Genomic DNA, 57,671 nt, shown 5'->3' with positions numbered 1-57,671 from the left:
CATTATTAAAAATCACGATACCATAGTTACTCTTGAAGATAATGCCATTGCCGGAGGTGCAGGCTCTGCGGTTAACGAATACTTAGCTAGCCAACAGGCCAATGTTAAAATACTTAACTTAGGTATTCCTGATGAGTTTATTAAGCACGGTACGCAAGACGAAATGCACGATGAAATGGGCTTAGGCGAGCAAGGTATTTTAAGTTCAATAAGGTCATTTACTGCTTAGTTAATTATTTTAACTGTTTATAAAAAGGAGCCTGTTGGCTCCTTTTTCGTTTTTATTATTATTTTTTGCATCCAACTTAACTTTTAAGCCGTTATTGCTGTGAGGTTAACATGTAAATAATTAGTGCTGCTTAGTCTTTGCCTTATAAGCAAGTGCGTTATTTACCTAAATTTGATGGAATATATAAAAGGTAAAAATGATGAATAAAGCAAATTTAACAACTCATTCAGCAAAAAAAACACATTGAAACATACGCTTAGTTTTTCAGCGTTAACACTTGCAGTATTAATCGGCATTACAGGCTGTAGCTCAGACGATGGTAAAAACGGCGTAGATGGTATTGCAGGCACCGATGGAAAAAATGGTACCGATGGCAAAAATGGCAACCCAGGCTTTGCATCAGCCACATTTATTTTGGCAAACAATGGAGAAACCAACACGGGTACCATTGATTTAATTGACCAAAGTGCTTCTAAATTAAAAACTTTTAACACAACAGCTAACGAAGGCGTTGCTTTTGATAGCTTAGGTAATTTATTACAAGCAAGCGACAGCGAAAGTGGCAGTATTAAAACTATCTGTCAGCTTGCTAACCGTGCTGATGGCAGCAGCTATGATGCAAATACTGATCGCGAAATAACAGGTGCTAACACTACGCTCGTAAACCCTAAAGGAATTGCCGTAGCACAAAAAAGTGGCTTTATTTTTATTGCTGACTTTGGCGCGATGCAGGTAACTACTTTTGGCGCTGCAGCAGCGGGTAACGCAACGCCATTAGGCACAACCATAACAGAAGCTGCACCGTGGGATGTTGATTATGATGAAACAAATGACCGTCTTTATGTAGCACTTACAAATGGTGATGTAGCCGTTTACGATAATTTTGTTGGTGGTGACTTTGCCGCTATGCCAAGTCGTACAATTACCCCTAGCAATAATGATGGTACGCAAATATCTGTAAATATTCATGGCATTGTTTATGACTCAAATACGAATAAACTTGTTTTATCTGATGTAGGCAGTGCCTCAGATGCAACCGATGGTTCGTTATTTGTAATCAATAATGCATCAACCGCAGACGGCTTAGTGAGCGTTGCACGCAGTATTGCCGGCCCAGCAACAATGCTTGGTAACCCGGTTGATATTAGCCTTGAAGGGAGTGACTTGCGTGTAGCCGAAAAATCAAATGATGCTGTTCTTGTATTTAGCAATATTTTTTCAGGTGAAAGCGGCGATATTACTCCTGACTTAATCACTTCAACTATTAAACCTGAGTCAATTACCAAACTGGGTATGCAAAATGAAATGGCTGATATTTCAGATAGTGATACCACTAATATGGGGCTTTTAGGGGTCGCTGTAAGCAGTAACCCAGGCACTGCAGGTGAAACAACTGGGCAAATTAGTCGATTAAGTTCACAACTTAATACTGAAATTGGCAATTATAACGCGAGTCAAACTATAGAAAGCACTACCTTCGACAAAGCGGGAAACAGTTATACAACGTTCGATAACAGTGCAACTTCTATTGGTGGTATTGTTATTTCAAATAAAGTGGCAATAAACCGAGATGGGCAAACGTATAATACAAGCCAAGATAGTATTATTACTGGAGCGAACACAGGCCTTATATCTCCTAAAGGTCTTGATGTTGCTTCTGATAGCGGTATGATTTTAGTTGCAGAAAATAATGCAGATACGCCAAGCATTTCTATATTTTCAACGTGTACTACAGGGGATGCGTCCCCTTTGATGACCCTTACTTTTGCAAACGGCGCTCGCCCTTGGGATGTTGATTACGATGCAAACACTGACCGTGCTTTTGTAGCACTAGCAAATGGAACCGTTGCTGTATTCGACGAAGTCAAAAGCAAGCTAATGGCTGGTAATACTAATATTGCCGTTGAAGATAGGCTTATAACACCTGCAAATGCTGGAGCCGAAATAGAAGCGCCAAGCAATATACATGGCATCGACTACGACTCGCTAAGCGGCTCGTTAATTCTCTCTGATGTTGGTAGCGCAGCAATTGCCGATGATGGCAAAATATACGTGTTGAATAACGTAGCAATGGCGTCGGGTTTGGTAAACATAAGCACCACTATTAGCGGTCCAAATACCCTACTGGGCAACCCTGTCGATATTATGTATACCGGGACAGATTTATACGTAGCTGAAAAATCAAATAATGTGGTTATGCGTTTTAACAATATTTTAAGCAGTACCGGAGGCGACGTTAGCGCTGATGCGAGCACTGCATTTACGGCACCTGAGTCAATTGCAATATTACCAGCTTGGCTTAATCAATAGAGTTAACCTCACCATACCTGATCAACAATGTTGGTCAGGTATTATCGCATCCACACTTTTATATCGGCCAAACCATTTCGCTGTAGCATACTCAGCTGCTGCTCTACATTAGAGTTTTGCTCAAATTCAAATGCATCTAGCTGCTCGTCAAAAGTAATATGGGCTACGCCATCACCACCGCGCTTTTTAACTTGATGAAGTGAAATATCAGCTAAATTAATAGAGGTTTCCCAACCAATTACCTGACCACCGAGTAATGGTAATGGGTAGAAAGACCACCCAATTGAGGCTGTTATATTTGTCATATTACCGTTAGGTAGTTGGAATGAATACTCTGCAATCGCTTTACAAAGTTCTGACGCGTAACTGTCTATTTTATTGCATTTAAAATCACGTAATAGCAGTAAAAATTCATCACCACTCCAACGCGCTACATAATCAGAGCCTTGGGTACGCGAGTTTAGTAGAGCTGCCATTTGCTGCAAGCAGCTATCACCTGCAATTGGACCAAATGCATCATTTATACGGCTAAAGTTATCAAAATTTATTATTACAAGTACCAGTGATTTACCCTGCGCCTGCAATGATTGCGAATTACGTTGAAAGTGTTCAATGTCTTTTGGTAGCTGATCAAACAAAAAGCGACGGCTACGCAAGCCTGTTAGCTCATCTGAGTGACTAACGAGCTTAAGCTGTGAATTAACTTGCCCTAATTTATCATTTGCTTGGCGCAGCTCTAATGTCCGCTCCGTAATTAAACCTTCAAGCACTTTTTGTTTTCTGCGCTCTTGCGCCTTAAGCACCCAAAATACTAAATAAAGGAGTAAAATAAAGCCACTTGTGATCAGCAACCTAAAATAAATTGTTTCATCAAAACGCTCAGGCACAATAAAGCCATACTCTACATCTTGTGCCTTTGACCAATCTTCACCTTGGCGTTTTGCTTCTAACTGAAACAAAAATGCCCCTGCAGGTAAGTTAGTATAAATAGCCTCACGACGAGTATTTGCATATCGCCAATCACTATCTAAGCCACTTAGTTTATATCTAAACTCAATACTATTTGGCGCGTAGTAATCGATAGCCGTATAAGTAAGCGTTATATCTCGTTCGTCGGTTTCAAGAGTTGGCTTATTACCCAACGCTGCTGTTGTGAGGCTTCGCTCAGGTGTGTTAATTGTTTCAATGGTCGGCTTTAACGACAGTACACCAAACAACTCTACGTTTTTAGGTATTTCTACAACACCCTGCAGGCTTGGATACCACATTGAGTTACCCATACTGACTACCGCATCATGACCCAATCCACTACAACATTGGTTTGCTTTGCCATCAAGCTGTCGGTCGAATGACGAAATCACCTCTTCTACTTTTAAGCTTTGAATATCTGTTTTAAACTGCCCTGCTGGCATTCTGTAAACCCCTTTCATGGTGCTTACCCAAACATTATTCAATTTTTCGTCGTATTCTAAACTAAATATAGAACCATACGGCAAGCCATTTGCCGCATCAAGCTGTCGCCATTGACCCTGCGCGCTGCGGTAAAACAATCCATCATTAAGCGAACCAATTAAAATACCCACGCCATCAATATGCAAAACACTAGTGATATATGCACTTTCAAGCGAAGTTTGATCCCCTACTTTTTCAATACCACGGTCAGTAAAATAGTAAGCGCCTTTACTCGTCCCAATAACACCAAAGTTTTCTTTGTCCAACACGTAAGTTATAAATTTACTGCCTAAAAACGCGTTGTAAGCAAAAGGAGTTAAACCTGCAAAATTAAGCCTATATAAACCTCGGCCTGTGCCTATCCAAAACCCGCCTTTACTTGAACGACTAATTGCAAACACAGGGTTATCACGCAGTGCACGCCCGGGTACAGTAAACAATGTGTCGTTCTCGTAAACGAATAAACCTCGCCCTGTGGCAATATATAAACGGTCGCCATCAAACTGTAAATCATGTACTGAAGCACGGCCATATTGGCTGCTTGGAATTAAATTAATATAACTTTTATTTAAATCAAAATAACCAACACCACTTTTATTGGCCACCCATAACTTGCCATCGGGCGCTTGGCTAAGCGCCATAACAGCTTCGGTCATTTTTGAAACCGCCGCGTGTCTTTCGACCCGTCCTTCGTGAGCAAGCCATAGGCCTTCACTAAAACTGGCTAGCCAAATATTATTTTTATCATCTCTAAAAATATCAGCAAACCAAATACTTTGATCTAACTGACTAGGCTCTACCCATTGCCATTGACTCGCTTTATCTCTAAACAGTAAACGCCCGTATGTAGAAATCCATAAGCCGCCATCGCTGTCACTCATAAATTTATATACTGCAGAATTGTTCGCATTAGGTAATGGGAAAGGCCTTAGCTCATCGTCTAAATCTAAAAAATAAGCGCCAAGCTCTGAGGCTAAATATAAATTACCATTTAAAAAAGCAAGATCATGAACAATAGTTTGAGCTAAACGCTCGGGCAAAGAAATTTTTGCAGTCAGCTCTAAACGCAGCTTAGCAAAATCAGAGGAGTTTTTAGTTAAGCGTAATAAGTGACGATCATTAACAAGCCAAATGCCTTCCGGCGAAAGTGCCATTTGGCTCACTGAGCCGACTATTTGAGTTATAACGGTTGCATTTGCAGTAGACAAAGTTCCACTGTATTGACCACGTAAATTAACTTGGCCACGGTCAACATAATATAACCCATTGGCGGCAATCCACGTGCCCCCTTTAGAATCTTCTAAAATATCCCTAACAGGGCCTTTAATATTAAATGCTTGTGCTGAAAAAGTAGCTGGGTTTATTACAACTAACCCACTTTTGGTACCCACCCACAGTAATCCGTTCGAATCGATTAAAAGCTTATTAATTCCATTACTCGGTAAAAAAGAACTATTTTGGGTGTTGTAATTTGTGAACGTAGTACCATCGAAGCGGCTTAACCCAAACTGCGTTCCTAGCCATATGTAGCCTTGCTGGTCTTGCACTACGCTTTTTAGCGATTGCGATGGCAAACCATCTTTAATATTCCATTGTTTAACGACATAGTCCGTAATCGAAGCCCCACTTGGCATTGCGCACAACATAAGTACACACACCAGTAAAAATCGCATCATACGCTGCCACCTAGTTAAACTAATTAAATATAAACATTAAAACGGTAGTAAACCTGCTTTTATTAATGCTTGCAAACAAATCAATGAAAAAACACCCGCTAGCACGTCATCTGCCATAATACCAAAACCACCATGCACGCGCTTATCAAGCATTCGAATAGGGCCCGGTTTTGCTATATCAAAAAAGCGGAATAGTAAAAAGCCAACTAATAAAGTTTGCCAATTCAATGCTGCACCTATCATGGTGATGTAGTAGCCAGCGACTTCATCCCATACAATAGCGGGATGATCATGCACACCCAAATCGTCGGCAGTTTTACCACATGCCCATATACCAAACACACTGATCACAACAGCAAACACTATTTGCAACCATATTGGATAATGCATAGTTATAAATATAAATGGCAACGCAGCAAACGTACCAAATGTGCCTGGTGCTTTAGGGGCAAGACCAGTACCAAACCCTAATCCAAAAAACTGGTGCGGGCGTTTTAAATTAAATAATCGGTTTTTATTCAAACCTGCTCCTTTGTAAAATGTTCAAAGCCATGCTGCTCAAAGCTAAACATTTCACCATTGTGTAAAAGCTCAATCTTACCGTCTCCACTTTTTATTTGCCCAATGCAAGTAATATCAACACCATACTGGTTTAACTTTAAATCAAGCATACCTTTGTTGTTATCTGGAACAGTAAAAATTAATTCGTAGTCATCGCCGTAACCCAAAATAAACGGTAATTGCTTATTAAAATCTAGGCTTGCTTTCATTGCCTCTGAGGTAGGGATACTTTCAATATTTATTTCTGCATTAACTTGCGACATTTCAAGAATATGTGTTAAATCAGCAAGTAAGCCATCTGATACATCAATCGCTGATGTTGCAAGTCCTCTAAGCACTTGCCCAGCAGCCACTCGCGGGGTTGGGTAATCAAAACGCTTATTCAGGTACTCTAAATGTGTTGGGGTTATATTAAAGTCTTGCTTACGGGATTCAATAGCAAGCCCAGCATCCCCTAAAGGACCTGTAACATAAATCCAATCACCTACCTTTGCACCACTTCTTCGTAACGCCTTACCTTCAGGCACGGTACCTTTTGCACAAATAGTAATGGTAAGTGATCCCTGCGTGGTATCACCCCCAATAATTTGTACATTAAAGTATTCTGCAATTTCATGCATGCCTTCAGTAAACTCTGCAATCCACTGTGAATCTATAGTTGGTAATGTTAATGCAACAGATACCCACGTAGGCTCAGCCCCCATTGCGGCTAAATCACTGAGGTTTACAGCTAGTGCCCTGTGCCCTAAAGCGCGAGGAGAAATATCTTCAAAAAAGTGCACGCCCTCGACTAACGTATCAGTTGTGACTGCAAGTTGGCAGTTTTGTGGAACAGTGACAAGCGCGCAATCATCACCTATGCCTAGATTAACATCACGACGAGAAATACCGCGACCTTTAAAATAGCGGTTAATTAATTCAAATTCCTTCATACACAAAAAAGCCGACCTATGCCGGCTCTCCTTTTAACGGTTATATAAAGTAATCTTCTGATTATTTAAACAGAGGAAGTACTATTACTTGCGTAAATGCTTTACTGCTTTATCAAGTACACCGTTTACAAATTTATGGCTGTCTTCTGCGCCAAATATTTTGGCCAGCTCAATACCTTCGTTGATAGCAACTTTATAAGGTACATCTTCACGAAACTTAAGTTCGTAGCTGCTTAAACGTAAAATTGCTCGCTCAACCATATCTAAGTCATCAAACGGACGTGTTAAATGAGGTGATACTGCTTCATCAAGTTGCTTATAATTAACAGCCACACCTGAGGCTAAATCTTTAAAGTATTCAACATCAATTTTAGTAACGTCGTTCTCGATCAACATTTGTTGTTCGATATCGGCAATTGCATTGCCGCTCAATTGCCAAGAATAAACGGCTTGAAGTGCTAAGATACGTGCTTTACGTCTTGCTGCTGGTTTCACAAAAATTCCTTAAACTTAAATTTTATCTAACACATTAACCATTTCAAGCGCACCTAAAGCAGCTTCGCCGCCTTTGTTACCCATTTTGGTGCCTGCACGCTCAATAGCTTGCTCAATGCTTTCAGTAGTTAATACGCCAAATGCAACCGGTATATCATACTCTAGTGATACTTGCGCAAGACCTTTGTTTGATTCGCCAGCAACTAGGTCAAAGTGTGGTGTACCACCTCTGATCACTACGCCTAAAGCGATGATTGCATCATACTCTTTTTTTGCCGCAACGCGTTTTGCCGCTAAAGGTAATTCAACTGCACCCGGTACATAAATAACAGTAATATCGTCATCAGATACACCACCAGTACGTTTTAGCTCATCAACAGCGCCTTCAAGTAGGCTACTACCAATAAAGTCATTAAAACGAGAGATGACAATGGCAAATTTTTTGCCCGGAGCGTACTTATTACCTTCAATAATTTTCATTCGATAACCCTAAAAATAAGTTCAAGCGGTTGCGATTGCGCAAAAATTGCTGCGCATCATACCATAATAATAATGAAATAGCCTAGTTTAAGCGTTTGCCTATTGTGGCTCAATGTAATCAACAACTTCTAGGTGAAACCCCGAAAGTGCATGGTATTTTTTTGGTCTGCTCATTAAGCGCATTTGCTCTATACCTAAGTCTGCAAGAATTTGTGAGCCTACACCAACGGTACGAGATGTTCCTTGAAATTTACGCGGTGTAACATTTTCACCCGCGTCTGCAGCAGCAAATGCTTTTACTGTAGCTTCAAGCTCTTCAGTACTTTCCTGCTTACCCAAAATAACGAGCACCCCCTCGTTTTTAGCAATGTATGCCATTGCATCAGATAAGCCCCAGCTTCTATCCGCACTTCGATCAGAAAGTAAAATATCGTTAAACGTACTTTGCAAATGCACACGTACCAACGTTGGTTCTTGCGCTTTAATTTCACCTTTGAGTAGTACGTAATGTAACTGACCGTCGATCGTATCTTTATAAGTTACTAAATCAAACTCACCATGCTCTGTCGGTAATTTACACTTAGCTACTTTTTCAATTGTGGTTTCGTTTAAATTACGGTATTCAATTAAATCAGCAATAGTGCCTATTTTTATATCGTGCTCTTTGGCAAAAATTTCTAAATCAGGGCGACGCGCCATAGTGCCATCTGCATTTAAAATTTCAACAATAACAGAAGACGCTTCAAGGCCCGCTAATCGCGCTAAATCACAACCTGCTTCTGTATGACCTGCGCGTGTTAACACCCCACCTGGCTGCGCCATAATTGGGAAAATATGACCCGGCTGTACTATATCACCAGGGACAGCACCTTTAGCAATTGCAGCTTGTACTGTGCGTGCTCTATCTGCTGCAGATATACCTGTAGTTACGCCTTTTGACGCTTCTATCGACATTGTAAAGTTAGTTGAAAACGCAGCACCGTTATTTTTAACCATTAGAGGCAAATCAAGTTGTTCACAACGCTCTTGTGTCATCGTTAAACAAATTAAACCGCGGCCATGAGTGGCCATAAAATTAATTGCCTCTGCACTGATATGCTCGGCAGCAATAATTAAATCACCTTCATTCTCTCTGTCTTCGTCATCCATTAAAATGACCATTTTACCGGCTTTAATGTCGTCTATAATTTCTTGTGCGCTGTGTAAATTCATAAATTCGCTCGTGTAAGTTGTCAGTTTCGTTATTTAATAAAGCCCGCTTTTGCGAGTAAGCTCATTGATATGTCTGCGCCGGTTGGCTGCTCAGCACCTTTAATAAGACGCTCTAAATAACGTGCAATTTGATCGACCTCTAAATTAACTTGGGTGCCTACTTTAAAGTCGGCAATCGTTGTTTGACCACTGGTGTGCGGCACAATTGTTAATTTAAATTTATTACCCTCTACAGCGTTAACTGTCAGGCTTATACCATCAATACATACCGACCCTTTGTAAGGTATGTATTTCATTAAACTTTCATCGGTTGTAAGCCAATATTCAGTCGCTCTCGCATTTGGTGTAATTGCAGCAATGGTTGCAATACCATCAACATGACCAGACACTAAATGCCCACCTAAACGCGAAACCGGTTGCATGGCTTTTTCAAGGTTAACCGTTTGCCCTATTGAATAATGCGCAAAACCAGTTAAATGAATTGTTTCGTTAGATAAATCAGCACTAAAGCCATCAATATGTTTATCAACTACGGTTAAACACACACCATTTGTGGCAATACTATCGCCCAGCTTCACGTCACTCATATCAAGGTCGGCGCTTTGAATGCGAATGGCTAAGTCGCCTTGTTTTTTTTGTAATAAAGCAATTTTGCCTGTGGCTTCTATTATCCCAGTAAACATAGCGCTACTCTTCTTTGTTAAGTGATTTTAGTGAGTGCTTTTTTAACGCATTGATACGCAAATCGTCACCAACACGCACACACTCATTAAAGGATAAATCGATAGTATCTTGCATACTCGTCAATTCAGGGAAGTTTACTAAACTTTTAGCATCATAGCCCATCAGTTTTGGTGCGATATAAAAAACATACTCGTCAATTAAATCAAGCTCGGTCATTTTCCCCGCAAGGGTTGCCCCAGCCTCAAGCCATATATTATTAAATTGATGCTTAGCGAGTTTTTGTAATACATCGGTTAAATCAACCTTACCCTGTTGCTCACGCACCGCTATGTGCTTAACAAAATGCGGCCACAGAGTCGATTTATCAACCTCGGTGGTAAAAATTATTACTGGGTGCGCTATTTTAAATAGCGCAAGATCCGGTGTTAACCTATTTTGCGAGTCTATAATAACACGCACTGGCTGGCGAAGCGGTAAGTTGGTCGGTAATGAATACGGTAATTCGCTTGACCGAACATTGAGTTTTGCATCATCAACAAGAACCGTATCGGCCCCCGTTAAAATGGCACAGCTTTGAGCGCGGTATAGCTGCACATCTTTTCGTGCAGCAGAACCTGTGATCCACTTACTTTTTCCATTTTTTAGCGCTGTTTTACCGTCTATACTGGCTGCTAATTTGCAGGTTACGTAAGGAAGCCCTTGCTCCATTCGCTTAAAAAAACCAAGATTTAATGCGCGAGCCTGTTGTTCAAGCAGTCCATAAGCGACTTCTATTCCAGCGTCGCTCAGTATTTTAAGGCCTTTGCCTGCCACTTCTGGGTTGGTATCAACCATGGCAGCAATCACCTTTTTAATACCCGCAGCCTTGAGCCCTTCTGCACAGGGCGGCGTGCGCCCATAATGACTACAAGGTTCAAGTGTTACATAGGCGGTTGCACCCTTTGCTTTTTCACCGGCCACAGCAAGTGCATTTACCTCGGCATGCCCTTGCCCTGCTAATTGATGAAACCCTTCACCAATTATTTGGTTATCTTTTACAAGTACACAGCCCACATTAGGGTTAGGCGTTGTGGTAAATCGCCCTTTTTTAGCAAGCTCAATAGCACGTGCCATATAGAGTTTATCGTGCTCGGTAAATGCGACTTGGCTACTCATAATTATTCACCTAAACGGGCAATTTCTTCGCCAAATTCGCGTATATCTTCGAACGAGCGATACACAGACGCAAACCTTACATAAGCTACTTTATCAAGTTTTTTCAGCGCCTCCATAATACATTCTCCCACCAAATGGCTCGAAATTTCTCGCTCACCCGTTGCACGTAGTTGTGATTTAATTATATTGACCACTTCATCAACTTGCTCTGTGCTAACAGGGCGCTTTTCAAGTGCACGATTTAAGCCATTAAGTAACTTATCTTCATTAAAGGGTTCTCGGCTTCCGTCTTGTTTAACAACACGGGGCATAACCAGCTCAGCCCCTTCAAACGTCGTAAAACGTTCGTGGCAATCGTTACATTCTCGGCGACGGCGAACTTGATGACCACCGCCAACAAGGCGCGAATCTATAACTTTGGTGTCTTTTGCTGTACAAAATGGGCAATGCATAAATCAAGGTATCCGTTTTAAAAACAAAAAAGCCGCTAAAAAGCGGCTTTTATAATAACATGTTTACTTATGTGATCTAAATTACCGTTTTACTTTGTTAAGCGTAAACAGGTAGTTTTGCACAAATAGCTTTCACTTTTTCTTTTACTTGTGCTTGTACAGATTCATCAGCAATATTGTCTAGTACATCACAGATCCAACCAGCAAGCTCTTTAGATTCTGCCTCTTTAAAACCACGACGTGTGATCGCAGGAGAACCAATACGCAAGCCAGAGGTTACAAAAGGAGAACGCGGATCATTAGGTACTGAGTTTTTGTTAACCGTAATATTAGCATTGCCAAGCGCTGCGTCAGCATCTTTACCTGTGATGTCTTTATCGATTAAATCAAGTAAAAATAGGTGATTGTCTGTTTTACCAGAAACAACTTTATAGCCGCGCTCTTGTAGCACGCTAACCATTGCTTGCGCATTTTTAACAACTTGTGTTTGGTATTCTTTAAATTCTGGTTGAAGAGCTTCTTTAAATGCCACTGCTTTTGCAGCGATAACGTGACATAAAGGACCACCTTGGCCACCAGGGAATACTGCACTGTTAAGCTTTTTGTAGATTGCTTCGTCGCCACATGCAGAAATAATTAAACCACCACGAGGGCCCGCTAATGTTTTATGCGTTGTTGTAGTAACAACATGTGCAAATGGTACAGGGCTTGGGTAAACACCCGCCGCAATTAAACCTGCAACATGCGCCATATCAACAAATAAATAAGCATCTACTTTGTCTGCAATTTCACGGAACTTAGCCCAATCAACAATGCCTGAATAAGCAGAAAAACCTGCAATAATCATTTTTGGTTTGTGCTCTAGTGCTAGCGCTTCAACCTGTGCGTAATCAATTTCACCCGTTTCTTCGTTTAGGCCGTACTGGATTGCATTGTACGTTTTACCTGAAAAGTTTACGTGTGAGCCATGAGTTAGATGGCCACCATGCGCTAGGCTCATGCCTAAAACAGTGTCTAGCGGGCTTAATAATGCTTGAAAAACAGCTGCGTTTGCTTGCGAGCCAGCATGCGGCTGAACGTTTGCGTAATCAGTACCAAATAATTCGTTTGCACGGTCAATCGCTAATTGCTCGACCACGTCTACATGCTCACAGCCACCGTAGTAACGCTTGCCAGGATAACCTTCCGCATATTTGTTAGTAAGTTGAGAACCCTGTGCTTCAAGTACGCGTGGGCTACAGTAGTTTTCAGATGCAATTAACTCAATGTGCTCTTCTTGACGTGATGTTTCTTTACTCATCGCGTCAAATAACTCTGGATCAAAGTCCGAAATATTCATGCTACGTTCTAACATTGGGGGCTCCTGGGCAACGTGTATGGTATTTTTTAGAGGCTATATTGTACGCTTAAAACCGCGCTTTGCCTACGTTCTTAAGTTGAGGATATTTAATCAGGGATTGAAACTATTTCACAGTCCTTTTAAGATGATATTTTTAAATAACTTACATAACTATTTTAAATGTTTTTCATTTATTACATTTAATTAGTTAATTGACAACGCTGTTTCACGGTTTAAAACAGACAAAAAAAGCGGCCTAAGCCGCTTTAACTTTTGCTTTTTATTTAACCTAACTTAGCCAGTATTTCTGTGCGTAACGCGTCATAATCGGCGTTTATATCGCTTGCTAGGCAGGGTTTAGCCAATGCGTCACTTAGTGGTTTTGGCATATTAAGCTCGATATTTAATATATCTTCCACGCTTTCTTTAAATTTAGCCGGATGTGCAGTTGCTAAAAAGATACCCGCAACACCTGGTGCTCGGTTATTAACTAAACCTTGGTATGCAATTGCAGTATGTGGCTCTGCAACATACCCTGTTTGATGAATATTTTTCATCACTGTTTGAGTGTTTTGTTCGTCAACACTAATTGAATAAAAGTTGTCGTAACTGAACCAGTTGTTATCCAACATAGTTTGCACTCGTGGCCAGTTGTTAGGCTTACTTACGTCCATCGCATTTGAAAGCGATTCAAGCGTTGTATTTGGTGCCCAGTTTTTGTCTAGCATAAAACGTGGAACTGTATCATTCTGGTTAGTAGTTGCACTTAGCTTTCCTACTGGTAACCCTATTACAGCACCAATCATTGCGGCGCATACATTACCAAAGTTACCACTTGGTACAGAAATATGTGCTGTTGCACGCTTTTCTTTTGGCAGTTGCGCAATTGCTTCAAAGTAATAACACACTTGCGCTACTAATCGACTCATGTTGATTGAGTTAGCAGAATTAAGGCCAAGTGTTGATTTTACCTCGTCATCTAAAAACGATTTTTTAACAAGCTCTTGGCAATCATCGAAACTACCATCAACTGCGTAACAATGAATATTACCGCCTAAAGTAGTGAATAGCTTTTGTTGAGCCAGCGAAATTTTGCCTTTAGGGTAAAGAATAACCACATCGATATTTGGCTTATTATAAAATGCATGCGCTACTGCCGCACCGGTATCACCTGATGTTGCGGTTAAAATTGTAACCTTCTCGCCTTCGTTAAACTGCGCTAAACATTCAGCCATAAAGCGCCCACCAAAATCTTTAAAGGCAAGCGTAGGGCCATGAAACAGCTCCAAACAATAGGTATTTTCCTCTACCTCGACTAACTTAACTGGAAAGTTGAACGCATTTTTAACCATGGCGGCAACGGTGTCACTTGGCAACTCATCACCAATTAAATGCGATAATATTTTGCCGCTTCGAGTAACAAAATCCATATCAAGCAGTGCATCAATATCAGTCAATGGCGCTAAAGATTCAGGAAAAAATACACCTTGGTTACGCCCGAGTCCTGTTTTTACTGCTTCAACAAACGACACTTTTTGTGAGTGATCTTTTAAATTATGTAATTGCATGACTTCTTTTCCTATATAACATTTAATTGACGCGTGCCGTCGTTATCTAACTTACAAATGTGGCAAAAGCCTTGCTCATTTATATAATTATCTTTTAGCCATTTGGCGCATTGCTCAGCCGCTTCCAGTGTTTTACATACAGTAAATAACGTAGGGCCTGCACCTGAAATACTCACTATTTCAGCACCCAGTGCGGGTAAACTTGCTTTGGCCTCACTAAAGCCGGTAATAAGTGGCGCTCGATATGGCTCTGCTATTTCATCTTTCATAATGCTTAATGCATCGTCAAAACGTGCTGTTAGTAACAAGCTACTAAAGGCAGATAAACGCTGCGCAAACTCAATGCTTGCATGCATACTAAGCTCTTTAGGTAATACAGAGCGCGCTTTTGCCGTATTAAGCGAAAAGCCTGGAAACGCCGCAACATAATACCAATTTTCATCTACCGGAAGTTCTATCGATTTATTAGGAATTAAATCGCCAGTTAGCTGCAAGCCGCCTAAATAACATGGTGTGATGTTGTCGTAATGACGCCCGCCACTTACAACGGCTTCAAAATCTGCCATCAACTCAATTAACTCAACTTGGTTCAACTGTGTTTCTGCAAATTTATCAAGCGCTGCAAATGTAGCAACAACCGAACAAGCACTTGATCCTAACCCTGAGCCAATTGGCAGGTTTTTTTTAAGTTCAAGCTTTACTGAAGGCATATCTGGAGCAACGTGCGCTCTGAAATGCACTAAGCACTGATATGCTAAGTTCTCTTTCGCATCACTCGGTAATTTATGAGCATACTCGCCAGAACAGACAAACTCATCATTAGTCGCTGCACTTACAACCGCTACGTCACCCAATAAACTGCCATCAATTGGTGAAAGCGCGGCACCCAATGCATCAAATCCAACTGCAAAATTACCAATAGACGCAGGTGCATATACTTCAATCATTTTTTACTCCTAGCGCGATAAGGTTTTTAAAACATCTGCAAATACACCTGCAGCAGTTACTTCAGAACCCGCACCGTAACCACGAATAACAAATGGGCGTGGTTGGTAGTATTGGCTTAAAATAGCCAGTGCATTTTCACCATCACGAATAACATTTAGCGCATGTGATGAATCTACCGCTTCAATACCTACTTTACAGTGCCCTTCTTTAATTGTACCCACATATCGCAATACTTTTCCTTCACTTGCTGCCTGCTCTATACGGGTATTAAAGTCAGCATCTAAGCTTGGCAGTTTTGCCATAAACTCATCAATACTGTCTCCTTCGGCAAATCCTTGTGGTAATACCGACTCAACTTCAATATCGCTTAGCTCTAGTTTCATACCTGCTTCTCGCGCAATAATGAGAAGTTTACGCGCAACATCCGTTCCTGATAAATCGTCTCGAGGGTCTGGCTCTGTAAAACCACTTTCTTTTGCTTTGATGGTTGCCTCTGACAATGACAAACCATCTTGAAGTGCACCAAACATGTAAGATAACGAACCAGATAAAATACCGCTAAATTCAAGTAGTTCATCACCCGCGCCAAATAACGACTGTAAATTGTCGATGACTGGGAGCCCCGCACCTACATTGGTTTCATATAAAAATTTGCGATTGTTTTTTTGCGTTGCTGCTATTAAATCTTGATAGTAAGTGTACGAGCTAGTTGTTGCTTTTTTGTTGGCTGCGACAACATGAAAACCGGCATTTAAAAAGTCAACATATTGCGCCGCCAGTGCATCAGACGATGTGCAATCAACCAGCACAGGATTAACTAAGTGGTTTTGCTTAACAAATTGCTCAACGAGTTTTAAGTCAAACGCCTGCTCTGAAGCAGCTAATTTTTGTTGCCAATCACTAAACGCGATGCCTTCACTATCAAGATGTAGCTGACGCGAGTTTGCAACGCCATACAAGTTAAGCTTTATATTGCGCTTTTCAAGCCATGCTTGTTGGCGCTCTAATTGAGATATAAGCTCTTGCCCTACTAAACCACACCCAAGTAAAAACACATCGATTGATGGCACATGTGTGAAAAAGTTCTCATGGCATATTTTTACTGCGTCGTTACATAACTCTCCATCAATTACAGCTGAGATAGCGCTTTCGGTAGAATCTTGTGCAATTGCCACTATATTTACTTGTGCTTGGCAAAGCGATGCAAAAAACTTAGCCGCTAAACCGCGGTGCGCGCGCATGTTATCGCCTACAAGCGTTACTATGGCTAAATTACGCTGTACTTGTACAGGTTCAATCAAACCTGCTTGTGATTCAAGCTCAAACGCAGTTTGCAATGCTGTTAATGCAAGGGTTAAATCGCTTTCATGTACACAAAAGCTAATGCTAAATTCACACGACGATTGTGTGATTAACACAATCGACACGTTGTCATGAGCCAGCGCATTGAATACTTTTGAGGCCATGCCCACTTTGCCTTTCATGCCTGGGCCCGAGACAGTTAGCATAGCAAGGTCTTGCAGACTTGAAATTGCTTTTACCGGTTCGTCTGACGAATAATCATTACCGATTAGTGACCCTTGCGCGTCAGGGTTGTGCGTATTTTTTATTTCACAAGGAACGCCGGCTTTAGCGCACGGCAAAATAGTTTTTGGATGAAGAACTTTGGCACCAAAGTAAGAAAGCTCCATTGCTTCTTTGTATGACAAAAAATCGACTTTAGTGGCTTTTTTGATATAACGAGGGTCTGCACTGTAAACACCATCAACATCAGTCCAAATTTGGCAAACATCTGCCTCTAAACAAGCCGCAGCGATGGCTGCAGAGTAATCAGAGCCATTTCGGCCAAGGGTAGTCAGCTCGCCTTTATCATTGCTTGCTGTAAAACCTGGCATAATATAAATCGTGGCTGGGTTTTCTTTTAACACAGCTTGGAAACGCGCTTTGCTTGTTACTAAATCAACCTCTGCATCTATGTAGCCACCTGTTGATGCAACACAGCTAGTCGCTTCTAAATATACTGCTTGATGTGAGCTTAATAATCGCTGCATAAGCGATACACTAACACGCTCGCCAAAACTAATAACATAAGCGCGCACCTGTTCAGGGCAGCACTTAATTAATGACACACCATCAAGCTTATTTTTTAGCGCGTTAAAATCTGGCCAACTTTTAATTGCGCCATACTTTTTTTCTACGGCTGATTTCAACTCATCACAACGTCCAGTTAACGCCTCCCATAAAGGGCCAAAGTCATGGCCTTGCTCTGCAGCACTTGCCAGTGAAACCAATGAATCAGTCATCCCACCGGGTGCAGATAACACTAATAGCATTTCATCTTTTAATTGTGCTTTAACTAATTGAGCTACCTGCTCAAGACAAGCAAAGTCGGCAAGTGATGACCCACCAAATTTTAAAACGCGCATTGTTTATGTTCCTCATTCCATAAAACGAAAAAAGGCCTGTGTTCTAAGTGAACACAGGCCTTTAAATTTGTTGCACCGACCTATGCCACTATCCAGTAAGAATGGTGGTTGTAATAATAATGGTCAGTACGCGATTAAATGTTTTCATGGGGTAAGACTGCACTAACAAAGGCTATGCTGTCAAGCGCAAATTAAAAGATAAAACAGCCTTTTTTAACATAAAAAAACCTAGTGAATGCCAAATTTATGCAAAACACCATTCATTCGTGTTTTACCTATTGGTTTGTTTATAAAATCGATAGCGCCTAATTTAGCCACTCGCAACTTCATTTTCTCCTGTATATCAGCAGAAATAACAAGTACAAAACACTCAACCTTGTTTGTTTTTATGTATTCAAGAACACCAACCCCGTCAACTTCAGGCATGGTTAAATCTAGGCATAACAAATCAAAACGGTTCGTTTTTAGTAATTCAATAGCTTGTGCGCCATTTGTAGCTTGCTGAATATCGGCATTTATACACTGTTGCAAACATCTGATTACTTGTTTTCGTGCAACTGTCGAGTCATCACACACTAAAATAGAAAAATTCATATTATAAAACTACTAAATAAGCATAATTAATGTCATTAAGGACAACGGTCGGTAGCAAGGTCGTATTTTTGTACAATGGTACCTATATTTACTACAAAATACCTGTGCTTTTTGTCCACATTTTGTAACAATCTATTATTGAATAAACTTAACAAGCTAAAAGGGATAGTTTACTATTGCGAAAATGCATAAAAAACAAACAACAATTAGTTTATCAATAATATACAAACACTCCGATATAGGTAGTGTGTAATAAACAAAAACAAAAATCAGCCTTTATTTGTCATAAAATAAATCATTTATTATTTGTTTTTAAGCATTTATTGACTAGATTTTAAATAGTAGTGCAAATACTTAATTAAAGTTCAAGGAATTATTGATACCCCATGCTACAAAAAAGCCTTTCTAAAAGATTACTGACCAGTGTGTTATCGGTCTATTTTTTGCTTACCTTTGTAGTGACATGCGGGCAGGTACTTGCCGAGTACATAAATACTAAAGATTACATTAAAGATGAACTTGCCACTTTGCAAAAAACCTTTAGCCGCAGTTTAACACGAGCAATTTGGGAGCTTAATACAAAGCAAACAATAACGACCGCAGAGGGCCTGCTAGCTATTCCTATGATTGAGGGAATTATTGTGCGTGATGATAGTGGCGAGGTTATTTCACAACTTGGTCGCTCTTTAGATATTCATAAACTCTACAGCCAGCAACTTGTTCAAGAAGAAGCCATGTTGGAAGACTCAAAATCAGGGCTATTTGGCTATACTTTCCCACTCATTTTTGAATTTTCAGGACGGGCTACGCAAGTAGGTGATGTAACGTTATTCTCCAGCAGAGAAGTGGTACTGAGTAGAATAATGGTATCAATCTACTTTTTGATTGGTAATGCCATGATTAAAACAACATTTTTAATTATTTTATTCTTAATGGCTTTTAGAAAATTACTTACCGACCCACTTTATCAACTCACCGAACAAATCGAAAACCTACAACTCGATGAGCTAGAAGGGCAACACATCGAAATTGAGACCGAAGAGCACAATGAACTTAAAGTAATGGAGCAATCTTTTAATAACCTAATCGATAAGGTTGTTCAGTACAGAAAAGAGCTCGAGCGAACTCAAAGCAAATTAATTGTGAGCAACGAAAAATTAGACCAACATAATATTCAGCTAGAGCAAGATGTTGCCCGAAAAACGTCTAATTTAAGTCAAGCAATGATGGAATTACAACAGCAAAAATATGAATTAGAAAAACAAAAAATAGTCCTTACAGACGAAATAGACTTGCGCCGAAGCACCGAGCAGGAACTGCTCACTAAGCAAACAGAATCACAACGTTACATTGACGAGCTAAAACTTGCTCAAGAACGACTTGTTGGTACAGAAAAAATGGCCGCTTTAGGAGGGTTAGTTGCGGGGATCACTCACGACATAAATACCCCCATCGGCATTGGTGTAACCGCGGTATCATTTTTAGAAGAGCGCTTAAATAAGCTCGAAAGTGCCTATGCTGGAAAAACACTTTCCCCTAAAGCATTAGAAGAATTCATTAACGAAGCTAAGCAAAGCACAAGCTTGCTTACAACAAATTTAGATAGAGCCTCAGACCTCATTGCAAGTTTTAAGCAAATTGCTGTAGACCAAGCCAGTGAGGCTGTGCGTACCATAAACTTTAAAGATTATGTAAATGAAGTAATACGATCGCTTCACCCTAAATTGAAAAAAACATCGCACACTATTAATCTACAGTGCCCTGATGACCTAGTATTAAATTTGCCAGCCGGCGCCATAAGCCAAATATTTACTAATCTCATTGTTAACTCACTCATTCATGGTTTTGAAGGTAAAACCAATGGTGTTATGGACATTAACATCACAAGTGACGAAACCAACCTAACCATTAACTACAAAGACAACGGCAACGGAGTCACCACTGAGCAGCTTGAAAAATTATTCAATCCGTTTTTCACCACCAAACGCGATGAAGGTGGTAGTGGTTTGGGCACTCACATAATGTTTAATTTAGTTAAGCAAACTTTAAGCGGCTCAATTGAAGCGACAAGCGAGCCAGGCCAAGGATTGCAATATTTTATACAATTTCCTAAAAATATGGCTAAGCCTCTGTCTATATTCAATTAGAGTTAATTTAAATAGTCGTTAATCAGTCATTTCGAGGAGCGACTTTTATTGTTATGATTGAGCAAATTTTTCAGATGGATTATCTCCCCTATGTGGTTTAGTAACCTTATTTGTTACCGCTTTAAACAAGATGTTTCGTACACACAAGAAGACTTTGATAAAGCTCTAGAACAAGACCTATTTCGCCCTTGTACAGGCCAAGAGCTCTCTACCTTTGGCTGGACTAAAGCATTTGGAAAGCATAGCGAAGCACTTTCTCACTTCTCTCAAAAGAGTATATTAGTATGTGCTAAACGCGAAGAAAAAGTATTACCGGCTTCTGTAATAAACGAATTAGTTGCCGAAAAAGTTGACCAAATCGAAGCTGAAGAAAATCGTCCAGTTAAAAAGAAAGAAAAAGACGAATTAAAAGAAAATATTCTTCATACCTTACTTCCTCAAGCATTTAAAAAGTCGAGCCTACAGTTTGCATTTATTGACCAAGAAAATGGGTGGGTTGTAGTAAATAGTGCAAGCTTTAATAAAGCTGAAGAGCTTTTAGCACTATTACGCAAATCATTAGGTACACTCCCTGTCGTGCCTGCATTTGCAAATTATGACCTTGATGTATTTTTAACTGATTGGCTAACTAACTTTACCACACCAGAAGGCTTTGCAATTGGCTCTGACGCTGAACTTGAAGAAGCTGATGACAGTGGCGCGCAAGTTAAATTAAAAGGCCATGATCTGTCATGTGATGAAGTTAAATCACACCTTGAAAGTGGTAAACGCGTTACTAAACTAGCCCTCGATTGGCAAGAGCGTGTTAAATTCATGCTACAAAATGATGGTTCAATCAAACGTTTGAGTTATTCAGATACATTAAAAGAAGAAAACGCTGACATACCTAAAGAAGATATGGCAGTAAAACTTGATGCCGATTTTATTTTAGCATCTGAAGAAATTAAACAATTGCTAGAAGAGCTAACCCAAGGTTTAGGCGATGCTGACGATTTAGTTACCCTCTAAACACGCGTTAAATAGCAATAAAAAAGCACGATATTTAATCGTGCTTTTTTATTGCGCTAAATTTAAGGCTTAATTAGCTAAACATGTCTTTTACGTCTACAAGCATTTCATTGTATTCATCGCTTGAGAACAACTGCATAGATGAAATAACACCTTTATCAATATAAGTTTGTAGAGCTGCTGATTTATCAGATACCTGTAAAGTCCCCTCTAAAATAGCCCCAATTCGAATAAAATCTACATAACTTATTTGTTCTGGTTTATAGCTTGGGTCAGCCCAACTTAATGCCACATCTGAAAACTCAACAGGGAATTCCCACGCATCCATGATTGATGACCCAATTTTGCCACTTAGCTTTTGAATAGCATGTGCTAAAAAGCTAGGATTTGCAAACACCTCAGGGTGGCGCTCAGCCTCAGTTAATATAGGTAATACACCAATGTTATAAACTAAAGCCGCTAACGTAATTGAATCGCGATTTAACGACGTGCGTTTATTATTTTGTAAGTAAAAATCCATTAACGTAATTGAATGACTCGCCACCGTTAATGTTTTTTGCCACGCTTTACCCATGTAGCCTTTGATAAGATCATTGTTAGAAACAAATAATTGTTCCATAGCCATTGCTGTCGCTATGTTTTTAATTTGACGCAACCCAATGCGGGTAACTGCTTGATGTAAGGTAGATACCTTAACCGCACGTCCCATAATTGCACTATTAGCTACTTTAATCATACGAGCAGATAACGAAGGATCTTGTGAAATAACCTCCGACATTTGCATTAAATTAACTTCAGGGTTGTCTGCAGCTTGGCGAACTTTAACCGCAACTTCAGGTAATGTAGGTAATACAAGTGTATCGTTATTTATTCTATCAACTAATATTGTTAATAATGCATTCTCTGTAGACATAAAGCTGTCATCCTTTTAGTTGTAATAGTACTACACGCTACAACAGTTAATTTTTATAATAATGAACTTACATCAGTATTGCCTAACTTACCGTTAAAGTTAAGGAAATTATATAATTTTATTTTGCTCTCTTATTTTCAACAACACAATTACCATACACCGCCTAATACTTGCTATTTACTGTTTAGGTTTGCTTTAATGCTGTCACAATATAGTAGCGTGCCGCCAATGAGCCCCAAAACAAGCGTCTACCCATTATTAAATTAACTTTTAAATAGGCAAAATAATGATCTTAAATAAAATTAGCCAAGCCATTTTACTCTCTGGTGTTGTTTTTCTGAGTGCATGTTCAGAACAACCGTCATCATCTTCAGAGACCACATCGCAAACACCCGTAAAAGTAATGGGGCCTGAGCTCATTAATGTTGATAAACAACGCTTAGACATATACACCGACTTTAGCTTACAAAGCGATTTATCACACTTAAGTGATAATCAAAAGGCAATGGTTGCTATTCTGATTGACGCGTCAAAAGTAATGGATGCCTTATTTTGGAAACAAGCATTTGGTGAAGATAAAGATGCCTTTTTAGCAAAACTAACTGATCAACAAATTCGCAAATTTGCCGATATAAACTACGGTCCGTGGGACCGTTTAAATGGCGATGAAACGTTTCTTTCAGGCTATAAAGAAAAGCCACTGGGTGCACAGTTTTACCCTGCTGATATAACTAAAGAAGAGCTTAATAACGCGGACGTAGAAGATAAAACAGGCCTCTACTCAATTATTAAACGCGACGAACAAGGTAAGCTTTACAGCGTGCCTTACTCAAAAGAGTACGCAACAGAACTTGCAAAAGCAGCTGACCTACTTCGCCAAGCCAGCAAACTTGCCGACAATAAAGAATTTGCAAATTACTTAAATCTCCGAGCTGACGCGCTTCAAAAAGATGACTTTCAGGTATCTGACTTTGCATGGATGGACATGAAAAATAACCCAATCGATGTGGTTATTGGGCCAATTGAAACCTACGAAGACCAACTTTTTGGTTATCGTACTGCCTATGAATCTTATGTATTAATTAAAGATTTAAAATGGAGCGAGCGTCTTGCCAAGTTTGCAGCCTTTTTACCTGAGCTTCAAAAAGGTTTACCTGTTGATGACAAATATAAACATGAAGTCCCCGGTTCAGATGCAGACTTAAACGCGTATGACGTTGTTTATTATGCTGGTCATTCAAATGCCGGCAGCAAAACCATTGCAATCAACTTACCAAACGATGAGCAAGTCCAGTTAGAAAAAGGCACGCGCCGCCTACAACTTAAAAATGCTATGCGCGCTAAATTTGATAAAATATTAGTGCCTATTTCAGAGCAGTTAATTGTGCCTGAGCAACGAAAGCACATTACCTTTGATGCTTTTTTTGCTAACACCATGTTTCATGAAGTAGCGCATGGTTTAGGTATTAAAAATACGATTACAGGTAAAGGAACGGTTCGCCAATCATTACAAGAGCACGCAAGTGCACTTGAAGAAGGTAAAGCCGACATTTTAGGTTTATACATGGTTGAGCAATTATTAAATAAAGGCGAGATCAGCGAAGGAACCATTGAAGATTACTACATTACCTTTATGGCCGGCATATTCCGCTCAGTGCGTTTTGGCGCGTCAAGTGCACACGGGAAAGCGAATATGATTCGTTTTAACTTCTTTGCACAAGAAGGCGCATTTTCTAAAAATGAAGAAGGCTTTTACCGCGTCAACATGGAAAAAATGAGTATTGCTATGGCTAAGCTTTCTCGTCTAATTTTAACTTTGCAAGGTGACGGCGATTACCAAAAAGTCGACCAACTAATTGCAACCCATGGTGATATTAAAGAGTCACTCACCAAAGATTTAGAAAAACTAAGCCAAGCTAACATTCCAGTAGATGTCACCTTTAAGCAAGGTAAAGACGTACTTGGTCTTAACTAACTTAAACTAAAAAGGCGTTACAATTAACTGTGTAACGCCTTTAGTTTTATTTACTTATAACATCTCGCACTTTAGATTCCAGGCTCTTCATTCCCCAGCGCCTTCCTTTTTCAAGCGCCTCATCAATACTTAACCCGTCTTCATGGGCTGAAATAGCAACTAAAGCCCCAACTCGATTACTACTAGCACAATGAACCAAAACCTGCTCACCGTTTAGTTTTTTAAGTAAATTTGCTAAGTTGCGTGCATTCGCGACTGTAATATCTTGCGCACCAGAAATAGGCAATGCGTGATAACCCATACCAAGCGTTTGAACAAACTCACCTTCATCCCAATCTTGTTCATTTGTCCCACGTAAATTTATAACGTGCTTCACATCTGCTTTAGACAATTGCTTTAATTGCTCTTTGCTGGGCTGTGCAGCCGAATACACAAGGTTACTATGAACAGCAAAGTTCTTAATATCAGCCTTTTTTACAACCTCGGTATTATTTACCTGCTCAGTAGCAGCAACATAACTGCCCGATAACGCAATAACAAATAAGCTCGTACTCAGGGTTTTAAGTAATTTCATTTTAATCCTCACTTGTGTAAATGTTTTCGCTTTTAAAAACGTGCTTTTATTTTTTCTATTTGTTCTTCAGTGTAAGGGACTGCCGCAAACTTACCCCATATTGGCGCAGGCCACGCCTTATCAGTTTTAAATCGTGCAATATGATGAATGTGTAGTTGCGGCACTATATTCCCTAAAGCCGCGACGTTTAATTTATCTGGGTTAAAAACCTCAATAAGTAACTTACTTAGTTTTGCAGACTCTTTTAAATACACCACTTGATCGTCTTCAGATAAGTCGATTATTTCTTTTAAACCAGCTTGCCTTGGTACTAATACAAACCAAGGATACAGGCTATCGTTTAATAAAAGCACCTTGCAAAGAGGCCAATCGGCTAACTCTATACAATCTCGTTGAAGTTCAACAGCCAGTTCAAATTGACTCTCAGTCATTGTGTTTATCCTTGTTAATCTTTAATAATTGCTACTTTATAGCATTTAGTTGCAGTTGCACACGCTTGGCTTTACCATTCAAAATAATATTTATACTGAGCTAAGGTAACCTTGTGCTAAAAAAAATAAAACACCTCTCACTTGCTGTACCACTTATTGTTGGTGCTATCAGTGTTCAAGCAAAACCTTTATCGCTAGAACGGATTTTTGATGACCCAAGCCTGTCAGGTAAATCTCCCGTTCAACTTAAATTTTCGCCAGATGGAAGTCGTGTAACCTATTTACAAGGTAAAATTGACGACTATAACCGCTACGATTTGTGGGAATACAACCTAAACGATAACACTAATCGCGTATTAGTCGATTCAGCCGAATTATTTTCTGGCCCTGAAAACCTATCAGATGAAGAAAAGGCACGCCGTGAACGCCAACGTATTTTTGGCAAAGGCATCCTAGAGTACACATGGTCAACCGATGGTAAAGCGCTTTTGTTTCCGCTTAATGGTGATCTGTACTACTACGACTTAGCCTCAGCTAAAAGTAAAAAGCTGACCAACACAGAAGCATTTGAAACCGACGCACGCTTTTCGCCAAAAGGTAACTACGTATCGTTTATACGAGAGCAAAATCTATATGCGTTAGAGCTTAATTCAGGTAAAGAAATTCAATTAAGCCAAGATGGCGGCGGCGTTATTAAAAATGGCATGGCTGAGTTTGTAGCGCAAGAAGAAATGAGCCGCATGACAGGTTACTGGTGGTCTGGTGATGAAACTAAAATCGCTTACACCCGTGTTGATGAATCCCCCGTTAAAGAAGCTATTCGTAACGAAATATATGCCGACGAAGTAAAATTATTTAATCAGCGCTACCCTTTTACCGGTACCGACAACGTAAAAATTCAGTTAGGTGTCGTTAAATTAAACGATCAAAAAGTTGATTGGATTGACTTAGGTAAAAATCAAGACATATACATTGCCCGTGCTAAATGGTTAAAAGACAGCAAAACACTTTCTTACCAATGGCAAAACCGCTCACAGCAAACTTTAGAACTACGTTTTTATGACTCGGAGTCTAAAAAGCAAAAAGTGGCATTAACCGAAAACAGCAACACATGGGTTAATCTTCATTTTGATCTGGTATTTTTAAAAGACAAAAAACACTTTGTGTGGGCCTCTGAGCGCGATGGGTTCAAGCACCTATACCTTTACCGCACAAATGGACAGTTAGTTCGTCAAATTACATCGGGTGACTGGGCTGTTGATAGCTTAAAAGGCGTTGATGAGAAAAAAGGCATAGTTTATTTTGCTGGCAGAAAAGATACACCTCTTGAAAGCCATTTATACAGCGCGCCTTTATTTAAAAAAGGCGACTCTAAACGAATCACTGAGAAAGGCCAGTACCACAACGTAGTGCTTGCAAAAGATAGTAAAACGTTCATCGATACAAGTTCTTCAGTAAACAAACCAAACTCAGCAGCACTGCGCAAAGTTAACGGCGAATTTATTACTTGGCTTGAAGAAAACAAGCTAGATAACAACCATCCACTTACTCCTTACCTAAGTAATTTAGCTAAACCTGAATACGGCACAATTAAAGCTGAAGATGGACAGGTAATGCATTACCGCTTGTTCAAACCAACTAATATGAGTGCGGGTAAAAAGCACCCTGTCATTGTAAACGTATACGGCGGTCCACATGCTCAACGCGTTACAAACAGCTGGCGAAGCAAAAATTTATACTTTCAATATATGGCGCAACAAGGTTATGTAATTTTTCAACTTGATAACCGTGGTTCGTACAACCGTGGTAAAAAGTTTGAAGACGCTATATACAAAAATCTAGGTGACGTTGAAGTAGCAGACCAAATTAAAGGGGTCGAATTTTTACGTACACTTGACTACGTAGATGCTAAGCGCATTGGCATATACGGCCATAGTTACGGTGGTTACATGGCATTAATGACCATGTTTAAAGCTGGTGACTACTTTAATGCCGGAGTATCAGGTGCGCCTGTAACAGATTGGGCATTATATGACACCCATTACACCGAGCGTTATTTGGGCCACCCTGATACGAATGCAAAAGGGTATGAAGCCAGCGCAGTATTTCCATACACCGATGGCCTTAAAGGACCACTAATGATTTACCACGGTATGGCAGACGACAATGTATTATTTACCCATGCAACTAAACTATTTAAACAACTGCAAGACAGTGAAAAGCAGTTTGAAATGATGACCTACCCTGGTTCAAAACATAGTTTACGCGGTAAACAGGTTCAAACTCATTTACATCAAACTATTACGAATTTCTTTAATCGTCATTTTGATGTTAAATAACAAATAGTAACTAACTTATTAAGGCTGATTTTTTAATCAGCCTTTTTATTTATAGCCAACCTAAAACTCAGCCTTGGTTTAATGGTTCATATTAAGATGTAAATTTAACCTCGAAAGATAAACAATCCCTAGATTAAATGCATATTTTTACTAAACTTATTTGGTGCACTTTTTTGTGCAAATAAATAAAGGATACGTACATGTTTAATCTTCGACGTTTTAGTATTTTTCAGCGTTTTGCTATGTTGGTTGGCATTGTTATTTTTGGCTTAATTGTATTGAGTGTATCTAGCTTAAATAACCAATATAAAGCCCTTAAATACGAACAATACCTAAAAACACAAAATGTAGTGGAAACCGCTTATAGTATTATTGAACACTTTTACACACTCGAACAAAACAACACACTCACACAGCAACAGGCGCAAACGCAGGCAATAAGTGCAATACGTGCCCTTCGCTACGATAAAACTAATTATTTTTGGATAAACAACTACCAACCAGAAATGGTAATGCACCCAATAAAACCTGCCCTAGAGGGTAAAGATTTAACAAACAATAAAGACCCAGACGGTAAAGCGTTGTTTGTTGAAATGGTAAATATTACTAAAAAAGACGGCGAAGGCTTTATTCCTTACAAATGGCCAAAACCCGGCGAAGAGCAACCCGTTGATAAAATCGCCTTTGTAAAGGGGTTTAACCAATGGCAATGGATAATTGGCTCAGGTGTTTACTTAGACACCATTGATGCGGCCTTTTCCTCTCAACGGAATCTTATTATTTTAAATGCTGTGGTGATGATTGTAGCTGTTATTGCATTTAGCTACTTTATAGGGCGAAGTGTGTTACTACCGACGCGACTTGCTGCCAATATGATGAAAGATATTTCGCAAGGTGAAGGCGACTTAACACGTACTTTAAATGAAGAAGGTAACGATGAAATTTCGAAGCTATCGCATTCATTTAATTTATTTGTTTCTAAAATGCGTGAATCTTTGGAGCACGTATCAAAAAGTGCAAACGATGTTAACGAACACGCCCACACCGTTGACGATTCAACAAAAACTAGCCAATCATTCATAGAGCTACAAAACGACAGCTCGACACAAGTTGCAGCGGCAATGGAGCAAATGACCCACCAAATACATGATGTGAGTAGCAACGCAGAAGCCGCAGAGCAAGCAGCTAACGATGCAGCACAAAATGCATCAACGGGTAAACATGTCGTCGCAGAAACAATAACCGCCATAGAAACACTTTCAGCAAACATTGAAACAGTAAGCCGTGTAACTGAAGATTTAGCGAATGAAAGCCAAAACATAGGCTCTGTACTTGATGTAATTAGAAGTATTTCGGAGCAAACAAACCTACTGGCACTGAATGCTGCAATTGAAGCCGCACGAGCGGGTGAACATGGCCGGGGGTTTGCAGTAGTTGCTGACGAAGTGCGTACACTTGCCAGTAGAACGGGGCAAAGCACGGATGAAATACAATCAATGATCAGCAAGCTACAAGAAGGTACCCGTGCGGCTGTAGACGCAGTAAAAGCTAGCCAAACACTTTCTGTATCAACTGTCGAACAGGCGTCCTCTGCTAATAACTCACTTAATGAAATAGAACGACTCGTTTCTATTATCACTGAAATGAACAGCCAAATTGCACGTGCAACAGAGCAGCAAACTCAAGCTGCAGATGAGGTAAACTTACGCATAAACGACTTATCTCAATCAACTGAACAGTCGTTAGATAACACCAAGCAACTTAACAGCGCAAGTGACAAGCTCAAACAAAGTAGTACAGAGCTTTCATCTGTTGTTAATCGGTTTAAATTACATTGAGTATAAAAAAAGCCCTGTTAAACAGGGCTTTTTAATCTAAGCAGTTAACTACTTATAAGCAGTAACAGGCAAATAAACTAGCAACAGAAGCCGCTGTTGGTTTGCCATGTTGCCAATCACCGCCTTCAACACCGCTACCTGCAATATCCATATGCACGTATGGCAATGGCTGTGCAGCGTCAGTTCCGTGTTTATCAAGTCCGCCAACAACAGCTAAAAACGCCATAGGGAACTGGTGACCACGTGCAGTAACCGCTGAAGCGGCGTTATTACTTGAAAGTACATCATCTGCTAGGGTACGTGGCTTAATAAAATCGTAATCTTCACGGCGCGAGCGCGATACTTCAGCACCATCTGCCCATAAATCACCACAATCAGCAATTTGGCGAGACACTTTAGCAAGCCGTGCTGGGCCATTTTCTACATAGGCACCATAAGGTCCCATAGCTCGTGCAGCATGACCTGTAAGCGTTGCCACGGTAAACAGTGTAGGATTAACTTCTGTTTTAGCTAAATCTTTCATTTCGCTTAATAGGTCACCCATTGCCAAACGCCCTTCAGCATCAGTATTACCAATGCGTACGCGCACACCTTCACGGCTGGTAATTATCTCATCAGGTACAAAACAATCAGACCCAATTGAATTACGCACAACCGCTAAGTAAGCAATAACCTTTACACCTTTTGGTTGATAATCAGCAACGGCCTTCATAAAGCCTGCAACCGACGCAGCCCCCCCCTTATCACGACTCATACCAGCCATGTAACCACCCACTTTTAAATCAGCACCGCCGGTATCGTAAACAAGGCCTTTACCAACAAACATAAGTGTACGGGTCACTTCGCCCTCAGGTACATACTCAAGTTTTACAACGCGTGGGTGGTGGCGTTCAACCGCATAAGATGCACGCGCAACAGTACTTAACATGGGGTAGTTTTTGTCAATGTCAGCAATATTGTCAATAACATCAACAGCTATATTTGTGCCCTTAAATAAATCAACACAATAATCTGCAAAGCGAGGGGGCGCCATACGCTCAGGCTCAGTACCACATAAATCACGAGCAGCATACTGGCCAGCCGCAATCGCATTAACGGCTTTAACAGTTTGCGAGCTCGCATTAATTAACCCAATAGTGGCTATCGGTTCAATGCCCTCGCCATGGTGCTCACGTGCTTCTAATGGCTGCCAAAGAGCTTGGCACATACCTAAAAATGCAACTTCTAGCGCATGCTGATAACGGCTATCACCTGACAAGCTAGGTAAAAATAAGGCTGGGTTTACACTACCTGATAACTTAGCTTCATTAATTGCAAGTTTAGCGGCATCAAAATAACGACGGACATCGTCATAATCTCTATTTAATGGTCCTGTTGGTGCTAAAATCACGCGCTTATTGTCAATAACAAGTAAGGTTACTTGCTTGCCAATGCGCGCATCAATTTTTGACTGAGCTAAAACTGCATCGCGTAGCGAGTTATTAGGTAATTGAGAAAAGTCATCACTTATGATGATCAGTGCGTCATGTGATGCACATTCAAGGCTAGCGCTTGTAACTTGGGCTAACACGGCTTTAGGGTATGCCATAAATACAGGTCCTGTTAAAAACATAGACCTTTATTATCGTCGATTTGTATATTGAAGACCAGTAAGATGCGATAAGCGTTTAATTTATCTAAAACGCTTGTTAAAAATTTTACGCATTAATCCAAAATGCTCAATTGTAAGTTACGCTCTGGCTGGCTTTTAATACCGACGCCAATACCTAATAACCTAACAGGCTGCTGCAACCCTCGTTGGTACGCCTTAGTAAATAACTGTACAAAAATTTCGGTATTTAATTGGTGATAAGCCTGATCGGCTGACGTAACCACAAAATTAGCAAATTTCACTTTTACACTCAGTTTGTTGATACGACTTTGTAATTGTTGCTTATCAAGCCTACGTGTTAATTCATCAATTAAGCTAGGGATCTGATCCAAACATTCTTGGAGGCTGGTTTTATTGTATTCGTAGGTGTGTTCAACACTTAGCGACTTACGTATCCGCTCAGTTGAAACGCTACCAATGTATTCTCCCGCACATTTTTGATAAAGCGATACACCAAAATTACCCACATGCTGCTGCATCCAGTTCACCCCTTTTTCACGCACATCCCTTCCAGTATAAAGCCCTTTAAGATTTAACCTCTCTAATGTCACTTTACCCACACCAGGAATTTTCCCTAGCGGCAGCTGTTCCAAAAATTGGTCAACCTCATTAGGTAGTACAACAAATTGGCCATTTGGCTTATTTTCGTCACTGGCTATTTTGGCAATAAATTTAACGGGGGCCACACCCGCAGAAGCTGTTAATCCTGTTGCGTTATATATGTCAGCCCTTATTTGCTGAGCAATAAGTGTAGCACTGCCTTTACAGGCTTGGCTGTCAGTAACATCAAGGTAAGCTTCGTCAAGAGAAAGTGGTTCTACAAGGTGGGTATAGCGACTAAACACTTCGCGTATTTGGCTCGATATTTCTTTATAAACAGCCATACGTCCGGGCACAATAACCAAATCAGGACATAATTGCTTAGCATGGTAATTAGACATCGCAGAGCGCACGCCAAACTCTCTGGCTATATAGTTGGCAGTAGATAACACGCCGCGCCGACTGTTGCCGCCAATAGCAAGCGGTACATTTGCAAGCTTTGGGTTATCTCGCATTTCTACCGCCGCATAAAAGCAGTCCATATCTATGTGTATAAACTTTTTCATCACCACAATAAACACTGTTTATTTATACAGCTATTATCATGTAATCACTATTGATAATCAAGCTTAGTGGCAATTAAAAAAGACGTTTATTGTTTTCTTGCTCTTTCATGCTTCGTAGCCAAAGCAAAACTTCAAAAAAGAAACCTGCCAAAATAAGAATAATAGCACCAGAGGCGTTACCCATTGCATAACAGGTAAACGACGCTATAAAAACTAAACTAGCTAATAACCAATTAATTATATTTTGCATGTGTGTGCTCCTGTGTGTGTTTTTTAACTGTATACCAAAATCAATTGGTTACAAAGTTTTTTAAAACCACCTAATTATAAATTCCCTTGAGCTCGCTAGTTCATATTGATAACCTAAGTGCTTTAAAGTTAAGAGCTATAAGTACATGCAAAGGTTCAAAGATAATCACCCAATTCATACCGACATCACTGTAGCATGGGCCGACATGGATGCCCTTCAGCACGTTAACAACGTGGTATACCTGCGTTATTTTGAAATAGCCCGAATAGACTTTTTAAATAAACTAAACTTATTCGACACCATTAAACCTGGTGGTATTGGCCCTGTAATAAGTGAAAATACGGTTCGCTATAAACGCCCGGTTACCTTTCCAGACACCCTAACTGTTGGCGTGACTATTTCAGATATTAAAACCGACCGATTTGTTATGAATTACAGTATATTTAGTCACGCACAAAATGCCATAACCACTACAGGCACATCAAAAGTAGTCATGTTTGATTTTAAAACGGGTGCAAAAGCGCCTATTACAGAGCCACTTTTGTCAGCCTTAGTAAAATACGCCCAAGACGAGTAATAAGGAATTTTTATGCAATACAGCCCACTTGGTAGTAGCGGTGTTGATGTTTCAAGAGTCTGCTTAGGCAGTATGACCTGGGGCGTTCAAAACACCCAACGCGATGCAGACGAGCAAATAGCCTATGCATTAGATCGAGGCGTAAACTTTATTGATACAGCTGAAATGTACGCTGTTCCTCCCTCACCAGAAACCTACGGTAAAACAGAACATATTATTGGCGACTGGCTTTCTCGTAATCAACAAAAACGTAGCGACATAGTACTGGCAACAAAAATAGCAGGTAATGGCCTATCGTGGGTACGAGGTGGTGGCGATATAACGCGCCAAGCAGTTATAGAGGCGGTTGATAATTCCCTCAAGCGTTTGCAAACCGATTATATTGATTTGTACCAACTGCATTGGCCTAATCGTTCAACGCCACATTTTGCAAGGCAGTGGCCAGGAGTACTCAAATTTAGTGATGTGGATACGCACGCTCACCAAGCTGGCATGCTTGATATTTTAGAAGGCCTTAACGATTGTGTTAAAGCGGGTAAAATCAAACATTGCGGGCTTTCTGACGATACACCCTGGGGTATAAGTCAATTTGTAAGCTTAGCCAAAGAGCATAACTTGCCACGCATGGTGTCTATTCAAAATGAATTTAGCTTAGCCCATGCTAAAGACTGGCCCTATTTAATTGAGCAATGTGTACACGAAGATATTGCCTATTTACCTTGGTCACCCCTCGCGGCCGGTTTATTAACAGGTAAATACCTTAATGGTGCTCGCCCTGAAGGTTCTCGATGGAGCTTTGCACAGCGAAATGGAATATTTAGAGATACACCCAATGCTCAGCAAGCAACTAAGCAATATGCCGAGCTCGCATATGCAAATAACATGACGCCAGCGCAACTTGCACTTGCGTGGTGTAATCAGGTTGATGGAGTAACGTCCTCTATCATTGGCGCTACAACTATGGCGCAGTTAAAAGAAGACATAGACGCATTTAGCATTACTTTAAATGACGAAACCTTAGCAAGCATAGGAACTATTTTTAAAAACTTCCCTATGCCTTATTAGCTTAAGTGTGTACCTTAAAATTAATATTAAAGCAGGTAAATCACTACCTGCTTTTTTTAAAACTAATAAAAATGATTGTTAATTATTACCTATACTAAAAGTATTAATTTTTAAAAAAGTCTGTGCAATGGCAAAACGCGTATTATTAATTAGTTTGTTACTTACATCGTTTACAGCGCTTGGCACTGCTAAGAAAGTAGAGTCCATTAAAGAAATAATTTGGCTACAAAGCTACACCCCTCCGTTTCACATAACTAAAAGCGATAAAGCGCCACAGGGTGGCCTTTGCGATAACCTGACAGAGCAACTCATTAACACAATCACTGATGTAAAGCATACACGGCTTGTTGTTCCACAGCAGCGTATTAATAAGTATTTAAATGAAGGTAAAAATGTATGCTTTCCATGTGTTATTTATAAAAAGAATAATAATCACATACTCAAACTATCAAACCCAACAACGGTTTATCCACCATTTTTCGTATTAACAACTAAAGAATTAGCCCCTAAATTGACCAAAAAATATGGCTCACCAATCAATTTAATTAATTTATTAGCCGATCAACACTACATTTACGGCCAAGCTGCCGCACGAAAGTTCTCAAATAAAATAAACACAATTATTAGCAACACAAAAAGCAATAATAGCTCGTCACTTAGTTGGAGTAGTGAAAATGAAAGCCAGGCTGTCATTGCGCGCTTAAGTCATGGTTTTATAGATTACTCTATTGATTACCCATTTATGGCAGACTACTTTAATAAACAAGAAAGGTTTAATAACATAGTTAGTCTCCCTTTGGCTGGAAACGAAACTGACTTTATACGAGGTGCTGTGGGCTGTGCTGTAAAAGCAGAAAATAACTTTGCATCTCAAGCTATAAAAAAAATTAATGACGCATTAAAGGCGACCATTTTACAATCATCTGAATACATTAAAAGCCAGCATATTTTTTTAAACTCTAATTTTGCTGACTTTAATAAACATTATCAACAGCAGGTTATTAACTTTGAACAACCTTCCATTGCTGTTCCAACAAACACTGCTCATTAGCGAATAAAGCAACGGTAAAGGTACTGTTTGCAACAACCTCACCAACTCCTGAAGGTGTGCCAGTCATCACTACGTCACCATCATCTAAGTGCATAAACTCGCTAATCTCTTGTAAAATTGCATCGGGTTTATGCAACATAAAATGAGTATCGCCTTGTTGCGTAACAACACCATTAATTTTTAGCTCAAATGTAAATTGTTGAGTGCTATCACTTAGCGCAATAAAATCACTAAAAATAACAGAGCCATCAAATGCCTTTGCGCGCTCCCAAGGTAACCCTTTATTTTTTAATTTGCTTTGTACGGTACGCTTTGTTAAATCAAGGCCTAATCCTATACCTACAAACTTTTTATTTTTTACTACAAAGCATAATTCTGTCTCGTAGTGTAAAACATCATCATTATGAAGCGCTTTTAAAGAGTGAGTAATGGCACTATTAGGTTTGTTAAATAACACCATTTCATCGGGAGTTTCGTTATTTAACTCTGCAATGTGGGCTGTGTAATTTCGACCCACACACACCACTTTTGAAGGCGTTAATCTTTCAGAGTCTAGTGTTATAAACTGCATATAATTTAAACCTTATGCTTTAACTTATAAGTGTTTCTAATAAGCCTAAATTAATAGGTTTTAATAAAACACGATCAATATTTAAATCTTTTATATCTGTAGGATCAGGTTCTGCACCACTTACAATAACTAATCGCAGCTCAGGGTATCGTTCGTTAACCTGCTCACCTAAGTCAATTCCGCTGCCATCGGGTAAATGCATATCTAACAATACTTTATCAAATTGCTGATCGTGGTTAAGTATTTGCAAACACTGCGCACAGCTTGACGCTATAACCGTCTCTACTCCTAAGCTTTCTAAAAGCAACTGGGTTATTTGTGCAGCATCGTCATCATCTTCTACCAATAAAAAGCGCTGCCTTTTTTCACTTAGCGCTTTAACTTGAATATCTTTTGCCTGAGGAGTATTTTCCGGCGACACTAAATAATCTTGAAGACATTGATATAACGCACTGCTATCTACTGGTTTGGGTATCACATCGTTGAAACCAAGCGCGGCAAGCTCTTCGTGTATGCCTTTCATTGTGGCAGCCGTAAGCGCAATTATTGGCCCTTTGTAGCCCATTTTTCTAAGCTCGATGGTTGCTTCTTTACCACCCATTACAGGCATATGAATATCAATAAAAATGATATCGTAAGGTGCCTTGTAGGCGTCGGCTATACGTACTTTCTCAAGAGCTTGTTGGCCATGCTCTGCGTAGTCTACTCGCGCGCCGCAGCTACTGATCATGTGCCCAACCAGCATACGTAGGTCGCGTAAATCATCAACAACCAATACACGCCCATGCACTTTACTTGGCGTTAATTTACTTTGTAACTGCGGGACACTGCTAAAGTTAAGCACTTGCCGTTCAACATCACTAATGTCACCAGGGTACACCGAAATAGTAAAGGTAGAACCTTTGCCTATTTCTGAATGCAAATTTATATTGCCTTGCATACGAGATAATAGCTCTGCACATATTGCCAAGCCTAGCCCCGCACCGCCGACTGAGCGCGATTCAACATCCGCTATTTGTTCAAACGGTTTAAAAATCAGCTGTTGTTTTTCAGGGGCAATACCCATGCCTGAATCTTTAATGCTAAAAAAGAGCATTTCTTTGTTATCAACATGCTGCGTCCATGCCTTAACAACTATTTCGCCTTTATCGGTAAACTTAACTGCGTTATTAATTAAATTTATTAATATTTGTCGAACTCGGGTGGCATCAAGGCGAGCAACAAGCGGGAGTGCTTGGTCGGATTCAAAGCGTAAAGTTAAGCCCTTATCAAGCACCGACACACGCATTAACGTGTATACATCAGCAAGCATGCTATCAAGGTTTATTTCACTGAGCGTAAGCTCTAGCTTATCTGCGGCTATTTTTGATAAGTCTAATACATCATTAAGAAGGCTAAGTAAGTGCTTACCATTTCGATAAATAACCCCTAGCTCGTTTTCAGCTTGCTGACTAAAGTCGCTTTGCATCAACAATTCTGTGTAACCTAAAATAGACGAAAGCGGTGTACGTAACTCATGACTTAGGTGTGCTAAAAAACGGTCTTTTGAACGGTTTTCAGCTTCCGCTTTTAATCGCTCTACCCGCTCTCCCTCAACATCTTTTCGAGCAAGGGCGTAACGAATTGCACGAGCAAAACGGCTTGAGCTCATTTCTCCTTTAATCAAATAATCAACGGCCCCGGCATCAAGTGCCGCAGAGTCTAACTCATCATCCGATTGCCCAGTAAGCATAATAATAGGCCCGCTAAAGCCATTTGCTATCGCCTCTTTTAAAACATCAAGCCCATTAGATGCACCCAAGCGGTAATCAAGCAAACAAATGTCGTGCTCGTTTTTACTGAGCGTTTCAATTGCTTGCTCTGGAGAACTTACCCATTGAACGTTAAACGTATGTGAGTCTAATTGTTCCAAATAGTCGCAGGTGAGTATGTAATCATCTTCATCGTCTTCTACAAGCAGCAATTGAGTCACTTTATCTAACATACAATCTCCATTAATCGTTAAAAGTACTTGGTAGCTCTACAAATTCAACCCAGTATTTGCCTAGTGTTTTCATTAAATCAACTAAGCCGTCAAAGGTAACTGGCTTGGTAATGTATGAAGCCGCACCTAAGTTGTACCCTTTAACCATATCTTCTTCTTGTTTCGATGTAGTTAAAATAACAACTGGAATCCCTTTTAAATTTGGGTTTGCTTTAATCGCTTCTAACGCCTCACGGCCATCCATTCTTGGCATGTTTAAATCAAGCAAAATAAGTCCAGGGCGAGGAGAAACCTCTTTATCAGCAAACTTGCCCTTTCGCTCTAAGTACTCAAGAAGCTCAACACCATCTTCAACAAAGTGAAGCTCATTGAGCACTCGACTTTCCGCGAGTGCATCTTGCGTTAATAAGCGATCATCTTCGTCGTCATCTGCCATTAAAATAGTAATTGGTTTAACTTTTGTGTAGGGCATTTAAGCCTCTCCTTGCAAAGTGAAAAGCGCAGCTTCCACAGGTAATTTTATAATGAAGGTTGCCCCTTCACCGTCTTTACTTTTAGCCGTAATAGTACCGCCATGGCGTTCTACAATTCGTCTGCACACAGAAAGGCCAATACCTGTTCCTTTATACTGTGAACGACCATGTAAGCGCTGAAATGGTACAAATATTTTGTCGGCATAGTCTTGAGAAAACCCTATACCATTATCTTTTATAGTAATAACTTGAAAGCTTAATTCTGCATTGTGATCTTCATTAAAAATAGCTTCGTGTTCGTAGCTAATTTTTATATGCGGGCTCGCATCTGGGCATCTAAATTTAACCGCATTGGACAGTAAATTTAAAAAAAGCTGCTGCATTTGGCTTTTATCTGCCTGAATAACCGGTAGTTCGGCCACTTCAATTTGCGCATCTGACTCTTTTATTGCAATTTCCAAGTCGCTAAGAATGTCGTCTACTACTTCATTTAAATTGGTATCATCAAAGTCCTTACCTCGTGTAGTAACACGCGAAAACTCTAACAAGTCGTTGATTAAGTTCGACATTCGCTGTGCGGCATTTTTCATACGCCCAATATAATCTAAGCCTTTTTCACCTAAATCATCTTTAAACATGGTTTCTAATCGGTCACTAAATGCCTGAATTTTACGAAGTGGCTCTTGCAAATCATGGCTTGCCACAAAGGCAAACTCCTCCAGCTCTCGGTTGCTTCGGCTTAACTCGTCTGAATACAAAGTGAGCTCTTGTGTGCGCTCAGATACCTTACTAGCCAATGTTTCATTTTGCTTTTCAAGATCAAACCGATATTGAGCCGCATTTCTCAGGTTCATACGCGTCATTACAAACATACCAATAATCAGTATTGCGCTAGTAATCGCGGTAATTGCAAACGTAATTTTAGCTTCGTTTTTAATTTGAGCGAGTTTAGAGAAATGGCTTACCTTAAACAGTAATTCACGGTCTTGAATATCATTTACGCGTTCACGAATTTGCTTGTAAAGCTCTCGGCCGTTATGGGTGTTTAAAATAGCGAGTGCACGGCGCTCTTTATCATCAAGCGCTAAGTTAACTGTTTTTTTAAGCTCTTTAATTTTGCTTTCTGTCAATACAAGCAGCTGTGCTATCCGCTCTGATTGGCCATCAATTTCCGAATGCAGTGATTTAACATGGTCTGTTTGTGCTTCTAACTGGCCAATTGCATCGAAGTAAGGTGTAAGGTAATCATCTTCTTCCGTTAATAAATAGCCACGCTGCCCAGACTCGGCCTGTACAATAGATAAATGCAATTGCTCTATTGCCGAACTTAGCATGCTAGTGTTGTCTAAGCTTTTTTGTGTTTGGGTTAACCCTTGAATTGTATTTAATGCCAAAAATGCATTACCCACAATAATAGATAACACCACAACTATAAAAGCCGCCCACGTAACATTCGCTTTACCTTGTTGTTTTTGCATGCTTATTTAGTTTCCTGTTTGCGCATAAAACACGCTTTCATCATTGTGAATCAACAATTTTTTGTAAGCTTTCACTGCATTGTTGGCAATTGCTAATAATTTTATTTAGTGCCTCGAGTGCCTTTTCTTTTGGCATATCGTTTTCAAGTACTAACTTAATTAGTTCAGCATTCATTGAAATACGATTTAAAGGGGCTCTTGCGTCATGAACTAATTTATTAAGCGGCTCCGGTTGATTGTTCTGTGTCATGTTACCTCTCAACTTATTTATACTCGCCAATACCACCGTAAGCATTAAGGCGGTTATAAAGTGTTTTAGTGCTAATTCCTAGCATTTGTGCGGCAAGTGTTTTATTCCCTTGTACCTTGTCGAGCGTTGCATGAATAAGCTCTTTTTCAACTTCTTCTATGGTTTGCCCAGCCGATACCGCGTTGTCAGTAGTTTGATTGTTCACACGTGAAAATGGCGACTCTAGATTATCTGGCAGTGTCACTTCGCCTGATTTCGGGTCACTCATGATAAAGGCACGGTGAATAGCATGGCGAATTTCACGCACATTGCCCGGCCACTCATAACTTTGCAGCTCTTTAAGCTGTGCAGCAGTCCAACTAAATGCGGTGCCATTCTCATCGTTTAGCTGTTCTAAAAATGCTTTTGCTAACAATGGAATATCGTCTTTTCGATCTCTTAAAGGCGGAATATCAATAGGAAACACTGCGAGTCTAAAGTAAATATCTTCACGAATAACGTTGTTTTGAGCCAAGTCTTCTAACGTTCGGTTAGTTGCAGAGATTACTCGACAATTGGTTGGAATTTCTTTATTGCCCCCTACACGCGTTACTTTTTTGGTTTCGAGAACGCGCAATAAATTAGGCTGCATATCAATTGGCATTTCGGTTACTTCATCTAAAAACAAAGTACCGTCGTTTGATTGCTCAAATACCCCTTCTTTACGCGCAATTGCACCTGTAAATGCGCCTTTTTCATGGCCAAATAATTCACTGCCAATCAACTCTTTCGAAAGTGCACCACAGTTACTAGCCACTAATGGGCCTTCGCACTGGCTTGCATTGTGTATTGCCTGAGCCACCACTTCTTTACCTGCGCCACTTTCGCCCATTAACATGACATTGGCATTTGTTTTAGCTACTCGCTCAATCATATTGTACAGTTTGTGCATTGGCTCTGACTCGCCAATTAAGCTGCCAAAATGACGCGTAATACCACTGGTTTTTGCCTTTTTAACGGCTACTTTTTTAGGGCCATTTAAAACAAGCTCTAAATCTTCGCGTTGAAGGGGTTTTAGAAGGTGCCCAATATTAGGCTCACACATATCAGCCAATATTCCCTTCACTGAAGGATGGCCCGATATGAGTGTAATTTTTGGAGACTGGCCAATTATTTTTAAATGGTCAAGCAAATGAAGTCCGCTTCCATCAGGTAACATGAAATCAAGTAACACATGATCAAAGGTATTATTTTCAAACCATTGGTGTGCTTCTTTTAAACTGGTTGCGGTGCTTATATTGTGGCCGAGGAATTCGACTATGTGGCAAACAACGTCACTAAATTCAACGTCATCATCTACTAAAAGTATGTTTAACATGATAAATCCCTGTTCTTTTTTTTTATTCTACGCATCCTAAGAACTAATTTAAAGGTGCGTATTGAGCTAATCTTTTAAAACTTTAATGATTTGTTGTTCCATAATATCAGCCTTCTATTTACGTAAGCTGAAAAAAAACGATCACAATAAAAATAATTTTTATTTGCAACTAATACTTATACCACTGATATACTCACTTTTTAATAGAAGGAGATGAAATGCAGCAATTAAAAACCCTAATCCACCCTGGTATTAATATAAACCAAGGCACTCATTTCACACGCATCACAGCGCGTGCCATAGTAATAAAAGATAATAAAATACTGCTTATGTACACCAATCGTTATGACGATTACAGCCTACCGGGCGGAGGTGTAGATGAAGGTGAAAGTATTGAAAAAGGCTTAATTCGCGAGCTAAATGAAGAAACCGGTGCGCAAAATATCACAGTAATTAAAGACTTCGGGCTCTACGAAGAATACCGCCCTTGGTATAAAGACGACTTTGATATTATTCATATAAAATCGTATTGCTATGTGTGTAGCATTGCCGATGAGTTTGGAAAAGCAAAATTAGAACACTACGAACAGCATAATGGCATGACTGCCAAGTGGGTAGACATAAACGATGCAATTGCACACAACGAGCGCACATTAGCAAATAGTGAAAAACAAGGCCTATCTATATTACGGGAGACGTACCTGCTCAAACAAATTGCACAAACACTTTTCTGACGCTATTTGTCCCCTTTACAAGTTTGTAAATTTTGCACTGACCAGTATTTTTTACCTTCCCTAATTTAAAAAATTATAAAAGAAAAAAGTAAAACAACAATTTAAAAACAAAATAGCTATTATTAATCAATAGGTTAATCTTGTATTATTCATAAGATTATCTTGGCCTTTGTTTTGCACCTACTTGCTTACATAAATTGTAAGGAGATAGGAATGAGCAATACAGTTAAAACGATTAATCCGGCAACTGAGCAAACCATCGATACCTACACGCTACTTTCTCAACATGAGGCTGAGCAAGTAATCGAAAAATCTCACGAAACATATTTAAAATGGCGTTTGACGTCGTTTGAAGAACGTGCAAAACATTTAAATGCCCTAGCAACACTTTTTGAAGAACAAAAAGAAGCCATTGCTAAATTAATGACCGAAGAAATGGGTAAAGTGTACGAGCAAGGTTTTCAAGAAGTTGAGTTGTGCGCGGGCATTTGCCGTTATACCGCTGAAAACGGCCCGCAAGTACTTGCAGATGAAGAGCGTGATATGGACGGCGGCCGCGCCATTATTAGTTACCAACCGACAGGCGTATTGTTAGGTATTCAACCTTGGAACTTTCCGCTTTATCAAGTTATACGTTACAGCGCGGCTAACATTATGGCCGGTAATACCACCGTTTTAAAACATGCGGGTAACGTATTTGGCATGGCTGAAAAAATTGAAGCCTTATTTAAACAAGCTGGTTTTCCTGAATACTGTTTTAGTAATTTATTAATTGATGGCAAAACGGCAAGCAGCCTAATTGCACACAAAGCAATTAGTGGCGTGACCTTCACTGGTAGTGATGCAACGGGTAAAAAAGTAGCTGAAGAAGCCGGTAAACATGTCAAAAAGACAGTACTAGAACTTGGCAGTAATGACGCTTACTTAGTGTTAGACGATGCTGATTTAGAACTAGCCGTTAAAACCTGCGTAATGGGCCGAATTATTAATAACGGCGAAACCTGTGTTTCTGCAAAACGCTTTGTAGTGGTTGAATCACTTTATGATGACTTTAAAGCACGCATTAAAGAACAATTTGAAGCGTTAAAAATGGGCGACCCAATGGCCGATGATACAGACCTTGGCCCAATGGCACGTGAAGACTTACGCGACGGTATACATGATCAGGTTATGCAATCGGTTAAAGCAGGTGCAAATATTGTAACGGGTGGTGAAATTCCATCGCAAACGGGTTACTACTACCCACCTACAATTGTTGATAACTTATCACCTGGCATGCCAGCTTACGATGATGAGTTATTTGGTCCCGTTGCTTCGCTAATTAAAGCAAAAGACAACGACGATGCCATGCGTATCGCCAACGACTCTCGCTATGGTTTAGGCGGTGGTATTTTTTCTAAAGATGAGAAAAAAGCCATCGAACTGGCTAAAAAGCACTTTGATACAGGTATGATCAACATTAACGGCTATGGCCTTGCACAGCCTAACCTACCGTTTGGTGGTGTTAAAGAAAGTGGCTACGGCCGAGAGCATGGTGGCTTTGGGATGCGCGAATTTGTAAATATTAAATGTATTATGGTTAATAGCTAATTTAGCTACACACGTGAAATACACGTATTAAAAGAGTATTAATACGTATTTTAAAAATATTATTAAGCCTAAAGCTGAGCAATCACCTTTAGGCTTTTTTATGGGCGAATCTCCATGGTTTTATGCACTAATAGATCCATCCTACAAGTGTATTTAAAGCCATAAACACAGTGAGAAAAATTAAGACAAAGCTGAATGTTGATATGTAAAAACACATACTTAGCTTAAATTTCAGACAGCAAGGTTTGACAGGTAGGAGTGATGAGCAAACGGTCAGCAAACTCGTTAGAGACGAAGGGCAGCTCTGTGCCATGAGCAGTCATTCATGATTAACTCGTTTCTGCCCCAAAACGAGTTTAGGCGACGGTCGCAAATGAGCGATAAGCGATCATTGAGATTGGATAAATTTTAAAAATAACCAATATAGCTTATAAATACAGAAATCCAGACGAATGAACATATCAATAGCGCAATTAATACTGCTGCGGAGCCTAAATCTTTAGCGAGACCTGACAATGGATGAATCTCTAAGCCAACTCTGTCTATTGTTGCTTCTATTGCTGTATTAACAACCTCTGCGAATATCACAAATAAAACAGAGATTAGTAGCATGACCTTTTCGTAAATACCTATCTGCCAAATCGAAATAATAGTTAGCGATAAAGCGAGTAAAAAAAGCTCTTGTTTAAAAGCGGCTTCATTTTTAGCAAGCCATTTAAATGCACGCTGTGAATTTTTAAAAGCTAAAACTACTCGATTAATACCTGACGGCTTATTTGCACTATCAAATTGCATTGGAAACTCTCTTTATAGACTTAGGGCCTTACAGGCGTTAAAAATATCGTATTCAGGTTGGTATTGACTGCTGCTTACTTGAGTTAAGCCAAGTAAAGTGTCAAAAATATTGTCGTGTGAAAATACTTTTGAGCGTTGTAACTCAATACAATGATTAAATTTAGAGTTAGCGAGTTTATTACTCCAAAAAATCATTGGAATATGGGTTTGCTCGCTTGGTGCTAATGCATATGGAAACCCGTGAAGGTATAAACCTTTCTCACCAAGTGACTCACCGTGATCTGACACATATAGGAGTGACTTCTTCGTTTCGTTACTTGTTTGTAATACTTTTATCAACTGGCTTAACACCTTGTCTGTGTATGCGATAGTATTATCATATGTGTTTGTTAGTTCAGTTGTACTACAGTTCTGAATATCGCTTCGAGAGCAATCAGGTTTAAACAAACTTTCGTGTTCAGGGTAACGACGATAATAAGTTGGTCCATGTGAGCCTATCATATGTAGAACAACCAATTTATGTTTAGCATTACTAGTCGCTATCTTGTCTGCTAGTTTCGTGACTAATATTTCATCAAAACAGTAATGACCATCACATAAAGGATGTTCTTTATTCGGCTCAATGTTGTTTGACTTAATGCGAGCACACACTCCTTTACAGCTGCTGTTATTATCAATCCATGTTACTTCAACACCACTACGTTGAATTATGTCTAGAGCATTTTCTTGACTACTAGCAAGCCGAGAATCATATTCTTTGCGGTTCAGTCGTGAAAACATACAAGGGACTGAAATAGCCGTCGCCGTTCCACATGATGAAACATCACTAAAATACTTTACGCCTAACTTGGGAGTATAAGCATTCGTTGCTCTACTATAGCCTTGTAGTGAAAAGTTAGCCGCCCGAGCAGTTTCCCCGACAACTATTACAGTTAGCGAGGTGCTCGTTTTATTTTTTAAAGTGGGCAAATTATCGAGTACCTTGAAAGGTAATGGTGGATAAAAGTAATTATCCCTCAAGTATTTATAACCCGCTGTATAGAATGCAAACGGGGTGATATAACTTGTTAGCTGTCGGTTGTTGCGGCCAACAGAAGCGTACTCTTTGTAAAAGGGTACAGCGATTAAGGCACAACAGAGCAAAGCTGATAGATTTAGCTTCGTAAAACTTTTTAAACGTGCTCTAAAACTCCCAATAACTGTGAACTTGGAAAATAAGTAAGTAGGTACAACTCCCAATAAAAAAATAAATAACACAAGCTGAAAGTTTAAGTATGAAAATGCTTCACCTGAATTTGTTTCAACAATATTTTGTAACATGCTCTTGTCAAAAATAACGCCATAATTAAGTGTTGAATAAAACAACAATGAGCAAACTAAAACACTAAATAGAAGTATAGGTTTAACAAAAGTAATTAAGGACAACCAACTTAAAACTAAAACAGTCAATGAGAATAGCAATACAGGGATCGACGCGATAAAAAGCCAATTTATATGCCCTGACTGTGTTGCAGCCATAAAAGTATTGTATAAAAACAAGCCATTAAATGCGATAACGATATACATTGAAACTAAGCAAACAAATTGGCTGTAACTTACTTGCCAAGACGAAATACAAAATCTTTTAAAAGCAATTTTCATAGTTACTCCTTATCACTACTTTTATCAGCTAAACGATAAAGCTGCTCGGTGTAAGCTAAGTTGCTAAATAACACATGAGCGAGTGCTTTTTCAGCCAACGTTTGATCAACGTTTAGCTGTTCATTTTTTTCTTGTATTTTGGTTTGTTTGTTATAGCGCCAATAGCTGGTTTGTTGATTTGGCATTAGGATGACAGCGCGATCATTTTCTAGGTATGCAAAATTGTCGTAGTACTGCATCATTGCGCGTTCAACGGGATAACTTTTAGTTAGATCAAAGCCCAGCATAGGGGTTGCTTGGTCAATTCCTAAAAGTGACATCAAAGTAACAGGTAGATCAATTTGACTAACGAGTCTTGGATCGCGTTTACTTTTCATACCGCTGTTTAAAATAACAGCGGGTATATGAAAAGACTTCAAAGGGACAGGTTCAGAGCCAAAAACACGCACATCATGGTCTGCCACAACCAAAAATACGGTGTTTTCCCAGTACGACCGTGTTTTTGCTTTATTTATAAATTTCCCTAGTGCGTAATCGGCATACTTAATTGCAAGATCACGCTTATAGTTTTCAGGGTTATGTCCTTTGGGTAGCGATACTTTGCCTTGTGGTATATCAAACGGATCGTGATTACTAGAAGTAAATACAAGACTAAAAAATGGCTCTGTCGAATTACTTAATTTAGTTAGTTCTTTATCTGCTTGATTGAATAAGTCCTCATCACTTACACCCCAAGAGGAGATAAACTGGGGATTTTCAATATGGTTGATGTCAACAATATCGTTAAACCCGTTTCCTAAAAAAAAGCTTTTCATATTGTCAAAATGGCTTTCACCGCCGTAGATAAACTGTGTTTTGTAACCTTCTTTACTCAATACATCCGCTAGTGAAAAAAAGTTATGCTGCGATTTAGATAGTTTAACTACTGAGCGAGATGGTGATGGTGTAAAACCTGTGGTAATTGCTTCAATACCTCTTACGGATCGCGTGCCCGTAGCATAAAGGTTGTCAAACCCCCACCCTTGTTGATATAGCTTATCAAGTTCAGGCGTAATATCTAACCCACCAAGTTCTCCAACAAATCGGGCACCTAAACTTTCCTCAAGTATTATAACTAAGTTTTTTTTAACACCAGACACAAAAGGCTTGTTGTGCGCCAAGGTTGGAATATTTCCAGCGACAAACTGTTTTCGATAAGAAGCCTTTTTGACCGTATCTATAATTTGTTGACGAGGCATTGTGCCATACAAATTACTGGCACTTTTTTCGTTACCCATGTTTTTCAGCGCAAACGCAACACTGTAAGTGGAGTTAAGAACAAGTGAGTTTACTAGTGAATCTTGAGAAAAATAGACTAATGCAGGGTTAAGCGGTCGGTGATTTAATGTACCTCTAGCAGCAAATAAGCAGATTATTAAAGCAGCCATTAGAATGGGTAAATTGGATGCTTTTTTCAGCGACTGTGGTTGTGTGAATGCTCTACATAAAAAGCGATAGCTATAAACGCTTGTTAACGTAGCCAAAAGCAATGTACTTAGCATTGCAAAAAGATGGCCATGCACTAACATTGAGAAGACTTCTTGTGGGTAATCAAGGTATTCAATATATAATCGGTTAGGCCTTACATCATATTGATTGATGAATGCAGGTGTTGATGCTTCAACAATAACAACTACAGTTACAACGCTGCTACCGTAAAGTGTAAAAATACGCTGGAAAAGCTCTGTTTTAGGGCGTGCAACTACATGAAGTATCAGTATAAAAACCCCAATAGTTGCTAAGTATCCAATGCTACTTAAGTCTATTCTGATTGCTCCTGATATGATCGGCCAAATATCACCATCATTTAATCTTGAATGTTGCCAAAACAATAAAGCAATGCGGGAAGTTATAAAGATTGATATCAATATAATAGTAAAACGCAACATGGGTTTTAAAACGAAAGTATTTGCTGTCATAGTTGTGCTCGATCTTAATAATTGCAGCAATACTAAAAACCGAAACTTAAGAAATCCTGAGTCTAAACTTAATATTGGCTAAACTATGGAAACTTAAGCAAGTCTTAAGTAAAACTTAAGCTATATGGCGTAACCTAATGATGAAGATGCATTTCAGGTGAATGAGTAACACATGAAGTTATTAATAATTGAAGATTCAGCGTCACTAAGGCGTAGTTTACGAATTGGCTTAGCAAATCTAGGCTTTGCGGTTGATGACACCGGTGATGGTGCACAAGGGCTGAGTATGGCGATGACAGGTGAGTATGAGCTTATAATACTTGATATTATGTTACCGAGTATCGATGGTATTACTTTATTGCAAACCATAAGAACCAAACAGCTTGATTCTAAAGTCTTAATTTTGTCAGCTAAGCAAGAACCTGAAGACCGTGTTTTAGGGCTTTTAACAGGAGCGGATGATTATCTGACTAAACCCTTTTCATTTGATGAGCTCCACGCTCGACTGCTAAATTTAATGCGCCGTGGAGGATTGAAGATGATGAGTGATATCATAACTATTGATAATTTAGCACTGAATTTACAGTTAAAACTGCTAAAAGTTGCTGACAATGTTATTGACTTAACACCCAACGAGTACAAAATTGTCGAATGTTTATTTAGCAATCAAAATAAAGTGTTTAGTGCAGAAAAGCTAAGTACCTACCTTGCAGGGCAATATGATTTGATATCAAAGAACTCGATTGAAGCCCATTTATCATCTGCTCGCAAAAAAGTAAGAGTTGCAGGAGGGGAGCTGCCAATTCAGACCAAACGTGGTTTTGGTTATATTGTACAAGGACAATAATGAAATCTATTCGCAGTAAATTAGTTGTTACACTCTCGGTAACTATAACTAGCTTTGTTTTATGCATTTTGTTGGCAACCGACATTGCTGTTGATAGTTGGATAGATAATGAGTTTGATCGCAGCCTGCAATCCAAAGCCGGTATGTTAATGACCTTAGTACATAAAACTAATGAAGGTTTTTCGTTTAACTTTTCTAGTGAGTTTTTGCCCGAGTTCGAAGGGGAAATAGAGCCTGAGTACTTTCAATTATGGAGCAAAGAAAGTGTTTTTACCCGCTCAAAAAGTTTAGATTTATTTGAAGTTAAAAACCTACCATATGAAAGCTTAGAAATTGGCGAGTCAAAAATACTCCCTATACAATTAGCTGATGGCCGAGATGGTCGGGTGTTTTATAGTCGTTTTATACCACAAGAAAAAGACAATACATCAGTAGACACATATAAAAAAACAAATGATGAGCCACTGACTTTAGCTTATGCAGCGTCTTCTGAGGAAGTTGATTTTGTACTTTGGTTGATTGACGTTATTTTTATAGTCACCATAATTACAGTTATTGTATTTATTCGATTATTTGTCAGGAAGGCGATAGATACATCACTTGCGCCATTAATTAAACTCAACCAAGATATTAGTCAGTTAAGTATTACCAGTGAATGCTCACAGATATTTATACAAGAGCCAGTTAAAGAGCTCTTGCCTATTGTTGAAAGCTTAAATGCTTTTATTAAAGAGAATAGACAACTTTACCTAAGGGAAAAGCGACTTACATCCGATATTGCCCATGAAATAAAAACGCCCATTGCCGAACTTATAAATATGGCAGAAGTTGCTATCAGGTTTCCAAATGAGATTGAGCTCAATGAGGATTTTAAGCCTGAAGCGTTGAAAATAAGTTTACGGCTTAAAAATATCGTGTCGAACTTATTGCTATTACATAAATACAGTAATGGTAAGCTAATCAAACAAGATGCTTGTGATTTAAATCAAGTCATTACCAGAGTCTTAGAAAACACTGATTTATCGCGTGTAAATTTGGAGTTGAATGAGAATGCACCAGCAATTATAAGCAACTTGTTTGCCCTCGAATCAATTATTAGCAATTTAGTTAACAACGCTAAACAATACAGCCCACTAAATTCAAAAATTTTAGTTTCGACAATGATTTCAAAAGAAAAACTTTTATTTTTGTCAGTTACTAACTTCCTTATTGAACCTTTGAGTGATAATGATATAGACCAATTATTTGACCCTTTATGGCAAAAAGACACTTCAAGAACATCGAATGATAACTTTGGATTGGGGTTATCAATCGCTAAAACGCTTAGTAAAGCAATTGATGCGCAATTAAGTGCAGAAGTTAGTGACAGAAAAATCACATTCTCTTTAGCCTTAAACACGGATTAGTTTATTTAGCCCTACATAGAAATAAAGGCTGGGGAATGCAATTATGTGATGAGGCTCCTAAATACTTAATTGTACTGGCAGCTATCAAACAATCAACTCCGTTTCTGCGGCTTAGCAGGGTGTTGTTATCACTATACATTTTACAGATCCGTCCTTCGGCTCTAACTCGTTTTTGCCCCTAAACGAGTCTAGACAAAAAGTTACCCTACCTTGTGCAATCAAAGTTCACCATAGAAAAATAACGGATAAAGTAAAAAACACAAAAGACCACCCGTGGGTGGTTTGACTTTTGCTACGCACTGTATCGTTTGTAATCATACACACAGAGTAATCTGCGATAGCCCGTTCCCTTTTTATCTGGCATTGTTTTCAAAAAGCTCTCAACTTCATCAAGTGAAATTTTGTCATTCCAAGTTGACCACATAATCGCATTCAACTCATTTGGCCTTGTTACACCTTCATCATCAAAAATTTCTTGTAACGTAGTGTGCTTTGTTTCAACAGTTGCTGGTTGAGAAGCAAGGTAATCATTTATTTTGCGAGCCTGTTGCTCTTTTAAAGTTGCCGCCTTTCTTAAATCTCGGTAAATAGTGTCAAAAGCATAGATTGGAAACCACTGCTGTACTGATATGTTAATATTATCAATGAGCTTAATTAGGTTGTGGTTAGACTCTTCGACAATATCAAAGTACTCAGAGTTGAAACTTGATGAGTTCTTATGCTCATAGGAAATGGATTTCGCTGAACCGATTACTAAAATTTTGTCACTATTACTTAGGGCATCGATATCTTCAGTGATGTTAACTTTGATGCTTGTCCCGTCATCACTTGCACCTGAATAGATGTCCTTAACAATGCTCTGAACCTTTCTGATATCCATTGCTGATACAGGTAAGCTAAGGTTAGAAAGTGATTTGTAGATTTCCTTGAAATCATCCGTTTTCAACTTATTTATTCTAATAGTTGAAAACCCATGTAAATCAATGTCATGAGCAGATATTTCGTGTGACATTGATCCATTTTCATATTCAACTAATAGAAAGTTGTTGCGAATTCGTTCCGCATCTTCAGAGTTCGGTTCCACATAAGTAAAAATGGTTTTTAATAAGCTCTTGATGTTTTCATCACCAATACCATAGCCAAGGAAAGTAATTGGGTTATGGATGAAAATAGAGAGTAATTGTGCTCGAATAAGCTCATACTTTTCATCAAACTGATTATAATCTTCTTCTGTAATAATGATTTTTAGAGGGATCAACGCAACAACCATGAATCTTATAGACTGAGCCATAAGGGTTACTCAGTAAAATGTCATTGCCTACAAGCTCTTCAAATCCAAACAAGTCTTCAATTAAACTATCGTAGTTAGTCGTAATCACTGAGCCTATATTCTTACGAATTTTCTTTAATTCACTCAGCTCATCGAACATATCTTCTTTGTAGTTCAGTTGCTTTACTAACTGAGATATGTAGATTTTGAAACGACTAAGATAATTTTCAGTCTCCATCTCGTGATAGAAAACATCGTTGATATCTTTAAACTTGCCGTGTCTATCTTGACCCAAGACTTTATTGAACTCCTGTTCCAGCTTGGTTGCAACTTTTGTGTAATCGTACTTTCCGTTTTCTCGACTTTCAGCCTTAATATCAAGATAGAACTCATTGTTACCTTTGAGTTCAAACGCAATGTGTTTTAATAAGCCATCCCACGTAAATGCATTATTGAGGTAGCGAAGGCCGATACCTGCTCCAACGAATAAAACAGGGTGGTTGCGGTATTGCCCAATGAATTCTTCTATATTCATCTTTAGCCCAGTCAACTAATGTTATAGACACTTTAGCACTTTCAAACGGTTACACAAAATCGTAATCACTAAATAGTCACTCAGAGTTTGATTTTGATGGAGCCTTTCCTAAACAATCTCGTGTGTCTTTTGATTGGTTTTGAGCAACCTCACCTTATCCGAGGTCAGCAGTTTAGAGCTAAAAATCTAACGCGTTTCTGTCCAAAAATGAGTTTGATCGACCGTCTGCTTCTCGCTCATACCCGAATTCTTTTGTAGCGGGCTAAGCTTAAAACTCCATAAACACCGGAGTACAACTAATGCATCAGTTAACAATATATCAGCCTAAAGAGCCTTGGAATAAAAATAAGCTTGTAGGACAAAAGTTACCTCTGAAATTACAGCAAATATGGGCTATCCGAATACGACTAGAACTTTTTCATAAAATAAGAGATCTAGCACTATTTAACCTAGCCATAGATAGCAAACTAAGAGGATGTGACTTAGTTTCACTAAAAGTTAACGACATCGCACATGGTAAAACAATCCAATCAAGGGCAATAGTCGTTCAAAAAAAAACTGGTATGCCTGTTCAATTTGAAATTACTGGAAATACAAGGATCTCAATTGTGGCGCTCATAGAGCAATTTAGTCTCAATTCTTATGATTACTTGTTTAAATCACGAGTTCATTCTTCTGCACACCTCTCAACCCGTCAATATGGACGTATAGTTGACTCTTGGGTCACCTCAATTGGGTTAGATAAGACTCAATATGGTACTCATTCAATGAGACGTACCAAACCATCACTAATTTACAAAAAAACTAAAAATTTAAGAGCCTGTCAGCTTCTACTTGGCCATAGAAAACTAGAGAGCACTGTCAGATACTTGGGAATAGAAGTTGATGATGCGTTAGAAGTATCAGAACAGATCGATGCTTAAATTTGAAGCTAAGCCAGACTCGAAGTTAGAGTCTGGCACGTGCCAATAGCACTCATAGCAACTTGTTGACTTGCTTTAGTTAGCAGTAAGCGGTCTGTTTGTTCACTTTGACAATTTCTGTTTCTAAAATTAAATGGTCCTTAATCTAACTTCTTATCAAGTAATTTTAGTGAGAGTGGTACAACAACATAAGAAATTAATGGCACAATAATACCTACAGCTACGATAACGTTGAGCAACTTATTATCTGTTACATACCGCCCAATAAAATCAGGGATAAAATAAACCAAAGGTATGAGCGCTAAGAATGAAATCAGCGCTATGATATGTTGATTAGGTTTTTTTACATTATTCATAGTCAATACATTTATCAAGAATTTTAAATAACGGCCGTACTCACATACGGCCAAATAGTTTTAGTTCTGGCCACTGGCCTGAAGGAAACTGTTATACACCCAACGATAGCTTGTATGTTCGCCCAACACGCCGCCGAGCGCTATGCCATGCTCGCTTCGCCAGTCATCCATCACTTCCGCTAATACAGATGCCCATGTGACCACTTTCACACCAGCTTGTGTCATTCGATGCATAGCAGCATCAGTTACAGCTTTATTCCAAGTGCCAGAAGCATCAACAACGGCATATACATCGTACCCCTCAGCAACGGCTGATATGGCTGGAAATAGTAAACAAACATCAGTCACAATACCTGCCATGATAATTTTCTTTCGGCCAGTGGCTTTAATGGCTTGTTTAAACTCAGGGCTTTTCCATGCATTAATCTCACCAGCACGCTCTATTATATCATCGCCTAAAATATCAGTAATTTCAGTCATGATAGGCCCGTTAGGTCCATCAGGCATACTGGCAGTAATAATGGATGGCATGCCCACGGTTTTTGCTAATGAACACAACCCCTTGATATTTTGTGTCATCAAATGCGGATCTTGGTCTCTACAACTAACCAATAAGCCTGTTTGATGGTCTATCATTGCCAAAACGGCGTTATCTATAGTTAGCATTTCAGTAAACTTATTCATTTCTTTCTCCTGATGGTTTGTAATTATTGATGTACGACTATCATGCTAAGTGGCGTAATTGCTTTTACTTCAGCATCAATGCTTCGAATTAGGTCGCCGTCTTGAACAGCCTGTCTGTCATTGGCTTCAGTAAATTCAGCGCTTCCATCTGTTACGTATACCAAAGACTCATTTGGTAATTGAATGCTTTTGCCGACATCAAGTTTTATGATGTCGATAATTGTCGAGCTATTGAATGTGTCGGACTGCTCTTTGCTCCCCCCATAGATGCGTGTTACACCTTGAGCTTTTGGCGAGTAATATTTGTAACCCGCTGGTTGGCCCTTCTCTTCAGGCAATGCCCATAGTTGTATCATTCGATTTCTTTGGCTGTCGGGGTTGATTTCATTATGCGAAAAGCCCTCTCCACCAGCCCGCTGCACCTGCACATCCCCCTTTTCAAGACCTTGACCGTTTTCCAACGATCCTTCGTGGCTAACTTGACCATCAATCATCACCGAAATTACATCAATCTCCATATGCGAATGCATACCTGTTTCACCATGTGGGTTAAACTGTGCATCAGCCAAATAAACAAAATTGCCTAAGCCTTCTGATGTTTCAGGTGATTTGCGTTGCCCAAAAAGCTGTGTGTCTGTCACTAATCGATGTTCGCGTAAACCTGCAAAACCTCCCAAAGTGAGGGTGTTTTTTGAAAGTATATGCATTTCATACTCCTGTCATATCTGTTAATAAAGCAATCATAGGCGCTATTTACTGTTTTATATATAAGGGCTTTTTGATAAGATAATTCCACTTTCAACAACAATTAGAAATTATATGAATTATGATGTGGATGACCTGTTAGTTTTCCTTGCAGTGGTTGAGGCTGGTAGTTTTACTGTTGGTGCTAAACGTTTAGGCATACCTAAAGCTAATGTTAGTCGCAAGGTATCTCGGTTGGAGCAAAAATTAGGGGTGACACTGCTTGAAAGGTCAACACGCTCACAAAATTTAACAGAGGTAGGTACACGCTTTCTAACACATTGCAAACGCATTCGTGAGGAAATCGATTTAGCTGATGCTACCGTTTCTGAAATACTTCACAGTTATAAAGGCACGATAAGAATTGGCGCATCGGTTACTATAGGTCAGCAAATCATCAAACCGGTTATCTCTTCATTTTTACGCAAATACCCCGATATCAATATAGAACTAAGTTTAGCTAATCACCAAGTTGATCTTATTGAAGAGGGCTTTGATCTTTTAATTCGGATTGGTGACTTAGATGATTCACGTTTAATTGGTAAACGATTAGGAAGTGCTCAAAGAAAATTCTATGCAAGCCCTTCCTATTTAAAGCTTAACAATGAGCCCAAAGAAATTGGTGAGCTGTGTAATCATCACTTATTGTTAATGCGTATGCTTGGTAGCGATAATAAGGTAGAGCTTATATCAAAGGAAAAAAAAGAAATAGTTCAGCTAAATCCAAGGCTTGCTGTTGATGATTTTTCTGTCGTAAAGCAGGCGACTATTGACGGTGAAGGTATTTCACTCTTACCCAGCTATATGTGTAAAAAAGCAATCAGCAATGCAGAATTAATCAACATCCTTCCCAAATGGGGTATGAGTGATATCGATGTTTATGTGCTATATCCAAAGCATCGCGCAAAGATACCTAAAGTGAAAGCTTTTCTTAACTTTACAACAGATACTTTTTTAAAAAAATTATCACGCTGAAGGACTGCTTTGACAGTACATTTTTCTTTGAAGGTATCATTACTGAGTGATGGTTATGTGCTGAGCTGACGCTCATAAACTTAGTCACTTTTTATATGCGTTTCTCAACTTTCCAAGGAAAATTTAAGCAGGTTTTCACCTGCCCAGTAAAGTTGGATTTTATTACCAGGCGGATCTTTAAGTATTGCTTCTTTCCACAGGTACCGTTGCTCTGTCGGCTGTTGTTCAAACTGAAAACCTTTTTTTGTCAACTCAGTACACAGTTCATCAAGTTTTTCATGCTCGAAGTAAATCACAGAACTGTTTTCAAATTCACTGGATTCGAGTGGTAAGGAAAAAGTAGAATTCCCATCTGGGAAAGAAAACTTGTGTAATGGGGCGGATCGACAATTTGAGTGAAGCCGAGTTTTAGATAAAAGTTAGCAGCAACATCCATATCTTTTACTGGTAAGGTAACCTGGTTAAATTTCATTCAAACTCCTAGCGTATAACTTTTCAATAACGAGCGCAAACACCTAAGCCGCCCTGCGTGTATGCGTCCCTGTGAACGTAGTGAGCGAGCTTATTAAGTTGTTATGCATGTTTATATACAGAGTGAGTTGTGTTTTTAAAAAAGTTTAAGGTGATAAAGACCCCCCAAAAGTTAAACTAGCCACACCGCACAAATAATTTAAGTCATAGATTATCGTTTCCATTCGCCTCTCACTGACGAAAAAAACATAACACGAGGAAATTATGTAAAGTAAAGCTATAACAGAGCTCCTAATTTTATATGAAATCTTTTACGTGTTAAAAGCAGCGAGCGGCGATGCTACTGAAAAAATACACTTGAAAATGCTCCGATGTAATAAGCTGAACCTTGGAATTGATAATCTAATTATTCATTTCGTAACATGACAAAAAGGGATATGAAACCGATTAATTCGGCTAGAGCTGGTCCACAAAATAATCCAAAGATTAAAATTTTAAGAGCACTGATCACTACACCTCCTTCTAAATGTATAACAACTTTATCAGAGGGCACTTTGTTGTGGTCAACTAATTCCGGACAGTAAATTAAGTTTTTCTTCTGCTATAGCAGGGGCAACCATTTGGTTGTGGCTATGTGGCCTGCGCCAGTTATAATAATTCATTAAATAATAGCTAATATCTTTTTCAGCTTCTTGGTAATTACTATAACCTAACGAAGGAACCCATTCCGTTTTTAAGCTTCTAAATAGGCGCTCCATCGGGGCATTATCCCAGCAATTTCCTCGGCGGCTCATACTTTGTTCTATACGGTAACGCCACAGCCTTTGTTGAAACCTTTTTGCGCTGTACTGACTGCCTTGGTCTGAATGAAACATAAGCCCAAGTGGCTTGCCTCGTTGCTCGTATGCTCTATCTAATGCTTTAATAACTAAGTCAGTATCAGGCTTATCTGACATTGCCCAGCCAACCACACGACGAGCAAATAAGTCGATAATAACAGCTAGATAAGACCATTTATTACCTGTCCAAATATACGTAATATCCCCACACCAAACTTGGTTTGGGCCATCAACGTCAAACTCACGGTTAAGTATGTTTGGAATATCTAGCCGCTCCACCGTCGCTAATTTATATGAATGAGGCCCTGGTTGTTTGCATACCAATCCCAAGTCACGCATGATGCGGCGTACC

Annotated in this window: 51 protein-coding genes and 1 pseudogene (1 of these 52 running past the window's edge); 16 read left to right on the top strand and 36 right to left on the bottom strand. The window is 39.4% G+C overall.

Annotated elements, in window-relative coordinates; translation table 11 throughout:
* Positions 1-229 carry the 3' portion of a 1-deoxy-D-xylulose-5-phosphate synthase gene (gene dxs, locus ATS76_RS07055; RefSeq protein WP_058551595.1) on the top strand. The gene continues 1,634 nt to the left of window position 1, outside the view, so only the last 229 of its 1,863 coding nucleotides appear in the window; its start codon lies off the left edge, out of view; it ends in the stop codon at positions 227-229.
* Positions 230-472: 243 nt separating this feature from the next.
* Entirely contained in the window at positions 473-2,539 is a 2,067-nt protein-coding gene (locus ATS76_RS07050; RefSeq protein WP_058551594.1) for a hypothetical protein, read from the top strand.
* Between the two features lie 41 nt (positions 2,540-2,580).
* On the opposite strand, the gene ATS76_RS07045 is transcribed toward ATS76_RS07050, so the two are convergent.
* The 14 genes from ATS76_RS07045 to ATS76_RS06980 form a co-directional block, all read right to left on the bottom strand.
* Positions 2,581-5,667, bottom strand: a complete 3,087-nt coding sequence (locus ATS76_RS07045; protein ID WP_058551593.1) for a ligand-binding sensor domain-containing diguanylate cyclase — start codon at positions 5,665-5,667, stop codon at positions 2,581-2,583.
* A 36-nt stretch (positions 5,668-5,703) separates the two neighbouring features.
* The gene (locus tag ATS76_RS07040; protein WP_058551592.1) at positions 5,704-6,189 is read right to left on the bottom strand and encodes a phosphatidylglycerophosphatase A family protein; all 486 of its coding nucleotides are present in this window, start codon (positions 6,187-6,189) and stop codon (positions 5,704-5,706) included.
* Positions 6,186-7,160 (bottom strand): thiamine-phosphate kinase, encoded by a 975-nt coding sequence (gene thiL, locus ATS76_RS07035; RefSeq protein WP_058551591.1) that lies wholly within the window; start codon positions 7,158-7,160, stop codon positions 6,186-6,188. The genes ATS76_RS07040 and thiL overlap by 4 nt, the downstream gene beginning before the upstream one ends.
* 84 nt (positions 7,161-7,244) lie before the next feature.
* Positions 7,245-7,655 carry a transcription antitermination factor NusB gene (gene nusB / locus ATS76_RS07030; protein ID WP_058404262.1) on the bottom strand — a complete coding sequence of 137 codons (411 nt, stop codon included), beginning with the start codon at positions 7,653-7,655 and terminating at the stop codon, positions 7,245-7,247.
* Positions 7,656-7,670: 15 nt separating this feature from the next.
* Entirely contained in the window at positions 7,671-8,135 is a 465-nt protein-coding gene (gene ribH, locus ATS76_RS07025) for a 6,7-dimethyl-8-ribityllumazine synthase (protein ID WP_006794268.1), read from the bottom strand.
* A gap of 99 nt (positions 8,136-8,234) precedes the next feature.
* Complete coding sequence (gene ribBA / locus ATS76_RS07020) at positions 8,235-9,347, bottom strand: bifunctional 3,4-dihydroxy-2-butanone-4-phosphate synthase/GTP cyclohydrolase II (RefSeq protein ID WP_058551590.1); 1,113 nt, start codon at positions 9,345-9,347, stop codon at positions 8,235-8,237.
* Between the two features lie 29 nt (positions 9,348-9,376).
* Complete coding sequence (locus ATS76_RS07015) at positions 9,377-10,030, bottom strand: riboflavin synthase (RefSeq protein WP_058404260.1); 654 nt, start codon at positions 10,028-10,030, stop codon at positions 9,377-9,379.
* Positions 10,031-10,034: 4 nt separating this feature from the next.
* Positions 10,035-11,186 (bottom strand): bifunctional diaminohydroxyphosphoribosylaminopyrimidine deaminase/5-amino-6-(5-phosphoribosylamino)uracil reductase RibD, encoded by a 1,152-nt coding sequence (ribD, locus tag ATS76_RS07010; protein WP_058551589.1) that lies wholly within the window; start codon positions 11,184-11,186, stop codon positions 10,035-10,037.
* 2 nt (positions 11,187-11,188) lie between these two features.
* A complete protein-coding gene (nrdR, locus tag ATS76_RS07005; RefSeq protein ID WP_006794272.1) occupies positions 11,189-11,638 on the bottom strand; it encodes a transcriptional regulator NrdR in 450 nt (149 codons plus the stop codon).
* A gap of 97 nt (positions 11,639-11,735) precedes the next feature.
* Positions 11,736-12,992, bottom strand: a complete 1,257-nt coding sequence (glyA, locus tag ATS76_RS07000; RefSeq protein ID WP_006794273.1) for a serine hydroxymethyltransferase — start codon at positions 12,990-12,992, stop codon at positions 11,736-11,738.
* A 269-nt stretch (positions 12,993-13,261) separates the two neighbouring features.
* The gene (thrC, locus tag ATS76_RS06995; RefSeq protein WP_058551588.1) at positions 13,262-14,545 is read right to left on the bottom strand and encodes a threonine synthase; all 1,284 of its coding nucleotides are present in this window, start codon (positions 14,543-14,545) and stop codon (positions 13,262-13,264) included.
* An 11-nt stretch (positions 14,546-14,556) separates the two neighbouring features.
* Positions 14,557-15,492 carry a homoserine kinase gene (gene thrB / locus ATS76_RS06990; protein WP_058551587.1) on the bottom strand — a complete coding sequence of 312 codons (936 nt, stop codon included), beginning with the start codon at positions 15,490-15,492 and terminating at the stop codon, positions 14,557-14,559.
* 9 nt (positions 15,493-15,501) lie between these two features.
* Positions 15,502-17,919, bottom strand: a complete 2,418-nt coding sequence (thrA, locus tag ATS76_RS06985; RefSeq protein WP_058551586.1) for a bifunctional aspartate kinase/homoserine dehydrogenase I — start codon at positions 17,917-17,919, stop codon at positions 15,502-15,504.
* A gap of 228 nt (positions 17,920-18,147) precedes the next feature.
* A complete protein-coding gene (locus ATS76_RS06980; RefSeq protein ID WP_058551585.1) occupies positions 18,148-18,513 on the bottom strand; it encodes a response regulator in 366 nt (121 codons plus the stop codon).
* Between the two features lie 386 nt (positions 18,514-18,899).
* Between ATS76_RS06980 and ATS76_RS06975 the strand changes: the two genes are divergently transcribed.
* On the top strand, positions 18,900-20,660 hold the full coding sequence (locus ATS76_RS06975; RefSeq protein ID WP_058551584.1) for a sensor histidine kinase: 1,761 nt from the start codon (positions 18,900-18,902) through the stop codon (positions 20,658-20,660).
* Positions 20,661-20,750: 90 nt separating this feature from the next.
* Positions 20,751-21,668: a recombination-associated protein RdgC gene (rdgC, locus tag ATS76_RS06970; protein ID WP_058551583.1), complete on the top strand. Its 918-nt coding sequence runs from the start codon at positions 20,751-20,753 to the stop codon at positions 21,666-21,668.
* A 73-nt stretch (positions 21,669-21,741) separates the two neighbouring features.
* Here rdgC and ATS76_RS06965 read toward each other — a convergent pair whose 3' ends face one another.
* The gene (locus ATS76_RS06965) at positions 21,742-22,581 is read right to left on the bottom strand and encodes an HDOD domain-containing protein (RefSeq protein ID WP_058551582.1); all 840 of its coding nucleotides are present in this window, start codon (positions 22,579-22,581) and stop codon (positions 21,742-21,744) included.
* A gap of 286 nt (positions 22,582-22,867) precedes the next feature.
* Here ATS76_RS06965 and ATS76_RS06960 point away from each other — a divergent pair, with 286 nt between their 5' ends.
* Complete coding sequence (locus tag ATS76_RS06960; protein WP_058551581.1) at positions 22,868-24,556, top strand: dipeptidyl-peptidase 3 family protein; 1,689 nt, start codon at positions 22,868-22,870, stop codon at positions 24,554-24,556.
* Between the two features lie 46 nt (positions 24,557-24,602).
* Here ATS76_RS06960 and ATS76_RS06955 read toward each other — a convergent pair whose 3' ends face one another.
* Both ATS76_RS06955 and ATS76_RS06950 read right to left on the bottom strand, forming a co-directional pair.
* On the bottom strand, positions 24,603-25,130 hold the full coding sequence (locus tag ATS76_RS06955; RefSeq protein ID WP_058551580.1) for a hypothetical protein: 528 nt from the start codon (positions 25,128-25,130) through the stop codon (positions 24,603-24,605).
* Positions 25,131-25,162: 32 nt separating this feature from the next.
* On the bottom strand, positions 25,163-25,561 hold the full coding sequence (locus ATS76_RS06950; protein ID WP_058551579.1) for an HIT domain-containing protein: 399 nt from the start codon (positions 25,559-25,561) through the stop codon (positions 25,163-25,165).
* Positions 25,562-25,674: 113 nt separating this feature from the next.
* On the opposite strand from ATS76_RS06950, the gene ATS76_RS06945 reads away from it, so the two are divergent.
* Both ATS76_RS06945 and ATS76_RS06940 read left to right on the top strand, forming a co-directional pair.
* Positions 25,675-27,900 (top strand): S9 family peptidase, encoded by a 2,226-nt coding sequence (locus ATS76_RS06945; protein ID WP_058551578.1) that lies wholly within the window; start codon positions 25,675-25,677, stop codon positions 27,898-27,900.
* 200 nt (positions 27,901-28,100) lie between these two features.
* Positions 28,101-29,738, top strand: a complete 1,638-nt coding sequence (locus ATS76_RS06940) for a methyl-accepting chemotaxis protein (protein ID WP_058551577.1) — start codon at positions 28,101-28,103, stop codon at positions 29,736-29,738.
* Positions 29,739-29,790: 52 nt separating this feature from the next.
* Here the strand turns inward: ATS76_RS06940 and ATS76_RS06935 are convergent, their stop codons facing one another.
* The 3 genes from ATS76_RS06935 to ATS76_RS19280 all read right to left on the bottom strand — a co-directional run bounded on the left by ATS76_RS06935 (position 29,791) and on the right by ATS76_RS19280 (position 32,745).
* On the bottom strand, positions 29,791-31,326 hold the full coding sequence (locus ATS76_RS06935; protein WP_058551601.1) for a M17 family metallopeptidase: 1,536 nt from the start codon (positions 31,324-31,326) through the stop codon (positions 29,791-29,793).
* A 116-nt stretch (positions 31,327-31,442) separates the two neighbouring features.
* Positions 31,443-32,495 (bottom strand): DNA polymerase IV, encoded by a 1,053-nt coding sequence (gene dinB, locus ATS76_RS06930; protein ID WP_058551576.1) that lies wholly within the window; start codon positions 32,493-32,495, stop codon positions 31,443-31,445.
* A gap of 73 nt (positions 32,496-32,568) precedes the next feature.
* Positions 32,569-32,745, bottom strand: coding sequence for a hypothetical protein (locus ATS76_RS19280; protein WP_171034614.1), 177 nt, complete (start codon positions 32,743-32,745; stop codon positions 32,569-32,571).
* Positions 32,746-32,890: 145 nt separating this feature from the next.
* On the opposite strand from ATS76_RS19280, the gene ATS76_RS06925 reads away from it, so the two are divergent.
* The 3 genes from ATS76_RS06925 to ATS76_RS06915 all read left to right on the top strand — a co-directional run bounded on the left by ATS76_RS06925 (position 32,891) and on the right by ATS76_RS06915 (position 35,438).
* On the top strand, positions 32,891-33,322 hold the full coding sequence (locus tag ATS76_RS06925) for an acyl-CoA thioesterase (protein ID WP_058404244.1): 432 nt from the start codon (positions 32,891-32,893) through the stop codon (positions 33,320-33,322).
* A 12-nt stretch (positions 33,323-33,334) separates the two neighbouring features.
* Positions 33,335-34,387, top strand: coding sequence for an aldo/keto reductase (locus ATS76_RS06920; protein ID WP_058551575.1), 1,053 nt, complete (start codon positions 33,335-33,337; stop codon positions 34,385-34,387).
* A 127-nt stretch (positions 34,388-34,514) separates the two neighbouring features.
* Positions 34,515-35,438: a hypothetical protein gene (locus ATS76_RS06915; RefSeq protein ID WP_058551574.1), complete on the top strand. Its 924-nt coding sequence runs from the start codon at positions 34,515-34,517 to the stop codon at positions 35,436-35,438.
* On the opposite strand, the gene ATS76_RS06910 is transcribed toward ATS76_RS06915, so the two are convergent.
* The 6 genes from ATS76_RS06910 to ATS76_RS06885 are packed head-to-tail and all read right to left on the bottom strand — an operon-like array spanning position 35,389 to position 41,551.
* Positions 35,389-36,009, bottom strand: a complete 621-nt coding sequence (locus tag ATS76_RS06910; RefSeq protein WP_058404241.1) for a fumarylacetoacetate hydrolase family protein — start codon at positions 36,007-36,009, stop codon at positions 35,389-35,391. The genes ATS76_RS06915 and ATS76_RS06910 overlap by 50 nt on opposite strands.
* 19 nt (positions 36,010-36,028) lie before the next feature.
* Positions 36,029-37,993 carry a response regulator gene (locus tag ATS76_RS06905; RefSeq protein ID WP_058551573.1) on the bottom strand — a complete coding sequence of 655 codons (1,965 nt, stop codon included), beginning with the start codon at positions 37,991-37,993 and terminating at the stop codon, positions 36,029-36,031.
* 10 nt (positions 37,994-38,003) lie between these two features.
* Positions 38,004-38,465 (bottom strand): response regulator, encoded by a 462-nt coding sequence (locus ATS76_RS06900; RefSeq protein ID WP_008126515.1) that lies wholly within the window; start codon positions 38,463-38,465, stop codon positions 38,004-38,006.
* A complete protein-coding gene (locus ATS76_RS06895) occupies positions 38,466-39,950 on the bottom strand; it encodes a sensor histidine kinase (RefSeq protein ID WP_152995630.1) in 1,485 nt (494 codons plus the stop codon).
* A 34-nt stretch (positions 39,951-39,984) separates the two neighbouring features.
* Positions 39,985-40,194, bottom strand: a complete 210-nt coding sequence (locus ATS76_RS06890) for a hypothetical protein (protein ID WP_006793673.1) — start codon at positions 40,192-40,194, stop codon at positions 39,985-39,987.
* Between the two features lie 13 nt (positions 40,195-40,207).
* On the bottom strand, positions 40,208-41,551 hold the full coding sequence (locus ATS76_RS06885; protein WP_058551571.1) for a sigma-54-dependent transcriptional regulator: 1,344 nt from the start codon (positions 41,549-41,551) through the stop codon (positions 40,208-40,210).
* A 218-nt stretch (positions 41,552-41,769) separates the two neighbouring features.
* On the opposite strand from ATS76_RS06885, the gene ATS76_RS06880 reads away from it, so the two are divergent.
* Both ATS76_RS06880 and ATS76_RS06875 read left to right on the top strand, forming a co-directional pair.
* Positions 41,770-42,285 carry an NUDIX hydrolase gene (locus ATS76_RS06880; protein WP_058551570.1) on the top strand — a complete coding sequence of 172 codons (516 nt, stop codon included), beginning with the start codon at positions 41,770-41,772 and terminating at the stop codon, positions 42,283-42,285.
* A gap of 213 nt (positions 42,286-42,498) precedes the next feature.
* On the top strand, positions 42,499-43,875 hold the full coding sequence (locus tag ATS76_RS06875; RefSeq protein ID WP_058551569.1) for an NAD-dependent succinate-semialdehyde dehydrogenase: 1,377 nt from the start codon (positions 42,499-42,501) through the stop codon (positions 43,873-43,875).
* Between the two features lie 408 nt (positions 43,876-44,283).
* Here ATS76_RS06875 and ATS76_RS06870 read toward each other — a convergent pair whose 3' ends face one another.
* Genes ATS76_RS06870 through ATS76_RS06860 form a run of 3 tightly spaced genes read right to left on the bottom strand, consistent with a single transcriptional unit; the run spans position 44,284 to position 48,269 of the window.
* Positions 44,284-44,670 carry a diacylglycerol kinase gene (locus tag ATS76_RS06870; protein WP_058551568.1) on the bottom strand — a complete coding sequence of 129 codons (387 nt, stop codon included), beginning with the start codon at positions 44,668-44,670 and terminating at the stop codon, positions 44,284-44,286.
* A gap of 12 nt (positions 44,671-44,682) precedes the next feature.
* Positions 44,683-46,311, bottom strand: coding sequence for a phosphoethanolamine transferase (locus tag ATS76_RS06865; protein WP_058551567.1), 1,629 nt, complete (start codon positions 46,309-46,311; stop codon positions 44,683-44,685).
* Positions 46,312-46,313: 2 nt separating this feature from the next.
* Positions 46,314-48,269, bottom strand: coding sequence for an LTA synthase family protein (locus ATS76_RS06860; RefSeq protein WP_058551566.1), 1,956 nt, complete (start codon positions 48,267-48,269; stop codon positions 46,314-46,316).
* A gap of 172 nt (positions 48,270-48,441) precedes the next feature.
* Here ATS76_RS06860 and ATS76_RS06855 point away from each other — a divergent pair, with 172 nt between their 5' ends.
* The gene (locus ATS76_RS06855; RefSeq protein ID WP_058429029.1) at positions 48,442-49,116 is read left to right on the top strand and encodes a response regulator transcription factor; all 675 of its coding nucleotides are present in this window, start codon (positions 48,442-48,444) and stop codon (positions 49,114-49,116) included.
* Entirely contained in the window at positions 49,116-50,522 is a 1,407-nt protein-coding gene (locus tag ATS76_RS06850) for a sensor histidine kinase (RefSeq protein ID WP_058551565.1), read from the top strand. Before ATS76_RS06855 ends, ATS76_RS06850 begins: the two co-directional genes overlap by 1 nt.
* Positions 50,523-50,814: 292 nt before the next feature.
* On the opposite strand, the gene ATS76_RS06845 is transcribed toward ATS76_RS06850, so the two are convergent.
* Both ATS76_RS06845 and ATS76_RS19275 read right to left on the bottom strand, forming a co-directional pair.
* The gene (locus ATS76_RS06845; RefSeq protein WP_201023495.1) at positions 50,815-51,813 is read right to left on the bottom strand and encodes an SIR2 family protein; all 999 of its coding nucleotides are present in this window, start codon (positions 51,811-51,813) and stop codon (positions 50,815-50,817) included.
* Positions 51,740-52,327 carry a hypothetical protein gene (locus ATS76_RS19275; RefSeq protein WP_201023494.1) on the bottom strand — a complete coding sequence of 196 codons (588 nt, stop codon included), beginning with the start codon at positions 52,325-52,327 and terminating at the stop codon, positions 51,740-51,742. The genes ATS76_RS06845 and ATS76_RS19275 overlap by 74 nt, the downstream gene beginning before the upstream one ends.
* A 299-nt stretch (positions 52,328-52,626) precedes the next feature.
* On the opposite strand from ATS76_RS19275, the gene ATS76_RS06840 reads away from it, so the two are divergent.
* A complete protein-coding gene (locus tag ATS76_RS06840) occupies positions 52,627-53,250 on the top strand; it encodes a tyrosine-type recombinase/integrase (protein ID WP_010552962.1) in 624 nt (207 codons plus the stop codon).
* A gap of 140 nt (positions 53,251-53,390) precedes the next feature.
* Here the strand turns inward: ATS76_RS06840 and ATS76_RS06835 are convergent, their stop codons facing one another.
* Genes ATS76_RS06835 through ATS76_RS06825 form a run of 3 tightly spaced genes read right to left on the bottom strand, consistent with a single transcriptional unit; the run spans position 53,391 to position 54,997 of the window.
* On the bottom strand, positions 53,391-53,606 hold the full coding sequence (locus ATS76_RS06835) for a hypothetical protein (protein WP_058551564.1): 216 nt from the start codon (positions 53,604-53,606) through the stop codon (positions 53,391-53,393).
* A gap of 60 nt (positions 53,607-53,666) precedes the next feature.
* Positions 53,667-54,290 (bottom strand): isochorismatase family protein, encoded by a 624-nt coding sequence (locus ATS76_RS06830; RefSeq protein WP_058551563.1) that lies wholly within the window; start codon positions 54,288-54,290, stop codon positions 53,667-53,669.
* Positions 54,291-54,313: 23 nt separating this feature from the next.
* The gene (locus ATS76_RS06825; RefSeq protein WP_058551562.1) at positions 54,314-54,997 is read right to left on the bottom strand and encodes a pirin family protein; all 684 of its coding nucleotides are present in this window, start codon (positions 54,995-54,997) and stop codon (positions 54,314-54,316) included.
* A gap of 112 nt (positions 54,998-55,109) precedes the next feature.
* On the opposite strand from ATS76_RS06825, the gene ATS76_RS06820 reads away from it, so the two are divergent.
* A complete protein-coding gene (locus ATS76_RS06820) occupies positions 55,110-56,009 on the top strand; it encodes a LysR family transcriptional regulator (protein ID WP_058551561.1) in 900 nt (299 codons plus the stop codon).
* Positions 56,010-56,113: 104 nt separating this feature from the next.
* Here the strand turns inward: ATS76_RS06820 and ATS76_RS19390 are convergent.
* Positions 56,114-56,445 (bottom strand): annotated as a pseudogene (locus ATS76_RS19390) (VOC family protein).
* A gap of 598 nt (positions 56,446-57,043) precedes the next feature.
* The coding region (locus tag ATS76_RS06810) for an IS3 family transposase (RefSeq protein WP_058551560.1) at positions 57,044-57,671 on the bottom strand (628 nt) is incomplete at its 5' end.

Source organism: Pseudoalteromonas sp. 10-33, from assembly GCF_001469195.1.
Lineage (GTDB): Bacteria > Pseudomonadota > Gammaproteobacteria > Enterobacterales > Alteromonadaceae > Pseudoalteromonas.
Note: the sequence above shows the minus strand (reverse complement) of the source record. Positions and strands in the feature narration are given on the sequence as shown.

Coding starts and splice junctions, on each gene's coding strand:
- ATS76_RS06840 (WP_010552962.1), top strand. CDS start 52,627: ATGCATCAGTTAACAATATATCAGCCTAAAGAGCCTTGGAATAAAAAT.
- rdgC (WP_058551583.1), top strand. CDS start 20,751: ATGTGGTTTAGTAACCTTATTTGTTACCGCTTTAAACAAGATGTTTCG.
- ATS76_RS06870 (WP_058551568.1), bottom strand. CDS start 44,670: ATGCAATTTGATAGTGCAAATAAGCCGTCAGGTATTAATCGAGTAGTT.
- ribBA (WP_058551590.1), bottom strand. CDS start 9,347: ATGAATTTACACAGCGCACAAGAAATTATAGACGACATTAAAGCCGGT.
- ATS76_RS06920 (WP_058551575.1), top strand. CDS start 33,335: ATGCAATACAGCCCACTTGGTAGTAGCGGTGTTGATGTTTCAAGAGTC.
- ATS76_RS06835 (WP_058551564.1), bottom strand. CDS start 53,606: ATGAATAATGTAAAAAAACCTAATCAACATATCATAGCGCTGATTTCA.
- ATS76_RS06980 (WP_058551585.1), bottom strand. CDS start 18,513: ATGAATTTTTCTATTTTAGTGTGTGATGACTCGACAGTTGCACGAAAA.
- ATS76_RS06955 (WP_058551580.1), bottom strand. CDS start 25,130: ATGAAATTACTTAAAACCCTGAGTACGAGCTTATTTGTTATTGCGTTA.
- thrA (WP_058551586.1), bottom strand. CDS start 17,919: ATGCGCGTTTTAAAATTTGGTGGGTCATCACTTGCCGACTTTGCTTGT.
- ATS76_RS06820 (WP_058551561.1), top strand. CDS start 55,110: ATGAATTATGATGTGGATGACCTGTTAGTTTTCCTTGCAGTGGTTGAG.
- thrC (WP_058551588.1), bottom strand. CDS start 14,545: ATGCAATTACATAATTTAAAAGATCACTCACAAAAAGTGTCGTTTGTT.
- ATS76_RS07015 (WP_058404260.1), bottom strand. CDS start 10,030: ATGTTTACTGGGATAATAGAAGCCACAGGCAAAATTGCTTTATTACAA.
- ATS76_RS06845 (WP_201023495.1), bottom strand. CDS start 51,813: ATGGCTCAGTCTATAAGATTCATGGTTGTTGCGTTGATCCCTCTAAAA.
- ATS76_RS06880 (WP_058551570.1), top strand. CDS start 41,770: ATGCAGCAATTAAAAACCCTAATCCACCCTGGTATTAATATAAACCAA.
- ATS76_RS06910 (WP_058404241.1), bottom strand. CDS start 36,009: ATGCAGTTTATAACACTAGACTCTGAAAGATTAACGCCTTCAAAAGTG.
- ATS76_RS19275 (WP_201023494.1), bottom strand. CDS start 52,327: ATGAATATAGAAGAATTCATTGGGCAATACCGCAACCACCCTGTTTTA.
- ATS76_RS06925 (WP_058404244.1), top strand. CDS start 32,891: ATGCAAAGGTTCAAAGATAATCACCCAATTCATACCGACATCACTGTA.
- ATS76_RS06905 (WP_058551573.1), bottom strand. CDS start 37,993: ATGTTAGATAAAGTGACTCAATTGCTGCTTGTAGAAGACGATGAAGAT.
- ATS76_RS06965 (WP_058551582.1), bottom strand. CDS start 22,581: ATGTCTACAGAGAATGCATTATTAACAATATTAGTTGATAGAATAAAT.
- ATS76_RS19280 (WP_171034614.1), bottom strand. CDS start 32,745: ATGCAAAATATAATTAATTGGTTATTAGCTAGTTTAGTTTTTATAGCG.
- ATS76_RS06915 (WP_058551574.1), top strand. CDS start 34,515: ATGGCAAAACGCGTATTATTAATTAGTTTGTTACTTACATCGTTTACA.
- ATS76_RS06865 (WP_058551567.1), bottom strand. CDS start 46,311: ATGAAAATTGCTTTTAAAAGATTTTGTATTTCGTCTTGGCAAGTAAGT.
- ribD (WP_058551589.1), bottom strand. CDS start 11,186: ATGAGTAGCCAAGTCGCATTTACCGAGCACGATAAACTCTATATGGCA.
- dinB (WP_058551576.1), bottom strand. CDS start 32,495: ATGAAAAAGTTTATACACATAGATATGGACTGCTTTTATGCGGCGGTA.
- ATS76_RS06830 (WP_058551563.1), bottom strand. CDS start 54,290: ATGAATAAGTTTACTGAAATGCTAACTATAGATAACGCCGTTTTGGCA.
- nrdR (WP_006794272.1), bottom strand. CDS start 11,638: ATGCATTGCCCATTTTGTACAGCAAAAGACACCAAAGTTATAGATTCG.
- glyA (WP_006794273.1), bottom strand. CDS start 12,992: ATGTTAGAACGTAGCATGAATATTTCGGACTTTGATCCAGAGTTATTT.
- ATS76_RS06940 (WP_058551577.1), top strand. CDS start 28,101: ATGTTTAATCTTCGACGTTTTAGTATTTTTCAGCGTTTTGCTATGTTG.
- ATS76_RS06850 (WP_058551565.1), top strand. CDS start 49,116: ATGAAATCTATTCGCAGTAAATTAGTTGTTACACTCTCGGTAACTATA.
- ATS76_RS06875 (WP_058551569.1), top strand. CDS start 42,499: ATGAGCAATACAGTTAAAACGATTAATCCGGCAACTGAGCAAACCATC.
- ATS76_RS06825 (WP_058551562.1), bottom strand. CDS start 54,997: ATGCATATACTTTCAAAAAACACCCTCACTTTGGGAGGTTTTGCAGGT.
- ATS76_RS06885 (WP_058551571.1), bottom strand. CDS start 41,551: ATGTTAAACATACTTTTAGTAGATGATGACGTTGAATTTAGTGACGTT.
- ATS76_RS06860 (WP_058551566.1), bottom strand. CDS start 48,269: ATGACAGCAAATACTTTCGTTTTAAAACCCATGTTGCGTTTTACTATT.
- ATS76_RS07045 (WP_058551593.1), bottom strand. CDS start 5,667: ATGATGCGATTTTTACTGGTGTGTGTACTTATGTTGTGCGCAATGCCA.
- ribH (WP_006794268.1), bottom strand. CDS start 8,135: ATGAAAATTATTGAAGGTAATAAGTACGCTCCGGGCAAAAAATTTGCC.
- ATS76_RS06855 (WP_058429029.1), top strand. CDS start 48,442: ATGAAGTTATTAATAATTGAAGATTCAGCGTCACTAAGGCGTAGTTTA.
- thrB (WP_058551587.1), bottom strand. CDS start 15,492: ATGATTGAAGTATATGCACCTGCGTCTATTGGTAATTTTGCAGTTGGA.
- ATS76_RS06890 (WP_006793673.1), bottom strand. CDS start 40,194: ATGACACAGAACAATCAACCGGAGCCGCTTAATAAATTAGTTCATGAC.
- ATS76_RS06935 (WP_058551601.1), bottom strand. CDS start 31,326: ATGGCATACCCTAAAGCCGTGTTAGCCCAAGTTACAAGCGCTAGCCTT.
- ATS76_RS06975 (WP_058551584.1), top strand. CDS start 18,900: ATGCTACAAAAAAGCCTTTCTAAAAGATTACTGACCAGTGTGTTATCG.
- thiL (WP_058551591.1), bottom strand. CDS start 7,160: ATGAAGGAATTTGAATTAATTAACCGCTATTTTAAAGGTCGCGGTATT.
- ATS76_RS06960 (WP_058551581.1), top strand. CDS start 22,868: ATGATCTTAAATAAAATTAGCCAAGCCATTTTACTCTCTGGTGTTGTT.
- ATS76_RS06900 (WP_008126515.1), bottom strand. CDS start 38,465: ATGCCCTACACAAAAGTTAAACCAATTACTATTTTAATGGCAGATGAC.
- ATS76_RS06950 (WP_058551579.1), bottom strand. CDS start 25,561: ATGACTGAGAGTCAATTTGAACTGGCTGTTGAACTTCAACGAGATTGT.